The sequence below is a fragment of the Pseudomonas sp. DCB_AW genome, assembly GCF_026240895.1.
Lineage (GTDB): Bacteria > Pseudomonadota > Gammaproteobacteria > Pseudomonadales > Pseudomonadaceae > Aquipseudomonas > Aquipseudomonas kermanshahensis.
In genome coordinates this window covers 1-55,244 of the sequence record NZ_JAPFCE010000029.1, presented here as the reverse complement: position 1 = coordinate 55,244, position 55,244 = coordinate 1, and the positions used below count along the sequence as shown (strand labels likewise).

The 55,244-nt window shown below is 63.4% G+C and carries 58 protein-coding genes (1 of these 58 running past the window's edge); 40 read left to right on the top strand and 18 right to left on the bottom strand.

Annotated features, from left to right (window positions below; translation table 11 throughout):
* Nucleotides 1–461: the 5' portion of an inner membrane protein YpjD gene (locus OO306_RS16840; protein ID WP_027595719.1), read on the bottom strand. Its footprint begins 349 nt before the window's first position; 461 of the gene's 810 nt are visible here — the first part of the coding sequence; its start codon is at nt 459–461; the stop codon falls past the left edge of the window.
* 263 nt (nt 462–724) lie between these two features.
* On the opposite strand from OO306_RS16840, the gene ffh reads away from it, so the two are divergent.
* From ffh to OO306_RS16810, 6 genes are all read left to right on the top strand, one after another.
* Complete coding sequence (ffh, locus tag OO306_RS16835) at nt 725–2,101, top strand: signal recognition particle protein (RefSeq protein WP_027595720.1); 1,377 nt, start codon at nt 725–727, stop codon at nt 2,099–2,101.
* A 259-nt stretch (nt 2,102–2,360) separates the two neighbouring features.
* Complete coding sequence (gene rpsP, locus OO306_RS16830) at nt 2,361–2,612, top strand: 30S ribosomal protein S16 (protein ID WP_011535318.1); 252 nt, start codon at nt 2,361–2,363, stop codon at nt 2,610–2,612.
* 5 nt (nt 2,613–2,617) lie between these two features.
* A complete protein-coding gene (gene rimM, locus OO306_RS16825; RefSeq protein WP_027595721.1) occupies nt 2,618–3,154 on the top strand; it encodes a ribosome maturation factor RimM in 537 nt (178 codons plus the stop codon).
* Between the two features lie 3 nt (nt 3,155–3,157).
* Nucleotides 3,158–3,910: a tRNA (guanosine(37)-N1)-methyltransferase TrmD gene (gene trmD / locus OO306_RS16820; RefSeq protein ID WP_008094486.1), complete on the top strand. Its 753-nt coding sequence runs from the start codon at nt 3,158–3,160 to the stop codon at nt 3,908–3,910.
* A 42-nt stretch (nt 3,911–3,952) separates the two neighbouring features.
* Nucleotides 3,953–4,303: a 50S ribosomal protein L19 gene (gene rplS, locus OO306_RS16815; protein WP_027595722.1), complete on the top strand. Its 351-nt coding sequence runs from the start codon at nt 3,953–3,955 to the stop codon at nt 4,301–4,303.
* A gap of 96 nt (nt 4,304–4,399) precedes the next feature.
* Complete coding sequence (locus tag OO306_RS16810) at nt 4,400–4,807, top strand: acyl-CoA thioesterase (RefSeq protein WP_238216461.1); 408 nt, start codon at nt 4,400–4,402, stop codon at nt 4,805–4,807.
* 3 nt (nt 4,808–4,810) lie between these two features.
* Here the strand turns inward: OO306_RS16810 and OO306_RS16805 are convergent, their stop codons facing one another.
* The gene (locus OO306_RS16805; RefSeq protein WP_265969403.1) at nt 4,811–6,637 is read right to left on the bottom strand and encodes a sodium:proton antiporter; all 1,827 of its coding nucleotides are present in this window, start codon (nt 6,635–6,637) and stop codon (nt 4,811–4,813) included.
* A 68-nt stretch (nt 6,638–6,705) separates the two neighbouring features.
* Here OO306_RS16805 and xerD point away from each other — a divergent pair, with 68 nt between their 5' ends.
* The 6 genes from xerD to OO306_RS16775 all read left to right on the top strand — a co-directional run bounded on the left by xerD (nt 6,706) and on the right by OO306_RS16775 (nt 12,280).
* A complete protein-coding gene (gene xerD, locus OO306_RS16800) occupies nt 6,706–7,602 on the top strand; it encodes a site-specific tyrosine recombinase XerD (protein ID WP_085272717.1) in 897 nt (298 codons plus the stop codon).
* A 153-nt stretch (nt 7,603–7,755) separates the two neighbouring features.
* Nucleotides 7,756–8,517 carry a thioredoxin fold domain-containing protein gene (locus OO306_RS16795; RefSeq protein WP_027595726.1) on the top strand — a complete coding sequence of 254 codons (762 nt, stop codon included), beginning with the start codon at nt 7,756–7,758 and terminating at the stop codon, nt 8,515–8,517.
* Between the two features lie 82 nt (nt 8,518–8,599).
* On the top strand, nt 8,600–9,904 hold the full coding sequence (locus OO306_RS16790; RefSeq protein WP_085272718.1) for a homoserine dehydrogenase: 1,305 nt from the start codon (nt 8,600–8,602) through the stop codon (nt 9,902–9,904).
* Between the two features lie 58 nt (nt 9,905–9,962).
* Entirely contained in the window at nt 9,963–11,372 is a 1,410-nt protein-coding gene (thrC, locus tag OO306_RS16785; protein WP_027595728.1) for a threonine synthase, read from the top strand.
* Nucleotides 11,373–11,502: 130 nt separating this feature from the next.
* Entirely contained in the window at nt 11,503–11,919 is a 417-nt protein-coding gene (locus tag OO306_RS16780; RefSeq protein ID WP_265969402.1) for a response regulator, read from the top strand.
* A 79-nt stretch (nt 11,920–11,998) separates the two neighbouring features.
* On the top strand, nt 11,999–12,280 hold the full coding sequence (locus tag OO306_RS16775; protein WP_027595730.1) for a DUF3509 domain-containing protein: 282 nt from the start codon (nt 11,999–12,001) through the stop codon (nt 12,278–12,280).
* A 139-nt stretch (nt 12,281–12,419) separates the two neighbouring features.
* Here OO306_RS16775 and OO306_RS16770 read toward each other — a convergent pair whose 3' ends face one another.
* Both OO306_RS16770 and OO306_RS16765 read right to left on the bottom strand, forming a co-directional pair.
* Nucleotides 12,420–13,295: a TIGR02285 family protein gene (locus tag OO306_RS16770; protein ID WP_265969401.1), complete on the bottom strand. Its 876-nt coding sequence runs from the start codon at nt 13,293–13,295 to the stop codon at nt 12,420–12,422.
* A gap of 15 nt (nt 13,296–13,310) precedes the next feature.
* Nucleotides 13,311–14,510 (bottom strand): CaiB/BaiF CoA-transferase family protein, encoded by a 1,200-nt coding sequence (locus OO306_RS16765; protein WP_265969400.1) that lies wholly within the window; start codon nt 14,508–14,510, stop codon nt 13,311–13,313.
* 132 nt (nt 14,511–14,642) lie between these two features.
* Between OO306_RS16765 and OO306_RS16760 the strand changes: the two genes are divergently transcribed.
* From OO306_RS16760 to OO306_RS16750, 3 genes are all read left to right on the top strand, one after another.
* The gene (locus OO306_RS16760; RefSeq protein ID WP_027595733.1) at nt 14,643–15,185 is read left to right on the top strand and encodes a YaeQ family protein; all 543 of its coding nucleotides are present in this window, start codon (nt 14,643–14,645) and stop codon (nt 15,183–15,185) included.
* A gap of 30 nt (nt 15,186–15,215) precedes the next feature.
* Nucleotides 15,216–16,925 (top strand): single-stranded-DNA-specific exonuclease RecJ, encoded by a 1,710-nt coding sequence (gene recJ / locus OO306_RS16755; protein ID WP_252826912.1) that lies wholly within the window; start codon nt 15,216–15,218, stop codon nt 16,923–16,925.
* A 488-nt stretch (nt 16,926–17,413) separates the two neighbouring features.
* On the top strand, nt 17,414–18,520 hold the full coding sequence (locus OO306_RS16750; protein ID WP_265969399.1) for an NADH:flavin oxidoreductase/NADH oxidase: 1,107 nt from the start codon (nt 17,414–17,416) through the stop codon (nt 18,518–18,520).
* A 9-nt stretch (nt 18,521–18,529) separates the two neighbouring features.
* Here OO306_RS16750 and OO306_RS16745 read toward each other — a convergent pair whose 3' ends face one another.
* From OO306_RS16745 to ydcS, 7 genes are all read right to left on the bottom strand, one after another.
* Nucleotides 18,530–18,862 (bottom strand): type II toxin-antitoxin system HicB family antitoxin, encoded by a 333-nt coding sequence (locus OO306_RS16745; protein ID WP_264310044.1) that lies wholly within the window; start codon nt 18,860–18,862, stop codon nt 18,530–18,532.
* Nucleotides 18,859–19,113, bottom strand: coding sequence for a type II toxin-antitoxin system HicA family toxin (locus OO306_RS16740; RefSeq protein ID WP_265969398.1), 255 nt, complete (start codon nt 19,111–19,113; stop codon nt 18,859–18,861). The genes OO306_RS16745 and OO306_RS16740 overlap by 4 nt, the downstream gene beginning before the upstream one ends.
* 140 nt (nt 19,114–19,253) lie before the next feature.
* Nucleotides 19,254–20,678, bottom strand: a complete 1,425-nt coding sequence (locus OO306_RS16735) for a gamma-aminobutyraldehyde dehydrogenase (RefSeq protein WP_085272723.1) — start codon at nt 20,676–20,678, stop codon at nt 19,254–19,256.
* Nucleotides 20,679–20,695: 17 nt separating this feature from the next.
* The gene (locus tag OO306_RS16730; protein WP_027595737.1) at nt 20,696–21,502 is read right to left on the bottom strand and encodes an ABC transporter permease; all 807 of its coding nucleotides are present in this window, start codon (nt 21,500–21,502) and stop codon (nt 20,696–20,698) included.
* Nucleotides 21,492–22,424 carry an ABC transporter permease gene (locus OO306_RS16725; RefSeq protein ID WP_099428464.1) on the bottom strand — a complete coding sequence of 311 codons (933 nt, stop codon included), beginning with the start codon at nt 22,422–22,424 and terminating at the stop codon, nt 21,492–21,494. Before OO306_RS16725 ends, OO306_RS16730 begins: the two co-directional genes overlap by 11 nt.
* 1 nt (nt 22,425) lies before the next feature.
* A complete protein-coding gene (locus OO306_RS16720; protein WP_265969397.1) occupies nt 22,426–23,466 on the bottom strand; it encodes an ABC transporter ATP-binding protein in 1,041 nt (346 codons plus the stop codon).
* A 138-nt stretch (nt 23,467–23,604) separates the two neighbouring features.
* Entirely contained in the window at nt 23,605–24,756 is a 1,152-nt protein-coding gene (gene ydcS / locus OO306_RS16715) for a putative ABC transporter substrate-binding protein YdcS (protein WP_027595740.1), read from the bottom strand.
* 217 nt (nt 24,757–24,973) lie between these two features.
* On the opposite strand from ydcS, the gene OO306_RS16710 reads away from it, so the two are divergent.
* From OO306_RS16710 to OO306_RS16640, 15 genes are all read left to right on the top strand, one after another.
* Nucleotides 24,974–25,672: a tellurite resistance TerB family protein gene (locus tag OO306_RS16710; protein WP_265969396.1), complete on the top strand. Its 699-nt coding sequence runs from the start codon at nt 24,974–24,976 to the stop codon at nt 25,670–25,672.
* Between the two features lie 128 nt (nt 25,673–25,800).
* Complete coding sequence (locus tag OO306_RS16705) at nt 25,801–27,423, top strand: methyl-accepting chemotaxis protein (RefSeq protein WP_099428466.1); 1,623 nt, start codon at nt 25,801–25,803, stop codon at nt 27,421–27,423.
* A 5-nt stretch (nt 27,424–27,428) separates the two neighbouring features.
* Nucleotides 27,429–27,947 (top strand): chemotaxis protein CheW, encoded by a 519-nt coding sequence (locus tag OO306_RS16700; protein ID WP_265969395.1) that lies wholly within the window; start codon nt 27,429–27,431, stop codon nt 27,945–27,947.
* Nucleotides 27,944–29,218, top strand: coding sequence for a CheR family methyltransferase (locus OO306_RS16695; protein ID WP_265969394.1), 1,275 nt, complete (start codon nt 27,944–27,946; stop codon nt 29,216–29,218). Before OO306_RS16700 ends, OO306_RS16695 begins: the two co-directional genes overlap by 4 nt.
* Complete coding sequence (locus tag OO306_RS16690) at nt 29,215–29,880, top strand: chemotaxis protein CheW (protein WP_027595745.1); 666 nt, start codon at nt 29,215–29,217, stop codon at nt 29,878–29,880. Before OO306_RS16695 ends, OO306_RS16690 begins: the two co-directional genes overlap by 4 nt.
* Nucleotides 29,877–32,180, top strand: coding sequence for a hybrid sensor histidine kinase/response regulator (locus OO306_RS16685; protein WP_265969390.1), 2,304 nt, complete (start codon nt 29,877–29,879; stop codon nt 32,178–32,180). The genes OO306_RS16690 and OO306_RS16685 overlap by 4 nt, the downstream gene beginning before the upstream one ends.
* Nucleotides 32,177–33,190 carry a Wsp signal transduction system protein-glutamate methylesterase WspF gene (wspF, locus tag OO306_RS16680; protein WP_265969388.1) on the top strand — a complete coding sequence of 338 codons (1,014 nt, stop codon included), beginning with the start codon at nt 32,177–32,179 and terminating at the stop codon, nt 33,188–33,190. The genes OO306_RS16685 and wspF overlap by 4 nt, the downstream gene beginning before the upstream one ends.
* Nucleotides 33,191–33,241: 51 nt before the next feature.
* Nucleotides 33,242–34,246, top strand: coding sequence for a Wsp signal transduction system regulator diguanylate cyclase WspR (gene wspR, locus OO306_RS16675; protein WP_027595748.1), 1,005 nt, complete (start codon nt 33,242–33,244; stop codon nt 34,244–34,246).
* 127 nt (nt 34,247–34,373) lie between these two features.
* A protein-coding gene (prfB, locus tag OO306_RS16670; RefSeq protein WP_097151322.1) for a peptide chain release factor 2 occupies nt 34,374–35,469 on the top strand; the annotation gives its coding sequence in 2 pieces (ribosomal slippage) (nt 34,374–34,445 and nt 34,447–35,469; 1,095 coding nt in all).
* A gap of 93 nt (nt 35,470–35,562) precedes the next feature.
* Nucleotides 35,563–37,065 carry a lysine--tRNA ligase gene (gene lysS / locus OO306_RS16665; protein WP_027595750.1) on the top strand — a complete coding sequence of 501 codons (1,503 nt, stop codon included), beginning with the start codon at nt 35,563–35,565 and terminating at the stop codon, nt 37,063–37,065.
* A 193-nt stretch (nt 37,066–37,258) separates the two neighbouring features.
* On the top strand, nt 37,259–37,963 hold the full coding sequence (locus tag OO306_RS16660) for a TetR/AcrR family transcriptional regulator (RefSeq protein ID WP_027595751.1): 705 nt from the start codon (nt 37,259–37,261) through the stop codon (nt 37,961–37,963).
* Nucleotides 37,964–37,992: 29 nt separating this feature from the next.
* Complete coding sequence (locus tag OO306_RS16655; protein WP_027595752.1) at nt 37,993–38,541, top strand: hypothetical protein; 549 nt, start codon at nt 37,993–37,995, stop codon at nt 38,539–38,541.
* Nucleotides 38,542–38,713: 172 nt separating this feature from the next.
* Nucleotides 38,714–39,991 (top strand): flavohemoglobin expression-modulating QEGLA motif protein, encoded by a 1,278-nt coding sequence (locus tag OO306_RS16650; protein ID WP_027595753.1) that lies wholly within the window; start codon nt 38,714–38,716, stop codon nt 39,989–39,991.
* Entirely contained in the window at nt 39,963–40,886 is a 924-nt protein-coding gene (locus OO306_RS16645) for an alpha/beta hydrolase (protein ID WP_085272730.1), read from the top strand. Before OO306_RS16650 ends, OO306_RS16645 begins: the two co-directional genes overlap by 29 nt.
* The gene (locus OO306_RS16640) at nt 40,883–41,209 is read left to right on the top strand and encodes a hypothetical protein (protein WP_027595755.1); all 327 of its coding nucleotides are present in this window, start codon (nt 40,883–40,885) and stop codon (nt 41,207–41,209) included. The genes OO306_RS16645 and OO306_RS16640 overlap by 4 nt, the downstream gene beginning before the upstream one ends.
* A 99-nt stretch (nt 41,210–41,308) precedes the next feature.
* Here the strand turns inward: OO306_RS16640 and OO306_RS16635 are convergent, their stop codons facing one another.
* From OO306_RS16635 to OO306_RS16615, 5 genes are all read right to left on the bottom strand, one after another.
* The gene (locus tag OO306_RS16635; protein ID WP_265969386.1) at nt 41,309–41,626 is read right to left on the bottom strand and encodes a type II toxin-antitoxin system RelE/ParE family toxin; all 318 of its coding nucleotides are present in this window, start codon (nt 41,624–41,626) and stop codon (nt 41,309–41,311) included.
* Nucleotides 41,580–41,864 carry a type II toxin-antitoxin system Phd/YefM family antitoxin gene (locus OO306_RS16630; protein WP_027595757.1) on the bottom strand — a complete coding sequence of 95 codons (285 nt, stop codon included), beginning with the start codon at nt 41,862–41,864 and terminating at the stop codon, nt 41,580–41,582. Before OO306_RS16630 ends, OO306_RS16635 begins: the two co-directional genes overlap by 47 nt.
* Before the next feature lie 139 nt (nt 41,865–42,003).
* Nucleotides 42,004–42,792 carry an OmpA family protein gene (locus OO306_RS16625; RefSeq protein ID WP_099453108.1) on the bottom strand — a complete coding sequence of 263 codons (789 nt, stop codon included), beginning with the start codon at nt 42,790–42,792 and terminating at the stop codon, nt 42,004–42,006.
* Between the two features lie 50 nt (nt 42,793–42,842).
* On the bottom strand, nt 42,843–43,256 hold the full coding sequence (locus OO306_RS16620; protein ID WP_027595759.1) for a DUF4398 domain-containing protein: 414 nt from the start codon (nt 43,254–43,256) through the stop codon (nt 42,843–42,845).
* A gap of 275 nt (nt 43,257–43,531) precedes the next feature.
* The gene (locus tag OO306_RS16615; protein WP_099430867.1) at nt 43,532–43,876 is read right to left on the bottom strand and encodes a pilin assembly protein; all 345 of its coding nucleotides are present in this window, start codon (nt 43,874–43,876) and stop codon (nt 43,532–43,534) included.
* Between the two features lie 180 nt (nt 43,877–44,056).
* Between OO306_RS16615 and ppc the strand changes: the two genes are divergently transcribed.
* The 7 genes from ppc to OO306_RS16580 all read left to right on the top strand — a co-directional run bounded on the left by ppc (nt 44,057) and on the right by OO306_RS16580 (nt 51,209).
* Complete coding sequence (gene ppc, locus OO306_RS16610; protein ID WP_265969383.1) at nt 44,057–46,684, top strand: phosphoenolpyruvate carboxylase; 2,628 nt, start codon at nt 44,057–44,059, stop codon at nt 46,682–46,684.
* A 257-nt stretch (nt 46,685–46,941) separates the two neighbouring features.
* Complete coding sequence (adk, locus tag OO306_RS16605; RefSeq protein WP_027595762.1) at nt 46,942–47,592, top strand: adenylate kinase; 651 nt, start codon at nt 46,942–46,944, stop codon at nt 47,590–47,592.
* Nucleotides 47,593–47,678: 86 nt separating this feature from the next.
* Complete coding sequence (gene tsaB / locus OO306_RS16600) at nt 47,679–48,353, top strand: tRNA (adenosine(37)-N6)-threonylcarbamoyltransferase complex dimerization subunit type 1 TsaB (RefSeq protein WP_027595763.1); 675 nt, start codon at nt 47,679–47,681, stop codon at nt 48,351–48,353.
* A gap of 131 nt (nt 48,354–48,484) precedes the next feature.
* Nucleotides 48,485–48,781 carry a hypothetical protein gene (locus tag OO306_RS16595; RefSeq protein WP_085272733.1) on the top strand — a complete coding sequence of 99 codons (297 nt, stop codon included), beginning with the start codon at nt 48,485–48,487 and terminating at the stop codon, nt 48,779–48,781.
* Nucleotides 48,782–48,784: 3 nt separating this feature from the next.
* Nucleotides 48,785–49,654, top strand: coding sequence for a DUF72 domain-containing protein (locus tag OO306_RS16590; RefSeq protein WP_085272734.1), 870 nt, complete (start codon nt 48,785–48,787; stop codon nt 49,652–49,654).
* A gap of 28 nt (nt 49,655–49,682) precedes the next feature.
* On the top strand, nt 49,683–50,513 hold the full coding sequence (locus OO306_RS16585; protein ID WP_027595766.1) for an oxaloacetate decarboxylase: 831 nt from the start codon (nt 49,683–49,685) through the stop codon (nt 50,511–50,513).
* Between the two features lie 6 nt (nt 50,514–50,519).
* Nucleotides 50,520–51,209, top strand: coding sequence for an extensin family protein (locus OO306_RS16580; RefSeq protein ID WP_099428473.1), 690 nt, complete (start codon nt 50,520–50,522; stop codon nt 51,207–51,209).
* Nucleotides 51,210–51,221: 12 nt separating this feature from the next.
* On the opposite strand, the gene OO306_RS16575 is transcribed toward OO306_RS16580, so the two are convergent.
* Nucleotides 51,222–51,842 (bottom strand): hypothetical protein, encoded by a 621-nt coding sequence (locus OO306_RS16575; protein WP_027595768.1) that lies wholly within the window; start codon nt 51,840–51,842, stop codon nt 51,222–51,224.
* A 104-nt stretch (nt 51,843–51,946) separates the two neighbouring features.
* On the opposite strand from OO306_RS16575, the gene OO306_RS16570 reads away from it, so the two are divergent.
* Nucleotides 51,947–52,723, top strand: a complete 777-nt coding sequence (locus OO306_RS16570; RefSeq protein ID WP_265969381.1) for a class I SAM-dependent methyltransferase — start codon at nt 51,947–51,949, stop codon at nt 52,721–52,723.
* Between the two features lie 145 nt (nt 52,724–52,868).
* On the opposite strand, the gene OO306_RS16565 is transcribed toward OO306_RS16570, so the two are convergent.
* Nucleotides 52,869–53,510, bottom strand: coding sequence for a TetR/AcrR family transcriptional regulator (locus OO306_RS16565; RefSeq protein ID WP_027595770.1), 642 nt, complete (start codon nt 53,508–53,510; stop codon nt 52,869–52,871).
* A gap of 169 nt (nt 53,511–53,679) precedes the next feature.
* Here OO306_RS16565 and OO306_RS16560 point away from each other — a divergent pair, with 169 nt between their 5' ends.
* Together OO306_RS16560 and OO306_RS16555 are read left to right on the top strand one after the other, a co-directional pair.
* On the top strand, nt 53,680–54,780 hold the full coding sequence (locus tag OO306_RS16560) for an efflux RND transporter periplasmic adaptor subunit (protein ID WP_186675922.1): 1,101 nt from the start codon (nt 53,680–53,682) through the stop codon (nt 54,778–54,780).
* Between the two features lie 6 nt (nt 54,781–54,786).
* The coding region (locus OO306_RS16555) for an efflux RND transporter permease subunit (protein WP_265969378.1) at nt 54,787–55,244 on the top strand (458 nt) is incomplete at its 3' end.

The window sequence follows — 55,244 nt, the reverse complement described above, 5'->3', positions numbered from 1 at the left end:
TGCAGCAACAGCAGCAACGACTGGAACACCGCGATGGTGAACAGGCCGTAGGCGAGGATCGACAGCAGGATGTGCGCAAGGATGCCGGGCTCTTCGTTGATCAGCGGCACGGTACCGGGGGGCGCGAACTGGGCCAGCAGCGCAGTGACCGCGCCCAGCGGGAACAGCAGCACCAGCAGGTTTTCTACCGGGATGCGCAGGCACGCCAGCAAGGTCAGGGTAATGACCGCAACGGCGATCAGGCTGGCGGCGCTGAAAAAGTCCAGGCTCAGGCCCAGCGGGGTGATCAGCTGGAAGAACAGGGCGCCGCCCTGGGCGATGACAGCCAGGGCGCCGAGCAGGCCCAGCAGCCGTTTGTCAGCTTTGCGGCCCTGGGCCAGGTGCGTGCCCTGGTAGAGGGTCGCAGCTATATAAAGGCCGGCGGCGATCAGGTTGGGGATGAGGCTGGGTGAGGAGAACATAAGTCCTGGTTGGCGAGCCTTAAAGAGACGGAGTTTGGCATAGAGAGCTGCAAGCTGGAAGCCGCAAGGTACAAGCAAAGGCGGATCCGCGAGGTGGCTGCATTTTCTTGCCGCTTGACGCTCGTAGCTTGCCGCTGGGAAGGCAAGGTGTGCGCCGCCGCCGCACTTCGCTATAATCGCCGCCTTGCTGTGCCCCGGGTGTGTGCATTTTCCCCCTGGGCGCCTGACAAACCTCGGCTTTTACTGGGCCTGAAAGGATCACCATGTTCGAAAACCTGACCGACCGCCTGTCACAGACGCTGCGCCATGTCACCGGCAAGGCCAAGCTGACTGAAGACAATATCAAGGACACGCTGCGCGAAGTGCGCATGGCGTTGCTCGAGGCCGACGTTGCCTTGCCGGTGGTCAAGGATTTCGTCAACAGCGTCAAGGAACGTGCGGTCGGTACCGAGGTGTCGCGCAGCCTGACCCCAGGCCAGGCCTTCGTGAAGATCGTCCAGGCCGAGCTCGAAAGCCTGATGGGCGCGGCCAACGAAGACCTCGCGCTGAACGCCGCGCCACCTGCCGTGGTGCTGATGGCTGGCTTGCAGGGTGCAGGTAAGACCACCACCGCCGGCAAGCTCGCGCGCTTCCTCAAGGAGCGCAAGAAGAAGAGCGTGATGGTGGTCTCGGCCGACGTCTACCGCCCGGCCGCGATCAAGCAGCTGGAAACCCTGGCCAACGACATCGGCGTAACCTTCTTCCCGTCCGACATCAGCCAGAAGCCGGTCGCCATCGCTGAAGCGGCGATTCGCGAAGCCAAGCTCAAATTCATCGACGTGGTCATCGTCGACACCGCCGGCCGTCTGCACATCGATGCCGACATGATGGACGAGATCAAGGCGCTGCATGCTGCGGTCAAGCCGGTCGAGACCCTGTTCGTGGTCGACGCCATGACCGGCCAGGACGCCGCCAACACCGCCAAGGCCTTTGGTGAAGCCCTGCCGCTGACCGGCGTGGTGCTGACCAAGGTCGACGGTGATGCCCGTGGCGGTGCCGCGTTGTCGGTACGTGCCATCACCGGCAAGCCGATCAAGTTCATCGGTATGGGTGAGAAGACCGAGGCCCTCGAGCCGTTCCACCCGGACCGCGTCGCCTCGCGCATCCTCGGCATGGGCGACGTGCTCAGCCTGATCGAGCAGGCCGAGCAGACCATCGACAAGGCCAAGGCCGACAAGCTGGCCAAGAAGCTGAAGAAGGGCAAGGGCTTCGACCTCGAAGACTTCCGCGACCAGCTGCAACAGATGAAGAACATGGGCGGCCTGGGCGGCCTGATGGACAAGCTGCCGAGCATCGGCGGGGTTAACCTGTCGCAGATGGGCAATGCCCAGGGCGCGGCCGAGAAGCAGTTCAAGCAGATGGAGGCGATCATCAACTCCATGACCCCGGCCGAGCGCCGGGATCCTGACCTGCTCAGCGGTTCGCGCAAACGCCGCATCGCCATCGGCTCCGGCACCCAGGTGCAGGACGTCGGCCGGCTGATCAAGCAGCACAAGCAGATGCAGAAGATGATGAAGAAATTCTCAGCCAAGGGCGGCATGGCCAAGATGATGCGCGGCCTTGGTGGCATGATGCCAGGCGGCGGCATGCCGAAGCTGTAACCCCTATTCCGGGCGCTTGTCTTTTACCGGACGAGCGCTCAGAACCCCCGCCTTGGCGGGGCAATGGCCGCGAAAAGCGTGGCTTAACCGGCAGATCTGGACGGCATGGCGAGGCCTTGCCGAAAAAGTCATTTGCAAATGTCCGTGTATTCCCCGAGAATATGCGGCCTTTTGGGCACGCATGTGCCTATTTGGCTTTCAGATTTGCAGCACCGACTGCAGTACCAACTGCAGCACCGACTATAGGAACGATGTTCACATGGTAACCATTCGTCTGGCCCGTGGCGGCTCGAAAAAGCGCCCTTTCTACCACCTGACCGTGACCAACTCGCGTAACGCCCGTGACGGCCGTTTCGTTGAGCGCGTTGGCTTCTTCAACCCGATCGCATCGGGCGCCGAAGTCAAGCTGTCGGTCAACCAGGAACGCGTCACCTACTGGCTGAGCCAGGGCGCACAGCCGTCTGAGCGTGTTGCTCAGCTGCTGAAGGAAGCTGCCAAGGCCGCTGCCTAAGATATATGAACGCGACGCCAGAAAAGGCTGACGACCTCATCGTCGTTGGCAAGATTTTTTCGGTTCACGGCGTTCGCGGCGAGGTGAAGGTGTATTCCTTTACCGATCCGATTGAAAACCTGTTGGATTATCCACGCTGGACGCTCAAGCACGAAGGCAAGGTAAAACAGGTAGAGCTGGTCAGCGGTCGTGGCTCCCAAAAGGGCCTGGTCGTGAAACTGAAAGGCCTCGATGATCGCGATGAAGCCCGTCTTCTGAGTGGTTACGAGATCTGCATACCGCGGAGCCTTTTGCCCAACCTGCCCGTCGACGAGTACTACTGGTACCAGTTGCAGGGCTTGAAGGTCATCAACCAGGACGAACACCTGTTCGGCAAGGTCGATCACCTGTTGGAGACCGGTGCGAACGATGTAATGGTGGTCAAGCCGTGCGCAGGCAGCCTGGATGATCGCGAGCGTTTGTTGCCCTATACGGAGCAATGCGTGCTGGCAATCGACCTGGAAGCAGGCGTGATGCGGGTTGAATGGGACGCGGACTTCTAAACGATGGGTAACCTTCGCGTAGACGTCATCACGTTGTTCCCCGAGATGTTCTCGGCCATCACGGAGTACGGCATTACCAGCCGCGCGGTAAAACAGGGGTTGCTTCAGGTAACGTGCTGGAACCCGCGGGACTACACCACAGATCGCCACCATACCGTGGATGATCGGCCGTTTGGCGGTGGTCCGGGCATGGTGATGAAAATCAAGCCTCTGGAAGACGCCCTGGTTAGCGCCAGGCAAGCGACCGGAGCATCGGCAAAGGTGATCTACCTTTCGCCGCAAGGCCGCAAGCTGACTCAGCAAGCGGTCAAAGGCCTGGCCGAACAGGAATCGTTGATCCTGATCGCCGGTCGTTATGAAGGCATCGACGAGCGCTTTATTGAGGCTCATGTCGATGAGGAGTGGTCGATTGGCGACTATGTGCTTTCCGGTGGCGAGCTGCCGGCCATGGTACTGATCGATGCGGTTACGCGGCTGCTGCCCGGAGCTTTAGGGCATGTGGACTCGGCGGAGGAAGACTCTTTCACCGACGGTCTGCTCGATTGCCCGCACTACACCCGACCTGAGGTGTATGCGGATCAGCGTGTTCCCGACGTGTTGCTAAGTGGCAACCATGCACATATCCGGCGTTGGAGGATGAAGCAGTCCCTTGGTAGGACCTTCGAACGACGCGCCGATCTTCTGGAAAGTCGCTCGCTTTCTGGAGAAGAGAAGAAGCTGCTCGAGGAATACCTCCGCGAGCGGGACGATAGTTAAACGTATCGATGGTGGATCACGTATCCATCTTAGGAGCACAGCATGACCAACAAGATCATCCAGCAGCTCGAAGCCGAGCAGATGAGCAAGGAAATCCCAACCTTCGCACCGGGCGACACCATTATCGTCCAGGTTAAAGTGAAGGAAGGTGAGCGTTCCCGTCTGCAGGCGTTCGAAGGCGTCGTTATCGCCAAGCGTAACCGCGGTCTGAACAGCGCCTTCACCGTGCGCAAAATCTCCAGCGGCGTTGGCGTAGAGCGTACCTTCCAGACCTACAGCCCGCAGATCGACAGCCTGGCCGTGAAACGTCGTGGTGACGTGCGTAAAGCCAAGCTGTACTACCTGCGCGACCTGTCCGGCAAAGCCGCTCGCATCAAGGAAAAACTGTCCTGAGTGCAGTTTGACCGGTGGCCCAGGCCGCCTTGCGAGAAAAAAAGCAGCCTTCGGGCTGCTTTTTTGCGTTTTGAACACCAAGCGATGTGACCCGACATGACAACCCGAGACCAGGAAATCCAGCGCCGCACCGAACTGTCGGTGACCCGCGTGACCAAGGCGGTGTTCCCCAACACCACCAACCACCACAACACCCTGTTCGGCGGCACTGCGCTGGCCTGGATGGATGAAGTGTCGTTCATCGCGGCCACGCGCTTTTGCCGTTTGCCGCTGGTAACGGTGTCGACCGACCGTATCGACTTCAAGCACCCGATCCCGGCGGGCTCGATCGTCGAGCTGGTCGGCACGGTGATCAAGGTGGGCAACACCAGCCTGCAGGTACAGGTGGATGTGTTCGTCGAGAACATGTACCTGGATGGCCGTGAACGGGCAATCCATGGTGTGTTCAGCTTTGTCGCCATCGACGAAGACAAGCGCCCGGTGCCGGTGCTGCCAGCAACCTGAGGTTCACCCCGGTGTGGTGGCCGTGCCCGCGACCGGCGCCGGTTCGACCAGCGCCACCAAGGTCCAGCCAGGTTGCGGGGTGAGCGGGTTGTCAGGGCTCGACACATGCACCCAGCCGTGGCTGTCACGGGCGAACAGCAGGTGCGCACGCTCGCCATGCAGTGCCTGGTAGTTGTCCCAGTCGAAACCCTCGGTCAGGGTGGTGCTGTACAGCTCGGCGCCGTGGTGCAGGCGATTGGCCAGTTGCTGGTAGGTCATCGGGCTTGAGCCGAGCAAATGGCCGCGGTGTTCCTCACTGGCGCGGTGCTTGTCGCTGCGCTGTTTTTCCAGGCCGCTGGCCAGCACGAACAGGCGGCCATGGCCGAAATCGTGGCGAAAACGTGCGCAGGCCAAGGCGTTGATCTCACCTGCAGGGGACAGCCCCAGCAGATGGCCGAGGCCGACCAGGTCCAGGTGTGCATCGGCATGTTGCGAGGCCGGGTTGCCAAAGTAGGTCGGCAGCCCGTCCATGCGCGCGGCGCGGATGTTTTCCCAGCTCGAGTCCGTCAGCAGTACCCGGCAGCCCAATTGCTGAAGGGCTTTGCCGAGGGTGCGCGCGGGCCCGTTGGCGCCGACGATGAGAAAGCCGCTGGGGGCAGGCTCGGCCACCTTGAGCAGGCGCGCCAGGGGCCTGGCCGTGGCACTCTGCAGCACCACCGTGCCGATGATCACGGCAAAGGTCAGCGGCACCAGCAGCAGTGCACCCTGATGGCCGGCTTCATGCAGGCGGATGGCGAAGATCGCCGAGACTGCCGCGGCAACGATACCGCGCGGTGCGATCCAGGCCAACAAAGCCCGTTCGCGCCAGTTCAGCCCCGAGCCCAGGGTGGACAGAAAGACGTTCAGCGGCCGCGCCAGCAGCTGGATCACCAGCAACAGCGCCAGCACCGCCGGGCCCAGGCCGAGCAGGGCATGCAGGTCGAGGCGTGCGGCCAGCAGGATGAACAAGCCCGAGATCAGCAGTACGCTGAGGTTTTCCTTGAAGTGCAGGATTTGCCGCACATCCACCCCGCGCATGTTGGCCAGCCACATGCCCATCACCGTCACGGCCAGCAGCCCGGATTCGTGAACGATCTGGTTGGCGGCGATGAAAATGCCCAGCACTGCCGCCAGTGCAGCCAGGTTGTGCAGGTACTCTGGCAGCCACTGCTCACGCATGACCTGCCCCAACAACCAGCCGCCGGCCGCGCCCAGTGCGCTGCCACAGAAGATCACCCCGGCAAAGGTGGCCAGGCTCTGGCTCAGGCCATTGCCATCGGCACTGGCAATGATGAAGCTGTACACCACCACGGCGAGCAGGGCGCCAATCGGGTCGATGACGATGCCTTCCCAGCGCAGGATGTTGGCGATCGCCGCCTTCGGCCGCACCACGCGCAGCATGGGCACGATCACCGTCGGCCCTGTGACCAAGGTCAAGGTGCCGAACAGGATCGCCAGCGGCCAGTCGAACCCCAGCAGCCAGTGGGTCGCCAGGGCGATCACCAGCCAGGTCGACAGGGCGCCGATTGTGACCAGGCGGTGGACCACGCTGCCGATGTCGCGCCACTGCGACAAGTGCAACGTCAGGCTGCCCTCGAACAGGATCAGTGCCACGGCCAGCGACACCAAGGGCATCAGCAGTGGGCCGAACAGCGCCTGGGGGTCGAGCCAGCCGAGCAGCGGGCCGGCGGTGATGCCGGCCAGCAGCAGGAAGAGGATTGCCGGCAATTTCAGGCGCCACGCCAGCCACTGGCAGGCCAGGGCGGCGGCGCCGATGCCCGCGACGCTGAGGAGGATCTGCTGTTCGTTCATGCGGGCTCCCTATGCCGGCGTTGTTATGAAAGACTAAGTGTCATTTCGTCGTTTGCCACCGAGTTTTCATGCCCGCCCTCGACCACCCCCTGATTGACCAGTTTCTCGATGCCCTGTGGCTGGAAAAAGGCCTGTCCGACAACACCCGGGTTTCGTACCGCAGCGACCTGGCGCTGTTCAATGGCTGGCTGCAGGAGCAGGGCGTGGCCTTGCCCGACGCGGGGCGTGAGCTGATCCTCGATCACCTGGCCTGGCGCCTCGACCAAGCCTACAAGCCACGTTCTACAGCACGCTTTCTCTCTGGGCTGCGTGGCTTCTTTCGCTACCTGCTGCGGGAAAAGCTGATCGCTGTCGACCCCACATTGCAGGTCGAGATGCCCCAGCTGGGCCGGCCGTTGCCCAAATCCTTGTCAGAAGCCGACGTCGAGGCACTGCTGCAGGCGCCGGACCTCGGCGAAGCCATCGGCCAGCGCGACCGCGCCATGCTCGAAGTCCTTTATGCCTGTGGCCTGCGCGTGACCGAACTGGTCAGCCTGACGCTCGATCAGGTCAACCTGCGCCAGGGCGTGTTGCGGGTGATGGGCAAGGGCAGCAAGGAGCGCCTGGTGCCGATGGGGGAAGAGGCGGTGGTATGGCTGGAACGCTACCTGCGCAATGGCCGCCCCGAGCTGCTGAACGGGCGCCCGAGCGATGTGCTGTTTCCCAGCCTGCGCGGCGAGCAGATGACCCGCCAGACCTTCTGGCACCGTATCAAGCACCAGGCACAGGTCGCCGGGATCGACAAATCACTGTCGCCGCATACGCTGCGCCATGCCTTCGCGACCCACCTGCTCAACCACGGCGCCGACCTGCGCGTGGTACAAATGCTGTTGGGCCACAGCGACCTGTCGACCACGCAGATCTACACCCACGTGGCCAAAGCCCGTCTGCAGCAACTGCACGCCCAGCATCACCCGCGTGGATGAATGATTTTCATGTTCCGCCGACCGGTACTCGCAGACCCCTTCACGGCTAGCGTGTTGTGGTAGGCTTGGGCGGTTTGCACCAAGGGCCGCACGGTCGCCGCGTTTTTTCCGCAGGCGACGCCCTCCGGCCCCTGTCCGCCTTCAGGAGTTCCCATGCGCGTGACCCAAATTTTCGCCGCCGCCGCGTTGGCGCTGGCCAGTACCTTTGCCGTTGCCGCGGCAACCGACAGCAATGCCGGTGCCGAGCAGGCCATTCGCAAGTCGTTGCAGAACCTCGAACTGGAAGTCCCGGTAGAAAGCGTTGCCAGCAGCCCGCTCAATGGCCTGTATGAAGTCAAGCTGCAGGGCGGCCGCGTGCTGTACGCCAGTGCTGACGGCCAGTTCGTCATGCAGGGCTACCTGTACCAGATCCAGGACGGCAAGCCGGTCAACCTGACCGAGAAGACCGAGCGCCAAGGCGTTGCCAAGCTCATCAACGGCATTCCAGCCGCCGAGATGGTGGTTTATCCTGCCAAGGGCGAGACCAAGTCGCACATCACCGTGTTCACCGACACCACCTGCCCGTACTGCCACAAGCTGCACGCCGAAGTGCCGGAGCTCAACCGCCGCGGTATCGAAGTGCGCTATGTCGCCTTCCCGCGCCAGGGCCTCGGTTCGCCAGGTGATCAGCAGTTGCAGGCCGTCTGGTGCTCCAGCGACCGCCGTGCGGCGCTGGACAAGATGGTCGAGGGTAAGGAAATCAAGGCCGCCAAGTGCGCCAACCCGGTCAGCAAGCAGTTCCAGCTGGGCCAGTCGATCGGCGTCAACGGCACGCCGGCGATCGTCCTTGAAAGTGGCCAGGTGATCCCGGGCTACCAGCCGGCACCGCAAGTGGCCAAGTTGGCCCTGGCCGGCCAGCAGCAAGCAGCCAAGTAATCAATACAGTACGCCGTCGTCATGGGGTGACGGCATGTTTCACGGTCGGCGCAGGTGCCGGCCGTTCAATGGGGAGTTCACAGTGAAACCGGTCAAAGTAGGCATCTGTGGGTTGGGGACCGTCGGTGGCGGAACCTTCAATGTACTTCAGCGCAACGCCGAGGAGATTGCCCGCCGTGCCGGGCGCGGTATTGAAGTGGCACAGATTGCCATGCGCTCGCAGAACCCGAACTGCCAGATTACCGGTACCCCCATTACCGCTGATGTGTTCGACGTTGCGACCAACCCGGAAATCGACATCGTCATCGAGCTGATCGGTGGTTACACCATCGCCCGCGACCTGGTGCTAAAAGCCATCGAAAACGGCAAGCACGTGGTCACCGCGAACAAGGCGCTGATCGCCGTGCATGGCAACGAAATCTTTGCCAAGGCCCGCGAGAAGGGCGTTATCGTCGCCTTCGAAGCGGCGGTTGCCGGTGGCATCCCGGTGATCAAGGCCATCCGTGAAGGCCTGTCGGCCAACCGTATCAACTGGCTGGCCGGCATCATCAACGGCACCGGTAACTTCATCCTCACCGAAATGCGCGAAAAAGGCCGTGCCTTCCCGGACGTGCTGGCCGAAGCCCAGGCCCTGGGTTATGCCGAAGCCGACCCGACCTTCGACGTCGAGGGCATCGATGCGGCCCACAAGCTGACCATCCTGGCGTCCATCGCCTTTGGCATCCCGCTGCAGTTCGACAAGGCCTACACCGAAGGCATCACCCAGCTGACCACCGCTGACGTGAACTACGCCGAGGCCCTGGGCTACCGCATCAAGCACCTGGGCGTCGCGCGTCGCACGGCTGAAGGCATCGAGCTGCGCGTGCACCCGACATTGATCCCGAGCGATCGCCTGATCGCCAACGTCAACGGCGTGATGAACGCGGTCATGGTCAATGGCGACGCCGCCGGTTCGACCCTGTATTACGGCGCAGGTGCCGGTATGGAGCCGACCGCTTCGTCGGTCGTCGCCGACCTGGTCGACGTGGTTCGCGCAATGACCTCCGACCCGGAAAACCGCGTGCCGCACCTGGCCTTCCAGCCAGACTCGCTGTCGGCGCACCCGATTCTGCCGATCGAAGCCTGTGAAAGCGCCTACTACCTGCGCATCCAGGCCAAGGATCACCCCGGTGTGCTGGCCCAGGTGGCCAGCATCCTCTCGGAGCGTGGCATCAACATCGAGTCGATCATGCAGAAGGAAGCCGAGGAACAGGACGGCCTGGTGCCGATGATCCTGCTGACCCATCGCGTGGTCGAGCAGGGCATCAACGACGCCATTGTCGCCCTGGAAGCCCTGCAGGATGTGGTCGGCAAGGTCGTGCGCATCCGCGTCGAACAGCTCAATTAACGAATCATGCCGTTGGGCCGCGCACGCGGCCCCGGCCTCAGTATCGAAGGTTTGCACCATGCGCTATATCAGCACCCGTGGCCAGGCACCGGCCCTGAATTTCGAAGATGTCCTGCTGGCTGGCCTGGCCAGCGACGGCGGCCTGTACGTCCCTGAAAACCTGCCGCGCTTCACCCAGGAAGAGATCGCTTCCTGGGCTGGCCTGCCGTATCACGAACTGGCCTTCCGCGTGATGCGCCCGTTCGTCGCCGGTAGCATCGCCGACGCCGACTTCAAGAAGATCCTCGAGGAAACCTACGGCGCGTTCGCCCACGCCGCCGTGGCGCCGCTGCGCCAGTTGAACAGCAACGAGTGGGTGATGGAGCTGTTCCACGGCCCGACCCTGGCCTTCAAGGACTTTGCCCTGCAGCTGCTCGGCCGCCTGCTCGACCACGTGCTGGTCAAGCGTGGCGAGCGCGTGGTGATCGTCGGTGCCACCAGCGGTGACACCGGCTCCGCTGCCATCGAAGGTTGCCGCCGCTGCGACAACGTCGACATCTTCATCCTGCACCCGCACCAGCGCGTGTCGGAAGTACAGCGTCGGCAGATGACCACCATCTTCGGCGACAACATCCACAACATCGCCATCGAAGGCAACTTCGACGACTGCCAGGAGATGGTCAAGGCCAGCTTCGCCGACCAGTCGTTCCTCAAGGGCACCCGCCTGGTGGCCGTCAACTCGATCAACTGGGCGCGGATCATGGCCCAGATCGTCTACTACTTCCACGCAGCCCTGCAGTTGGGCGGCCCAGCCCGCTCGGTGGCGTTCTCGGTGCCCACCGGCAACTTCGGCGACATCTTCGCCGGTTACCTGGCACGCAACATGGGCCTGCCGATCAGCCAACTGGTGGTCGCCACCAACCGTAACGACATCCTGCACCGCTTCATGAGCGGCAACCAGTATGTCAAGGACACCCTGCACGCGACCCTGTCGCCGTCGATGGACATCATGGTGTCGTCCAACTTCGAGCGCCTGCTGTTCGACCTGCACGGCCGTAACGGTGCAGCCATTGCCGCGTTGATGGACAACTTCAAGCAGGGTGGCGGTTTCAGCGTTGACGAAGACCGCTGGACCGAAGCGCGCAAACTGTTCGACTCGCTGGCCGTCAGTGACGAGCAGACCTGCGAGACCATCGCCGAAGTGTTCGCCAGCACCGGCGAAGTGCTCGACCCGCATACCGCGATCGGCGTCAAGGCCGCCCGCGAGTGCCGTCGCAGCCTGGACACGCCGATGGTGGTGCTGGGTACCGCGCATCCGGTCAAGTTCCCGGAAGCCGTGGAGAAGGCAGGTGTTGGCAAGGCGCTGGAATTGCCTGCACACCTGGCTGACCTGTTCAGCCGCGAAGAGCGCTGCACGGTGCTGGCCAATGACCTGAAGGCCGTTCAGGGCTTTGTCAGCCAGCATGGTAACCGCGGCAAGCCGCTTTAATTGCGGTGATATCAAGGGCCGCTTAGCGGCCCTTGATTGTCGAGTTTTCCATCTGATCTTTCGGATGTTTCCTATTTAACCCTCTTGGGATGTTGCCTAGATTTGCCAGTCCTTTCTCCAGGAGTGGCTCATGTCCAGGCCTTATGTGCTGATTCACCAGGCACGCCCTTCCCATCAAATCCTCCTGCACCAGGCATTCAATGCCCAAGGCATCTTCAATGTGCGCATCACTGAAGAAGCCGCCGACCTGCACGCGTGCCTGAGCGCTGAGCGTTGCCCTGACTTGCTGATCCTCGATCACGCCATGCCCAAAAGGGCAGGGCTTGCGCTATTGAAAAAACTGGCGGGTAGCCACGCCTTGCGCGCTTTGTTGTTCGTCGGCCAAGCCACACCCGAACAGCAGAACCTGGCCCTGGAGGCGAAGCGACGGGGGCTGTGGGTCGTCGCCGAGCTGCCGTGGCCACTGTCCATGGCCAATCTGCAACGCGCACTTCAGCGCCTGGGCGGGCGTATTCAAACTGTCACCTACGCCCCGCATGCTCACTGAAACAGCCGCGGCGTTTCGAACTTTGTGCTGCGCTTGTTGGTCAGTTTCTCCATAGCCCACCACGCAGCGAGTGATCCGGATGGAAAGAATCTGCAGACTGCTGAACGAAGCCCTGACCCCCTACCAGACGCACCTGGGCGTTGCCGATGCCAGTGGCAACCGTCAATTGACCGTCTTTGACAGCCTTGAAGGCATCACCCTGCAGCGCACGGTGAGCCTGCGCCAGTTGCAGGAACAGCGCCTGCTCATTGACCTGGTGGATGGTTTGCACCGTGACCTGCAGATTGCCGAAGGCCGCTTGCAGCCCTGTGTGATTGCTGCCTTGCAACAGCGACAGCAAATGCCGGGAACCTTTGCCTGAATTGCTTATCAGACACAGTAAGGGCAGCTAGCCAGCGCATTGCTCCGGTGCTGGCAGGCTGTCACGGGAAGTCCCAAGGGACTTTCAATTAGCCCCGGGCGTCCTCCCCAGCGTTCCGGGGTTTCTTTTGTCTGCAGTACTAGGGTTGTTTGAAAAACTGCTTGCTCTGTTCCAGGTACATTGCCTGCAACTCAGGGTCCAGCCACCGGGCATACAGCCCTGGCAAGGTCTCTTGGCGTAGTGTGGGCAATAGCTGGTCGATATGCGCAACGGCCTCGCGGCCCAGTGCCGAGTCTGAGCAGCCCACATGCAGAAACTGATAGCGGTTCACGCCCCGAACCGGATGAAACTGGTAGTCACCCAGTGACCCGCCTTGCTGCTGGATCAGGTAACGCACTTCTGGCCAATACCCCATCACCATGTGCAAGCGCCCCAGTTGTTGCATCTGCAACTGGTTGGCGGTGGCATCGTTGCCGTAGTGGCGGCTGAGCGCCGAGTCTGGCAATTGGCGCAGGATCTCGTCGATCTGCGTGCCATAGCTGCGTTCGGCGACGATGCCGAGCTTCAACGGGGTGTGGCTCATCAGCCCGGGCAGGTCGACCTCGTTGTCGGTGAGAAACGGCGCCAGCAGTGCCTCACCTGCCTTGCGCACCACCAGCCCCCCGCTTAACACCCCCAGCGACGGCATGGAAAAGTGCACGTACTCGGCACGCTCCGGCGTCCACAGCAAGGTCGGGTCGCAGGTAAAAGTGTTCGGGTCCTGAAGCATCTGGATACCGCGGGCACGGTTTACCCGGACGATACTGTGATCGTATTCGGGCATCTGCTCGATCAGCAGTGGCAGCAGGCGGTCAATGACCCCTTGGCCTTTCTCTGTCCCTTCAAAAATGGTGAAGGGCGGCAGGTCGCGAACCAGCCACAACAAGCGCTCCTTGGCCGCCGCGTGCGGCACGGCCAGTGCAGGCAGCAGCGCGCACAGCAAAAGCAGGGTGCGTAACCAGTGGGCAGCTCGCATCCGCGGCGGCAGGCGTCAGACCGCGCCTGCTTCGCGCAGGCCGACGATGGCGGCCGCGTCGTAGCCCAGGGCGGTGAGCAGTGCGTCAGTGTGTTCGCCCAGCGCAGGGCCGACCCACTCGGTGGAGCCGGGGGTTTCCGAAAGCTTGGGTACGATGCCTGGCATCTTGAAGGGTTTGCCGTCTGGCAGGCGCGCCTGCAGGAACATTTCCCGCGCCAGGTATTGCGGGTCGTTGAACATGTCCTCGGCAGAATAGATGCGGCTTGCAGGTACTTCGGCGGTGGTGAGCACCAACATGAGCTGCTCCAGCGGCTGGCTGTTGGCCCAGCGGTCGATCACCCCATAGAGCTCGTCACGGCGCAGGTCGCGGCCATCGTTGGTGGCCAGTGACGGGTCATCGGCCAGGTCGGCGCGGCCTATGGCCTGCATGAAACGTTTGAAGATCGCATCGCCATTGGCGCCGATCTGCACATGCTTGCCATCGGCACTGGTGTGGATGGAGGAGGGCGTGATGCCGGGCATGATATTGCCGGTGCGTTCGCGGATGAAACCGAAGACGTCGAATTCTGGGACCATGCTTTCCATCATGGCAAAGATCGCCTCGTACAGCGCCACGTCCACCACTTGGCCCTGGCCGCCGTTGACCTCGCGGTGCCGCAACGCCATCAAGGCCCCGATCACCCCCCACAGCGCGGCAATCGAATCACCGATGGAGATGCCGGTGCGCACGGGCGGGCGGTCGTCGAAGCCGGTGATGTAGCGCAGGCCGCCCATGGACTCGCCCACCGCGCCAAAACCTGGCTGGTCTTTCATCGGCCCGGTCTGGCCGAAACCCGACAGGCGTACCATGACCAAGCGCGGGTTGAGCGCGTGCAGCACATCCCAGCCAAGGCCGAGCTTTTCCAGCACGCCGGGGCGGAAGTTCTCGATCAGGATATCGGCCTCGGCCAGCAGGCGCTTGAGGATCTCGCGGCCGTCCGGGTGCTTGAGGTTGAGGGTCAGTGACTGTTTGTTGCGTGCCTGCACGAACCACCACAGCGACGTGCCTTCGTACATCTTGCGCCATTTGCGCAGCGGGTCGCCGCCGTCGGGGGACTCGACCTTGATCACCTCGGCACCGAACTCGGCACAGATGCGCGACGCGAACGGGCCAGCGATCAGGGTCCCGAGTTCGATGACTTTCAGGCCGGCGAGGGGTTTGCTGGGCGTAGACATGGGGCATCCGTGGCAACTGGGCAGAGCCGTGGTTTTATCATAGCTCCGAAGCGGCAGATACTGCCGCGGCGCAACGAGGGGCAGGATCGGTTAGACTGTGTGACTTTTCTTTGCGCAAGAAGCCCGTCGACCATGGCCCAGCCGTCCACTACCTACAAATTCGAACTGAATCTGACTGACCTTGATCGCAACGTCTACCAAAGCGTCAAGCAGACCATTGCCCGTCACCCTTCGGAAACCGAAGAGCGTATGGCCGTTCGTCTGTTGGCCTACGCACTCTGGTACAACGAGCAATTGTCGTTTGGTCGTGGTCTGTCGGATGTCGACGAACCGGCGTTGTGGGAAAAGAGCCTGGACGATCGCGTCCTGCACTGGATCGAAGTCGGCCAACCGGATGCCGACCGCTTGACCTGGTGCTCCCGTCGCACCGAGCGCACCAGCCTGCTGGCCTACGGTAGCCTGCGCGTGTGGGAGACCAAGGTGGTGCCTGCGGTCAAGGGCCTGAAGAACCTGAACATCGCTGCAGTGCCGCAGGAGGTGCTGGAAACCCTGGCCACCGACATGCCGCGCAGCATCAAGTGGGACGTGATGATCAGCGAAGGCACGGTGTTCGTCACCGATGACCGTGGCCAGCACGAAGTGCAGCTGGAGTGGCTGCTCGGTGAGCGTGGCTGACCTGACCCTTTCCTGATTGCCGAAGACCCCATGCGTATCGAACCTCGCCCCCTGCCGTCGACCTTGCCCTTGCTGGGTAACCTGCCACCCTTGTTGACCCGTCTGTATGCCGCCCGCGGCGTGCAGACCGAGGCCGAACTGGACAAAAGCCTGGCGCGGCTATTGCCGTACCAGCAGCTCAAAGGCATCGAGGCGGGGGTAGACCTGCTGGTCGAAGCCCTTGACCAGCGCCAGCGCATTCTCATCGTTGGCGACTTCGACGCCGACGGGGCCACTGCCAGCACCGTTGGCGTGCTGGGCCTGCGTTTGCTGGGTGCGGCCCACGTCGATTACCTGGTGCCCAACCGCTTCGAATTCGGCTATGGCCTGACGCCGGAGATCGTCGACGTTGCACTGCAGCGCCAGCCGCAGTTGCTGATCACCGTCGACAACGGCATCTCCAGTGTCGATGGCGTGGCGGCAGCCAAGGCGGCGGGGCTCAAGGTGCTGGTCACCGACCACCACTTGCCGGGTGAACAATTGCCCGACGCCGATGCGATCATCAACCCGAACCAGCCGGGCTGTGACTTCCCTAGCAAGTCGCTGGCCGGGGTCGGGGTGATCTTCTATGTGCTCATGGCCTTGCGCGCACGCCTGCGCAGCCTGGGGCGCTACGACACGCAAGCACAGCCAAACATCGGCGAGCTGCTCGACCTGGTGGCGCTGGGCAGCGTCGCCGACGTGGTGCCGCTGGACGCCAACAACCGCATCCTGGTGCACCAGGGCCTTGAACGCATTCGTGCTGGCCGCGCTCGGCCGGGCCTCAAGGCGATTCTTGAGGTGGCCCGCCGTGATCACCGGCGCATCACCTCCACCGACCTGGGCTTCATTCTGGGCCCGCGCTTGAACGCGGCTGGGCGCTTGGACGACATGAGCCTGGGCATCGAATGCCTGCTGTGCGAAGACGCCGCCCTGGCCCAGGAAATGGCCCAGCAGCTGGACGACCTCAACCAGGACCGCAAGTCTATCGAGCAGGGCATGCAGCGCGAGGCGCTGGCCCAGCTCAAGGACCTGCCCGTCGAATCGATGCCGTACGGTTTGTGCCTGTTCGACGCCGACTGGCACCAGGGCGTGATCGGGATTCTTGCCTCACGCTTGAAGGAACGTTATCACCGGCCGACTATTGCCTTTGCCGATGCCGGCGACGGCATGCTCAAGGGCTCGGCACGTTCGGTGCCGGGTTTTCACATCCGCGATGCGCTGGATGCGGTGGCGGCGCGCCATCCGCAGCTGATCAGCAAATTCGGCGGGCACGCCATGGCCGCCGGGTTGTCGTTGCCTGAAGGCAACTTCCCGGCATTCGCCGAGGCGTTTGACCAGGAAGTGCGGCGCCAGCTGCGCGAAGAAGACCTCACCGGCCGGCTTCTGTCGGATGGCAGCCTGGCCGTGGAAGAGTTTCACCTCGACCTGGCCAAGGCCCTGCGCCACGCCGGGCCATGGGGGCAGCACTTCCCCGAGCCGTTGTTCCATGGTGTGTTCCAGCTGGTCGAGCAGCGAGTGGTCGGCGAGCGGCACCTGAAAGTGGTGCTCAAGAGCGAATGTGGGTCGGTGAGGCTTGATGGCATTGCCTTCGGCGTCGACCGCGAGGTGTGGCCGAACCCTACCGTGCGTTGGGTGGAGCTGGCGTACAAGCTGGATGTGAACGAGTTTCGGGGTAATGAGAGCGTGCAGTTGATGATTGCCCATATGGAGCCGCGCTGACGGTTTCAAGGTGATTGGCTTGGGTGTTGTGGTGCGGCGGATATCGAGCGCCGCCCGCGCGGCGCTTCGCAGCACAAGGCTGCTCATTTGTTTCGGGCCAGTCACTTCTGTGAGGTCACCTCTATTCGCCTTGTCTGCCCCGTCGATATCGAAGGGGCATCGCTGTTTTTAATCAATCTCCAGCCATGCACCTAGGGTGCGTGCGCCTATGGCACAGGAATAATTGGCCCGAAACAGATGTGGGAGCAGCCTTGTGCTGCGAAGCGCCGCGCGGGCGGCGCTCGATCTCATAGGCGCTGCAAACCTGTCGGCGTACACCTGGAGGCCTTGCCTCATCAAACCAAACACCCAGCATCCCACCCCAAATCCCATGGAACCTCCCCCCCACCCATTCTGGTCTAGTCTGAAGTTATGACCGGACCTGGGCCAGGGACGTGCAATTGAGTGTCCGGGCCGGATCACCATTGGAGTCCTTGGGAGGTGCCCTCATGAGCCTGCTGCTCGAGCCTTACACCCTGCGTCAGCTGACGTTGCCCAACCGCATCGCGGTCTCGCCGATGTGCCAGTATTCCGCTGTCGATGGCTTGGCCAACGACTGGCATCTTGTCCATTTGGGTAGCCGCGCCGTCGGTGGCGCTGGGCTGGTGATCACTGAAGCCGTGGCGGTTACCGCCGATGGCCGCATTACCGCCGAAGACCTCGGCCTGTGGGACGACGTCCAGATCGCGCCGCTGCAACGCATTACCCGCTTCATTACCGCCCAGGGTGCTGTGCCGGGCATCCAGCTGGCCCACGCCGGGCGCAAGGCAAGTACTTACCGCCCATGGTTGGGCAAGCAAGGCAGCGTCAAACTGGAAGAGGGCGGCTGGCAACCGGTGGGCCCGTCGAAGATCGCTTTCGACCCGCAACACACACCGCCACACGAGCTGACCCGGGACGAGATCCAGGGCGTGATCGCGGCCTTCGTCGCCTCGACCGAACGCGCCTTGAATGCCGGATTCAAGGTGGTCGAAATCCATGCCGCCCATGGCTACCTGTTGCACCAGTTCCTCTCGCCCCTGAGCAACCAGCGCCTCGATGACTATGGCAGTAGTTTCGAAAACCGTATCCGCCTGACCCTGCAGGTGGTCGAGGCGGTGCGCAATGTCTGGCCTGCCGAGTTGCCGCTGTTGGTGCGGGTATCGGCAACCGATTGGGTCGAGGACGGTTGGAACCCGGATGAAACCGTCGAACTGGCCCGTCGCCTGAGAGTGTTGGGCGTCGACCTAATCGATGTTTCATCCGGCGGCACGTCGGTCAACGCCGAGATCCCGACCGGCCCCGGTTACCAGACCCGCTTCGCCGAGCGCGTGCGCAAAGAGTCGGAAATCGCCACCGGCACCGTGGGCATGATCACCGAGCCGGCCCAGGCCGAGCACATCCTGCGTACCGGCCAGGCCGACGTCATCTTCCTGGCCCGCGAACTGCTGCGCGACCCTTACTGGCCGCTGCATGCCGACGATGACCTGGGCGGCAACAAGGCCACCTGGCCGGCGCAGTATCAACGGGCTACTAGCCGGGCTAACCCGATTCATGAGTCGGATTTGCGGGATTGACGTGCAGCTTCAGCTGTAAGCGGCATTGCTGAGGATGTCGCTTACCCATTGATTGATGCTTTTCTCTGCAAGCTCGGCTTTGGCTGCCACGCTGGCATGAAGAGAGGGCTCCAGGCGCAAACTGAGCTTACCGGAGTAGGTTTTCTGTGGTTCGCGGCCGAGGCGTTCGCACGTTTCAAGATAGTCATCAACGGCTTCTTCGAATGCCTGGCGCAACTCGTGGATCGATTCGCCATGAAAACCGATTACGTCGCGTATGCCTGCAACGTGGCCGATCAGCAACTGGTCTTCGTCGCTGTATTCGATGCGTGCGGCATAGCCGCGGTAGGTCATGACATTCATGGTATTACTCCTGCCTGCTCAAGGAACTGGCGGGCGCCTCTTAATTGATAGGGCTTGGCGTGCTTGTCCGGGTGAGGGCGGTGGAAGGTGGCTACCGCTCCATTGAGTTCAAAACGAACGCGTGAGCCGCTTCCCTCAATCACTCGAGCGCCAAGCGAGATCAACAGTGATTCCAGGCGGGCCCACTCCAGTGTCTTGGAGACCGGTTTTTTGAGAACCGTCTCGAACGTACTTTTTTGATGGTTATTCATGGTATCAGGCTATGATACCACTCGGCCAGGTTCAACGGATGGAGTGTAGGAGCGGGGAGATCGTCATTGAAGGAAAATTCTGTATGTGACTATTGGCATTGATCGAGGGGCGATGAGGCCACCCCGATCAACGCATCAGTTCAATGCTTGATCATCACATGCCGCACACAGGTGTAGTCCTCCAGCCCATACACCGACATATCCTTCCCATACCCCGAATGCTTCTGCCCGCCATGGGGCATTTCGCTGACCAGCATGAAGTGGGTGTTCACCCAGGTGCAGCCGTACTGCAAGCGCGCCGCCAGGCGATGGGCGCGGCCGGTGTCGCGGGTCCACACCGATGACGCCAGGCCGTAGTTGGAATCGTTGGCCCACGCCAGTGCCTGCGCCTCGTCGGTGAAGCGGGTCACCGAGACCACCGGGCCAAATACCTCGTTGCGCACGATCTCGTCATCCTGCAGAGCATCGGCCAGTACGGTTGGCTCGAAGAAGAAGCCGTCGCCCTCAATCGCCTTGCCACCGGTCACCAGGCGAATGTGCGGTTGGGCGATAGCCCGCTCCACAAGGCCTGCGACCTTGTCGCGGTGCTGGGCACTGATCAGTGGCCCCAGTTCCGTGTCCTCGGCGTCCTGCAGGCCGGGCTTGAGGCTGGCCACCGCTTCGCCCAGGCGTTGCACGAATGGCTCGTAGATGCCGTCCTGCACATACAGGCGGCAAGCCGCGGTGCAGTCTTGGCCGGCGTTGTAGAAGCCGAACGTGCGGATACCCTCGATGGCGGCGTCGATGTCGGCATCGTCGAACACCAGCACCGGCGCCTTGCCGCCCAGCTCCATGTGCATGCGCTTCACACTGTCGGCGGTGGCGCTGATGATGTGCGCGCCGGTGGGGATCGAACCGGTCAGCGACACCATGCGCACGTTCGGGTGGGTGACCAGCGGCGTGCCGACGGTTTGGCCACGGCCGAAGAGGATGTTGAGCACGCCAGGCGGCAGCAGGCCCTGCGCCAGTTCGCCCAGGCGCAGTGCGGTGAGCGGCGTCAGTTCGGACGGTTTGATCACTACGGTGTTGCCGGCTGCCAGGGCCGGCGCGACTTTCCAGGCCAGCATCATCAACGGGTAGTTCCACGGCGCGATCGAGGCGACCACGCCCAGTGGGTCGCGGCGGATCATCGAGGTGTGCCCAGGCAAGTATTCGCCGGCCGCCGAGCCGCCCAGGCAGCGCGCCGCCCCGGCGAAAAAGCGGAACACGTCGGCAATCGCCGGGATTTCGTCATTCAGCGCAGCACTGAAGGGCTTGCCGCAGTTCTGCGATTCGAGCCGGGCCAGTTCCTCGCCATGCTGCTCGATGGTGTCGGCCAGCGCCAGCAATGCCAGGGAGCGGTCCTTGGGGCTGGCTTGTGACCAGCCCTCGAAGGCCTGGTCGGCGGCACGCACGGCGCTGTCGACCTGCGCTTCGCTGGCTTCGTTGATTTGCGCCAGGGCGCTGCCCGAGGCGGGGTTGAGCACGGTCCAGGCCGGCCCCTCGCCGGCGACCAGGTGACCGTTGATCAGCATCTGCGTTTGCATGGAAGACTCCTCCAGGGTCATTTGCCACTGCCCGCGACGCTTTCGCCGCCGCGGGTCAGGTAATAGGCGCCGAGGATCGGCAGCATGGTCACCAGCATCACCAGCATGGCGACCACATTGGTCACGGGCACGTCGCGCGGGCGGCTGAGCTGGTTGAGCAACCAGATCGGCAGCGTGCGTTCGTGCCCTGCGGTAAAGGTGGTCACGATGATTTCGTCGAACGACAAAGCGAAGGCCAGCATGCCACCCGCCAGCAGCGCCGAGCCGAGGTTGGGCAGGATGATGTAGCGGAAGGTCTGCCAGCCATCCGCGCCCAGGTCCATCGAGGCTTCGATCAGGCTTTGCGAGGTCCGCCGCAGGCGGGCGATGACGTTGTTGTAGACGATCACCACGCAGAAGGTCGCGTGGCCGACCACGATGGTGAACAGGCCAGGTTCGATGCCCAGGCTCTTGAACGCGGAGAGCAGGGCGATACCGGTGATGATGCCAGGCAAGGCAATCGGCAAAATCAGCATCAGCGAGATGCCCTCCTTGCCAAAAAAGCTGCGCCGGTACAGCGCCGCCGAGGCCAGGGTGCCGAGCACCAGGGCAATCAGCGTGGCCAGGCAGGCAACCTGCAGCGACAGCTTGATGGCTTCCAGCACATCCGGGCGAGCGAAGGCCACGCTGAACCACTTCAGGGTAAAGCCCTGGGGCGGGAAGCTGAACGCGGCGTCTTCGGTATTGAAGGCGTAGAGGACGATGATCAGGATCGGGAAGTGCAGGAACAGCAACCCGCCCCAGGCCGCCAGGCGCAAGCCGGTTGATGCGTTTTCAGAGTGCATCGAATGCCCCCAGGCGCTTGACGATGGACAAGTAGACCGCGATCAGCACGATAGGCACCAAGGTAAACGCAGCGGCCATTGGCATGTTGCCGATCGCCCCTTGTTGGGCATAGACCATGCTGCCGATGAAGTAACCGGGCGGGCCGATCAGCTGCGGCACGATGAAGTCGCCCAGGGTCAGGGAGAAGGTGAAGATCGACCCCGCGGCAATGCCCGGGATCGACAGCGGCAAAATCACCTGCCAGAAAGTTTGCCTGGGCCTGGCCCCGAGGTCCGCCGAAGCTTGCAGCAAGGACGGCGGCAGGCGCTCCAGCGAGGCCTGAATCGGCAGGATCATGAACGGCAGCCAGATGTACACGAACACCATGAAGCGCCCCAGGTGCGAGGTCGACAGGGTACTGCCGCCAACGCCAGGCACTGTCAGCACCGCCTGCAGCAGGCCGTCCAGGTGCAGCACCTGGACGAACCACTGGGCCACGCCGCCCTTGGCCAGCAGCAAGGTCCAGGCGTAAGTCTTGACGATGTAGCTGGCCCACATCGGCATCATCACCGCGATGTAGAAAAATGCCTTGGTCTTGCCGCTGGTGTAGCGCGCCATGTAGTAGGCGATCGGGAAGGCCAGCACCGCGCTGGCCAGCGAGACTGCCACTGCCATGCCCAAGGTGCGCAGGATGATGTCGAAGTTCGACGGGTTGAACAGCGCCGCGAAATTGCCCAGGGTCAGGTCCGGGGTCACCGCCATGGTGAAGTCGTCGAAGGTATAGAACCCCTGCCACAGCAGGTTCAGCAACGAGCCCAGGTAGATCGCCCCGAACCAGGTCAGTGGCGGGATCAACAGCAGCATCAGGTAGAGATTGGGGCGCCGGTACAACAGGTTGGAGAACCTGCGCAGCGGGCTTGGGTTGGCGCGCGGGGCGTTCATCTCAGCGGCCCTCGTCGAGCACGGTTTCCTGCAGCGCCGTCATCGCTTCACGGGGCCAGCGCGCCAGTACCCGCTGGCCGGCCTGCCAGGTTGGCGGCTGTGCCTGCCAGCGGTCGTTGGCCTGGCTTACTGTCAGCAGCTGGCCGCTGTCCAACTGCAGCTCGAAGCGGGTCGCGCTGCCTTGATACTGCACGTCGTGCAACAGGCCACTGACTTGCACTTCATGGCTGGCAGCGGCCTGTTCGCCCAGGCGGATATGCTCGGGGCGGATGGAAAACGGCGCGGGGCTGCCATTGAGCTGCTCGGCCAACGCGCCGCGCACCACGTTCGAGGTGCCGACGAACTCGGCGACGAAGGTAGTGGCCGGCTTCATGTACAGGTTGCGCGGGGTGTCGACCTGTTCGATGCGCCCGCGGTTGAACACCGCGACCCGGTCGGACATTGACAGCGCTTCGGTCTGGTCGTGGGTGACGAAGATGAAGGTGATCCCCAGCTGGCGCTGGAGTTTTTTCAGTTCGCCCTGCATTTGCTCGCGCAGCTTCAGGTCCAGTGCCCCCAGCGGTTCGTCGAGCAACAGCACCCGTGGGCGGTTGACCAGGGCACGGGCGAGGGCGACGCGCTGGCGCTGGCCGCCGGACAGCTGCGCCGGTTTGCGCGCACCGTAACCGGCCAGCGCCACCATCGCCAAGGCCTCTTCAGCGCGGGCGTGGCGCTCGGCCCTGGCCACGCCTTTGACCTTGAGGCCGTAGGCGATGTTGTCGCGCACGTTCATGTGCGGGAACAGTGCGTAGTCCTGGAACACGGTGTTGACGTCGCGTTGGTAGGGCGGCACGCCTGCAGCTTCGACGCCATGGATGCGGATCGAGCCAGTGTTGGGTTGTTCGAAGCCTGCGATCAGGCGCAGGCAGGTGGTCTTGCCCGAGCCGGAAGGGCCGAGCATGGAAAAAAACTCGCCATCTTCGATGTCGATGCTGACCTGGTCGACGGCCTTGACCTCGCCGAAGGTGCGTGAAACGTGGGTGAACTGGACGGCTAGGGGCATGGGCGGTACTCAGCTGTGCTTGTAGTGCCTGCACCGCCCCTTTCGCGGGGCAAGCCCGCTTCCACATGGACCGTAGCGACGCTGCCCTTGTGGCAGCGGGCTCGTCCCGCGAAGGGGCCGGTGCAGGCTCATTCGACCTTAGCGTCCACCCATGATCGCAATATAATCCTGCGTCCACCGGCTGTACGGCACGAACTTGCCCCCCTGGGCCTGCGGGGTCTTCCAGAAGGCAATCTTGTCGAAGTTGTCGAAGCCATTGGTCTTGCACCCTTCGGCGCCCAGCAGTTCGCTGCCGGTGCAGGCCGCAGGCACAGCGGGCAACGAACCGAACCAGGCCGCCACATCACCTTGCACCTTCGGTTGCAGCGACCAGTCCATCCATTTGTAGGCACAGTTGGGGTGTTTGGCCTCGCTGTGCAGCATGGTGGTGTCGGCCCAGCCCGTGGCGCCTTCTTTCGGAATGGTCGAGGCCACCGGCTGGTTCTCGGCTTTCAGGCCGTTGACCATGTAACCCCAGGAGCTGGACGCGGCCACACCTTCGTTCTTCACATCGCTCATCTGCACCGTGGCGTCATGCCAGTAGCGGTGAATCAGCGGCTGCTGCTGGCGCAACAGTTCGAGCACCGCCTTGTACTGGGTCTCGTTCAGTTCGTAGGGGTCCTGGATGCCCAGTTCCGGCTTGGCCGACTTCAGGTACAGCGCCGCATCGGCGATGTAGATCGGCCCGTCGTAGGCTTGCACGCGGCCTTTGTTCGGCTTGCCGTCGGGCAGGTTTTGCGGTTCGAAGACCACGCCCCAGCTGGTCGGCGGCTGCTTGAATACCGTGGTGCTGTACAGCAGCACGTTCGGCCCCCATTGGTACGGGGTGCCGTAGGCTTGCTTGTCGACCACGTACCAGCCGCCGTTTTGCAGGCGCGGGTCGATGTTTTTCCAGTTGGGGATCAGCGCGGTGTTGATCGGCTGTACCCGCTTGCCGGCGATCAGCCGCAGCGACGCGTCGCCCGAGGCGGTGACCAGGTCGTAGCCGCCCTTGGTCATCAGGCTGACCATTTCGTCCGAGGTGGCGGCGGTCTTGACGCTGACCTTGCAGCCGGTTTCCTTTTCAAAGCCGGTGACCCAATCGTAGGCCTTGTCGCTTTCACCGCGCTCGATGTAGCCGGGCCAGGCGACGATATCCAGGCGCCCTTCGCCGGCTCCCAGGGCTTTGAGCGGTTCGGCGGCCTGCAGGCTGGCGCTGGCGAGCAACGCGCCGGTCATGGCGCCGAGCAATGCGGTCTTGTGCGCTGACATGGTGTTCCCTCTTCTTGGAGATCTAGGTCGGGGCAGTCATCAAGCAAGCAGTGGAGCGATTGTTATAAGCGTAGTGCGATTGCGCGAGGTATTGGCGATATCGAGTCTAGTTGGCTTTTTGCTGGCCAATGCAACATCCGGAAGCAAATCCCCCCGTGGCGATCGCGTGGGCAAGGCTTAATCTGGCCATTCTTTTGCGACGTCTGGAGGCACCTGAATGAACACCCGCGGACTGCTCGACCAACTGCTCAAGTCCGGCCAGCAACTGCTCGAAAAACAGGCCGGCAAAGGCGGCTCAGGCAAGCCCGGCACCAGCGCCGGCGGCCTTGGCGGCCTGCTCTCCGGCGTGGGTGGCGGCGCGTTGGGGGCAGGGGCGCTGGGCCTGTTGCTGGGTAGCAAGAAGGCCCGCAAATATGGCGGCAAAGCCCTGACCTACGGTGGCCTGGCTGCGCTCGGGGTGCTGGCCTACAAGGCCTACGGCAACTGGCAGGCGCGCCAGCCGGGGGCAGGGCAGGCGCCCGAGCCGCAAACCCTCGACCGCCTGCCACCGGCCCAGGCCGAGCAGCACAGCCAGGCGGTGCTGCGCGCCCTGGTGGCAGCGGCCAAGTCCGATGGCCATATCGATGAGCGCGAGCGCGCCTTGATCGAAGGCGAGTTCACCCGCCTGGACACGGACCGCGAACTGCAACACTGGCTGCACGATGAGCTGAACAAACCGCTGGACCCGGCCGAAGTGGCGCGTGCTGCGCAAACACCGGAAATGGCCGCCGAGATGTACCTGGCCAGTGTAATGATGGTCGATCATGAAAACTTCATGGAGCGCGCCTACCTGGACGAACTCGCCCGGCAGCTGCGCCTGGACCCGGCATTGCGCCAGGAACTGGAGAGCCAGGTGCGGCTCGCCGCAGGCCAATAGCAGGCGGCTTGGCTTGTCCATCAGGCAAGGATGCCTGAATACCCCGCATTTCAGCCGCAAAAGCGTAGGATGCCTGGGCTATACTTCGGCGATTTTTCCCGCTCGTTGTGAATTCCTGAGGGCTGAATGTGAAAAACTGGACCTTGCGCCAACGGATCCTGGCAAGTTTCGCCGTGATCATCGCCATCATGCTGCTGATGATCGTAGCCGCCTACTCGCGGCTGGTGGCGATCGAAAGTGCCGAGGAGGCAGTGGGGACCGACAGCATCCCCGGGGTCTACTACAGCTCGATGATCCGCAGTGCCTGGGTCGACAGCTACGTCACCAGTCAGCAATTGGTGGGCTTGTCCAACCGCCGCGAAATCACCTCGGCGGACCTGGAACTGTTCAAGAGCTTCGAGGACCGCCTCAAGCAGCACATGGCCAGTTACCAGAACACCATCAAGGACAGCGACGACCAGGCCCGCTTCGACAGCTTCGTGCAGCTGGAACAGAACTACATCAAGATCGTCGGCCAGGTGCTGGACACCTACCGCCAGCGCAACTATGACGAAGCCGAACGGCTGATCATCGAAGTGCTCACCCCGGCGTGGGTCGATGGCCGCAAGCACCTCAACGACGTGATCGAGAACAACCGTGCCTCGGCCGACGCCGCCACCCACGATATCGTCAGCGCCGTCAGCACAGCCAAGGGCAGCATGATGGTTTCGCTGCTGCTGGCAATCGTTGCCGCCGGGATCTGCGGGTTGCTACTGATGCGCGCCATCAGCGCCCCCATGCAGCGTATCGTCCACGCCCTCGACAGGCTGCGTTCGGGTGACCTGAGCATGCGCCTGAGCCTGGACCGCAAGGACGAGTTCGGCGCCATCGAAAGCGGCTTCAACGAAATGGCCGAGGCGCTGGCCAACCTGGTGTCCCAGGCCCAGCGGTCATCGGTGCAGGTGACCACCTCGGTGACCGAGATCGCCGCCACGTCCAAGCAGCAGCAGGCCACCGCCACCGAGACCGCTGCGACCACCACCGAAATCGGCGCCACCTCGCGGGAAATCGCCGCCACCTCGCGTGACCTGGTACGCACCATGACCGAGGTCACCTCTGCCGCCGATCAGGCCTCCAGCCTGGCCGGCTCCGGCCAGCAAGGCCTGGCCCGCATGGAAGAAACCATGCACCAGGTGATGGGCGCCGCCGACCTGGTCAATGCCAAGCTCGGCATCCTCAACGAAAAGGCCAGCAACATCACCCAGATGGTGGTGACCATTGTCAAGGTGGCCGACCAGACCAACCTGTTGTCGCTCAATGCCGCCATCGAAGCGGAAAAAGCCGGCGAATATGGCCGTGGCTTCGCCGTGGTGGCGACCGAGGTACGCCGCCTGGCTGACCAGACGGCGGTGGCCACCTACGACATCGAGCAGATGGTGCGCGAAATCCAGTCGGCGGTGTCGGCCGGGGTCATGGGCATGGACAAGTTCTCTGAAGAAGTGCGCCGTGGCATGTTCGAGGTGCAGCAAGTGGGCGAGCAGCTCAGCCAGATCATCCATCAGGTGCAGGCCCTGGCGCCGCGTGTGCTGATGGTTAACGAGGGCATGCAGGCCCAGGCCACCGGCGCCGAGCAGATCAACCAGGCGTTGGCCCAGCTGAGCGATGCCAGCACCCAGACGGTCGAGTCGCTGCGCCAGGCCAGTTTTGCCATTGACGAGCTCAGCCAGGTGGCAGCAGGCCTGCGTGGCGGCGTGTCGCGATTCAAAGTCTGACGACCATGAACGACCTGCAACCCCGCGCAGCGCAGGCAAGCGACGCCAAGGGCGCGTTGTACCTGCAGTTTCGCATCGCTGACCAGCGTTTTGCCCTGGATGTGCACGAGGTGATCGAGGTGCTGCCGCGTCGGCCGCTCAAGCCGATTGCCCAGGCGCCGTCGTGGGTCGCGGGCATCCTTGCGCACCGCGGCGCACTGGTGCCGGTGGTCGACCTGTCGGCACTGAGCTTTGGCCAGGCGGCGGCGCAACGCACTAGCACGCGGCTGGTGCTGGTGCGTTATCGGGGCGACTTGCAGCTTGGGCTAATCCTTGAACAGGCCACCGAGACCTTGCGTTGCCGCCCCGAAGAATTCCAGCCGTATGGCTTGGACAACGGCGACGCACCGTACCTGGGGCCCGTGCGCCAGGATGCCCAGGGCCTGGTGCAGCGCATCGCCGTTGATGACCTGCTGACTGATGCCGTGCGTGAGCTGTTGTTTGCCGATGAACGCGGGGCCTCTGCGCCAGGAATGCCGACATGATTGAACAGCGTTTCTTCCGCTATCTGCACGAGCGCATCGGCCTGGACGTGGAGTCGGTAGGTGCGCCGATGGTCGAGCGTGCCTTGCGCCAGCGCTGCAGTGCCGTGAACGCCGTGGACCTGGACGACTACTGGCTGCGCCTGCAGCAGTCGGCGGACGAGCAACAGGCCCTGATCGAGGCGGTCATCGTCCCCGAGACTTGGTTCTTCCGTTATCCAGAATCCTTCACGGCCCTGGTGGGCCTGGCCCATAAGCGCCTGGCAGAACTGGCCGGCGCACGCCCGGTGCGGCTGCTCAGCCTGCCGTGCTCGACCGGCGAAGAACCTTATTCACTGGCCATGGCGCTGCTCGAGGGGGGCATGAGCCCTGGCACGTTCGTGATCGATGGCATCGACATCAGCCCCCTTTCGGTGGCCAAGGGTGAGCAGGCGGTTTACGGACGCAATGCGTTTCGCGGCAGCGACCTGGGGTTTCGTGAGCGCTTTTTCGATGCGCTCGGTGACGGCCACCGCTTGCATGATCGCGTGCGTCAGCAAGTCAGCCTGCAAGTGGGCAATGTGCTGGACCCGGCCCTGGCCAGCCGCGATGGCCTGTACGACTTCGTGTTCTGTCGCAATCTGTTGATTTATTTCGACGTGGCCACCCAGCAGCGCGTGTTCGAGGTGCTCAAACGCCTGGCTCATCCGCAGGGTGTGCTGTTTATCGGGCCTGCCGAAGGCAGCTTGCTGGCGCGGCTGGGCATGCGCCCGCTGGGTATCGCTCAATCGTTCGCCTACGTGCGTCAGGAGGGCGCCGTGGCACCGGCCCGCGTGCTACCCGCGCCGCCAGCCAAGCGCGCGCTGCCGCCTTTGCCCCTGCCCGTGTACCCGCCGCCGACGCCGTCATTGGCGCGGCCGTTGCGAGCGCTTCCGTTCACTGCCAAGGCGCCACTGCCAGCGGACAGCAAAGGCGAGAACGAAGCCGAACTGCTGGCCAGCATTGCCCAGCATGCCAACGCGGGCGCCAGTGCGCAGGCGCGTGCCGCCTGCCAGCGCTACTTGAGCCAGTTCGCGCCGACGGCGCAGGTTTACTACTGGCTGGGCTTGCTCAGTGATACCGAAGGCGACGCTGGCCAGGCGCTTACCCACTATCGCAAGGCCCTGTACCTGGAGCCGCAGCACCCCGAAGCCTTGGTGCACCTGGCGGCCTTGCTCGCGGCCCAGGGCGACCTGGCAGGCGCCCAGCGTTTGCAGGCGCGTGCTGCACGGGCGGGACGGGAGCCTGAACGATGAGGGGTGAATCCGCGATGCAACTGCTTGCGCAGGACGACGAGCGCATCGACGACTGCTGGAACCGCATCGGCGTGCACGGTGACAAACAGTGCCCGCTGCTGGAGCGGCATATTCATTGCCGCAACTGTGACGTGTATGCCGCTGCCGCCACGCGCCTGCTCGACCGTTATGCCCTGCTGCAGGATGACCACGCCGCAGTTGCGCCAGCGGCCGAGGAATCGGTTGGCCGCTCCATGCTGCTGTTCAGGCTCGGCGAAGAATGGCTGGCCTTGGCGACCGCCTGCCTGGCTGAAATCGCCCCCTTGCAGGCGGTGCATTCGCTGCCGCACCAGCGTTCCCGAATGCTGCAGGGCGTCGCCAACGTGCGCGGTGCATTGGTGCCGTGCCTGTCGCTGGCTGATTTGCTGGGTGTGCAGCCGGCGGCTGGGCAGCAACGCAGCGGCCGCGAGATGCCGCGCATGCTGATCCTGGCTGCCGAAGGGGGGCCGGTGGTGATGGCGGTCGAGGAAATCGACGGCATTCACCGGCTTGACCCGACGCTGCTGGGCAGTGGCCAGGACGCTACCCACTTCACCGCGGCGGTGCTGCAGTGGCGCGGCCGCAGTGTGCGGGTGCTGGACGATCAACACTTACTGTCTGCGGTGCAGCGGAGCCTGTCATGACCCCAGAGCAAATGCGCGACGCATCGTTGCTCGAGCTGTTCAGCCTGGAAGCCGAGGCGCAGACCCAGGTGCTCAGCGCCGGCCTGATGGCGCTGGAGCGCAACCCCACCCAGGCCGACCAGTTGGAAGCCTGCATGCGCGCGGCCCACTCCCTGAAAGGGGCCGCACGTATTGTCGGGGTCGATGCTGGCGTGAGCGTGGCCCACGTGATGGAAGACTGCCTGGTGGCGGCGCAGGAAGGCCGCTTGCGGCTGAGCGCCGAGCATATCGATGCGCTGCTGCAGGGGACCGACCTGTTGATGCGCATCGCCACGCCGGGCGACGCGGGCGCCCAAGCGACACTGCCGGTGTTCCTCGCGCAGATGGCCAGCTTGCTGGACCCGGGCGCGGCACCGGCGTCGCTGCCAATGGCGATGGCCATGCCGTCGCCGACAGCGCCCGTGCCAACCCTGCCTGTCGAGCCCTTGGCGATGGCCCCCGAGCCCATGGACGTGGACGTCGAGCTTGAGCCCGCGCCGCGGCGCAAGGCCGGTAAACGCGCCGGCGAAGGCGCTGAGCGGGTGCTGCGGGTCACGGCCGACCGCCTCAACAGCTTGCTCGACCTGTCCAGCAAGTCGCTGGTCGAGACCCAGCGGCTCAAGCCTTACCTGGCCACCCTGCAGCGCCTCAAGCGCATGCATGGCCAAGGCATGCAGGCACTCGATGGTTTGCGCATGCAACTGGAGGACAGTGGCCAGAGCAGCGAGGTGCTCGAAGCCCTGGCCCAGACCCAGCGCTTGTTGGTCGAGACCCAGCAGATTCTGCAGCAGCAGGCCGCCGACCTCGACGAGTTCGGCTGGCAGGCCAGCCAGCGTGCGCAATTGCTCTACGACACGGCGCTGGCCTGCCGGATGCGGCCCTTTGCCGACGTTCTGGCCGGGCAGAGCCGCATGGTCCGTGACCTTGGCCGGTCTCTGGGCAAGCCGGTGCGCTTGGTGATCGAAGGTGAAAAGACCCAGGTCGACCGCGATGTGCTGGAAAAGCTCGAAGCCCCGCTGACCCACCTGCTGCGCAATGCGGTCGACCATGGCATCGAACTGCCAGAGCGGCGCCTGCTGGCAGGCAAGGCGCAGGAGGGCGTGATTCGCCTGCGTGCCTCGCACCAGGCCGGCATGCTCAGCCTCGAGCTGATCGACGATGGCGCCGGCATCGACCTGGAGCGCCTGCGCAGCGCCATCGTCGAACGGGCCATGTCGCCGGCCGACACCGTGGCGCGGATGAGCGAGGCCGAGCTGATCACGTTCTTGTTCCTGCCCGGCTTCAGCCTGCGCGACAAGGTGACTGAGGTGTCAGGGCGCGGGGTTGGCCTGGACGCCGTGCAACACATGATCCGCGAGCTGCGCGGGTCGATCGAATTGACCCAGCTGGCCGGGCAGGGCTGCCGCTTCCACCTGCAGGTGCCGCTGACGTTGTCGGTGGTGCGCAGCCTGGTGGTGGAAGTGGGCGGCGAAGCCTATGCCTTCCCGCTCGCGCACATCGAACGCACGCTGGAGGTGACGGCCGAGCAGATCGTGCAGATCGAAGGGCGTCAGCATTTTTGGCATGAAGGGCGGCACATCGGCCTGGTGGCGGCCAGCCAGTTGCTCAATCGCCCGGCAGGGCAAACCGAGGAAAGCAGCCTGCGGGTGGTGGTGATTCGAGAGCGCGAGCAACTCTACGGGGTAGCCGTGGAACGCTTGATCGGGGAGCGGGTGCTGGTGGTGATGCCCCTAGATCCGCGCCTGGGCAAGGTCCAGGACATCTCCTCCGGGGCATTGCTCGACGATGGCTCGGTGGTGCTGATCGTCGACGTCGAAGACCTGCTGCGCTCGGTGGAAAAACTGCTCAGTACCGGCAGCCTGGAGCGCATCGAGCGGGGCAACAGTGGCACCCGCGGCCTGGCGCGCAAGCGCATCCTGGTGGTCGACGACTCGCTCACCGTGCGCGAACTGCAGCGCAAACTGTTGGGTAACCGCGGTTACGAAGTGGCTGTGGCGGTGGATGGCATGGACGGCTGGAATGCCCTGCGCGGCGAAGACTTCGACTTGCTGATCACCGACATCGACATGCCGCGCATGGATGGCATCGAACTGGTCACCCTGGTGCGCCGGGACCAGCGCCTGCAATCGCTGCCGGTGATGGTGGTGTCGTACAAGGACCGTGAGGAAGACCGGCGGCGTGGCCTGGACGCTGGCGCCGACTACTATTTGGCAAAGGCCAGTTTCCACGACGATGCGTTGCTGGATGCTGTGGTGGAGCTGATTGGAGGTGCTCAGGGATGAAGATCGCCATCGTCAACGATATGCCCATGGCGGTGGAGGCGTTGCGCCGGGCGCTGGCCTTCGAGCCCGCGCACCAGGTGATCTGGGTGGCGGGCAACGGCGCCGAGGCGGTGCAGCAGTGCGCCGAGCAGCAGCCAGACCTGATCCTCATGGACTTGATCATGCCGGTGATGGATGGGGTAGAGGCGACGCGGCGGATCATGGCCGAAACCCCCTGCGCCATCGTCATCGTCACGGTCGACCGCAAGCAGAACGTGCACCGGGTGTTCGAGGCCATGGGCCATGGCGCGCTGGATGTGGTCGATACACCGGCCCTGGGCGCGGGCGATGCCCGTGAGGCGGCGGCGCCACTGCTGCGCAAGATCCTCAACATCGGCTGGCTGATAGGCCAGCAGCGCACGCCGGCCGCGCGCCCGGTTGCCACGCCATTGCGCGAGGCATCCCAGCGTCGTGGCTTGGTGGCAATCGGTTCGTCGGCCGGCGGCCCGGCCGCACTCGAGGTGCTGCTCAAGGGCTTGCCGCCGGCATTCCCGGCGGCCATCGTGCTGGTCCAGCACGTCGACCAGGTATTCGCCGCAGGCATGGCCGAATGGCTCAGCAGCGCTGCCGGCCTGCCGGTGCGCCTGGCCCGTGAGGGCGAACCGCCGCAGCCGGGGCAAGTCCTGCTGGCGGGCACCAACCACCATATCCGCCTGCTGCAAAATGGTCAGCTGGCCTACACTGCCGAACCCGTCAACGAAATCTACCGGCCTTCGATCGATGTGTTCTTCGAGAGCGTGGCACGCTACTGGAGCGGCGATGCGGTGGGTGTGCTGCTCACCGGCATGGGCCGCGACGGTGCCCAGGGCCTCAAACAGATGCGCCAGCAGGGCTTCCTGACCATCGCCCAGGACCAGGCCAGCAGTGCCGTATACGGCATGCCCAAGGCCGCCGCGGCGATTGACGCGGCGGTGGAAATCCGCCCGCTGGAGCGAATCGCCGGGCGATTGATGGAATTCTTTGCAAAATGACGATATGTATTGAATCACGCCGCCTGGTCGGCGGTGATCAGGTGAATAGGCATGAATGATCTACCGATCGAAGGTTTCGCGACCACCAACGAGAACTCGGCGATGGTGCTGTTGGTCGACGATCAGGCAATGATCGGCGAGGCGGTGCGTCGTGGCCTTGCCCATGAAGACAACATCGACTTCCATTTCTGCGCCGACCCGCACCAGGCCGTGGCCCAGGCCATGCGCATCAAACCGACGGTGATCCTGCAGGACCTGATCATGCCGGGCCTGGATGGGCTGACGCTGGTGCGTGAGTACCGCAACAACCCGGCTACCCAGGATATCCCGATCATCGTCCTGTCGACCAAGGAAGACCCGCTGGTGAAGAGCGCGGCGTTTGCTGCGGGGGCCAACGACTACCTGGTCAAGTTGCCGGACAACATCGAACTGGTGGCGCGCATTCGCTACCACTCGCGTTCCTACCTGACGTTGCTCCAGCGTGACGAGGCGTACCGCGCCCTGCGGGTCAGCCAGCAGCAGTTGCTCGATTCCAACCTGATGCTGCAGCGGTTGATGAACTCCGATGGCCTGACCGGGCTGTCCAACCGGCGGCACTTCGACGAATACCTGGAGCTGGAATGGCGCCGGGCCATGCGTGAGCAGCAGCAGTTGTCGTTGTTGATGATCGATGTCGACTACTTCAAGGCCTACAACGACAGTTTCGGGCATTTGGCGGGTGATGAGGCGTTGCGCCAGGTGGCTGAAGCGATCCGCGGCTCGTGCTCGCGGCCGACCGATCTGCCGGCGCGTTATGGCGGCGAGGAGTTTGCCCTGGTGTTGCCCAATACGTCCCCAGGCGGGGCGCGGCTGATTGCCGAGAAACTGCGCCAGACGGTGTTGGCATTGGGCATACCGCACACGGCGCCAGCGGCGGATTCGCGGTTGACGGTGAGCATTGGCCTGGCGACTCAGACACCGGCGGTGGGCGGGCATTGCCGGCAGTTGATTTCGGCGGCGGACAAGGGGCTGTACCTGGCCAAGAATGGGGGGCGTAACCAGGTGGGTATTGCTTGAGGTTGCGGCTACGGCGTAGTGCTTCGTAGTTCCGGGTGCAGGGTACCGCCCGGCGGGTCTGCCGCCATGCGTTGGACTCGGTTATACTCGCAGGCTTTTCACCGAATTCGCACGAGAGCCGTCGCCCATGGAAATCCAACCGATCCTGAACACCATCAAGGACCTCACCGAGCGTTCCCAGTCAATTCGGGGGTATCTTTGACTACGATCAAAAGCATGACCGCCTGATCGAAGTCAACCGCGAGCTGGAAGACCCGGCCGTCTGGAACAAGCCTGAGTACGCCCAGGCCCTGGGCCGCGAACGTGCCATGCTGGTACAGGTCGTCGAGACGTTGGACAAGATGGCCAACGGCCTGGCCGACTGCAAGGACCTGCTCGACATGGCCGTCGAGGAAGAGGACGAAAGCGCCGTCGGCGACGTCGTGACCGAGCTGGAAGGCCTGGAAGAAAAACTGGCCCAGCTTGAGTTCCGTCGCATGTTCAGCGGCGAGATGGACATGAACAACGCCTACCTGGACATCCAGGCCGGCTCCGGTGGTACCGAAGCGCAGGACTGGGCCAACATCCTGCTGCGCATGTACCTGCGCTGGGCCGACAAGCGTGGTTTCGACGCCACCATCATCGAGCTCTCCGAAGGTGAAGTCGCCGGCATCAAGGGCGCCACCGTGCACATCAAGGGCGAATATGCCTTCGGCTGGTTGCGCACCGAAATCGGCGTGCACCGCCTGGTTCGCAAGAGCCCGTTCGACTCCGGCGCCCGTCGCCACACCTCGTTCTCGGCGGTGTTCGTGTCGCCCGAGATCGACGACAAGGTCGAAATCGACATCAACCCGTCTGACCTGCGCGTCGACACCTACCGCTCTTCGGGCGCTGGTGGTCAGCACGTAAACACCACCGACTCCGCGGTGCGTATTACCCACGTGCCGACCAACACCGTGGTGGCCTGCCAGAACGAACGCTCCCAGCACGCCAACAAAGACACCGCCATGAAAATGCTGCGGGCCAAGTTGTACGAGCTGGAGATGCAGAAGCGCAACGCCGCTTCCCAGGCGCTGGAAGACAGCAAGTCGGACATCGGTTGGGGCCACCAGATCCGCTCCTACGTACTGGATGACTCGCGCATCAAGGACTTGCGGACCGGCGTTGAGCGCAGCGACTGCCAGAAGGTGCTGGACGGCGACCTCGACCAGTACCTGGAAGCGAGCCTCAAGCAAGGGCTGTAAGCCGCACACCACTGCCGCGATGCCTGGCTACCCGCCGGCATCGCGTGCCCTGCCCGAAAAGGGCAACGAATACCTGATGGAAAGAATGACGACATGAGCGACCTCAATAGCGCACCGCAAGACCTGCAACAGGAAGAAAACGCCCTGATCGCCCTGCGCAAGGAAAAACTTGCCGCAGAGCGCGCCAAGGGCAATGCCTTCCCCAATGACTTCCGTCGCGACAGCTACTGCAACGACCTGCAGAAGCAGTACGCCGACAAGACCAAGGAAGAACTGGAAGCTGCAGCGATTCCGGTCAAGGTTGCCGGGCGCATCATGCTCAACCGTGGCTCGTTCATGGTCATCCAGGACATGACTGGCCGCATCCAGGTCTACGTCAACCGCAAGACCCTGCCGGAAGAAACCCTGGCCGCCGTCAAGACCTGGGACCTGGGCGACATCATCAGCGCCGAGGGCACCCTGGCCCGCTCCGGCAAAGGTGACCTGTACGTCGAGATGACCAACGTGCGCCTGCTGACCAAGTCGCTGCGCCCGCTGCCCGACAAGCACCATGGCCTGACCGACACCGAGCAGCGCTACCGTCAGCGTTACGTCGACCTGATGGTCAACGAAGAAACCCGCCACACCTTCCGTGTTCGCTCGCAGGTGATTTCGCACATCCGCAAATTCCTGATCGAGCGCGACTTCCTCGAAGTCGAGACGCCGATGCTGCAGACCATCCCTGGCGGCGCAGCGGCCAAGCCGTTCGAAACCCACCACAACGCCTTGGATATGGCCATGTTCCTGCGCATTGCGCCGGAGCTGTACCTCAAGCGTCTGGTAGTCGGTGGTTTCGAGAAAGTTTTCGAGATCAACCGCAACTTCCGTAACGAAGGCGTTTCGACCCGGCACAACCCCGAGTTCACCATGCTCGAGTTCTACCAGGCCTACGCTGACTACACCGATAACATGGACCTCACCGAAGAGCTGTTCCGCGAGTTGGCGCAGCTGGTGCTGGGCAGCACCGACGTGCCGTACGGCGACAAGGTGTTCCACTTCGGCGAGCCGTTCGTGCGCCTGTCGGTGTTCGACTCGATCCTCAAGTACAACCCTGAGCTGACCGCTGCCGACCTGCAAGACGTCGACCGTGCCCGTGACATCGCCAAAAAGGCCGGTGCCAAGGTGCTGGGCCACGAAGGCCTGGGCAAGCTGCAAGTGATGATTTTCGAAGAGCTGGTCGAGCACAAGCTGGAGCAGCCGCACTTCATCACCGAGTACCCGTTCGAAGTGTCGCCGCTGGCCCGTCGCAACGACGACAACCCGGCCGTGACCGACCGCTTCGAGCTGTTCATCGGTGGCCGCGAAATCGCCAACGCCTACTCCGAGCTGAACGATGCCGAAGACCAGGCTGAGCGCTTCCTGGCCCAGGTGGCCGAGAAGGATGCTGGTGACGACGAAGCCATGCACTACGATGCCGACTTCGTCCGCGCCCTGGAATACGGCATGCCGCCAACCGCCGGTGAAGGCATCGGCATCGACCGCCTGGTGATGCTGCTGACCAACTCGCCGTCGATTCGCGATGTGATCCTGTTCCCACATATGCGTCCGCAGGCCTGAGTGATCTGAGAAAGCCGCCTCTAGGGGCGGCTTTTTCTTGCCTGAAGCCTTATGTTGTCTGCACCGGCCCCTTCGCGGGCAAGCCCGCTCCCACAGGAATTGCGCGCGGTACGATCCCTGTGGGAGCGGGCTTGCCCGCGAAAGGGCCGGTACTGACAACCCCTGTTCATGAGGTACCCCCGTGACCCCCGCAATCGCTGAGCAAGGCGCCGCCGGCATCGCCACCGCCGTCGCCGAAAGTGTGCAGTACCAGGGCCGCAAGACCGCCCGCCAAGGCAGCGAGCAGCGCCGCCAGCTGATCCTTGACGCCGCCATGCGCATCGTCGTGCGCGATGGTGTGCGCGGTGTGCGCCACCGTGCCGTGGCCGCCGAGGCGGGTGTGCCGTTGTCGGCCACCACCTATTACTTCAAGGACATCGAGGACCTGCTCACCGATACCTTCGCCCAGTACGTCGAGCGCAGCGCCGCCTACATGGCCAAGCTCTGGGCCAACACCGAGGTGGTGCTGCGCCAGATGCTCGCCCAGGGTGATGGCAGCCCGCAGGCGCGAGCGCGGCTGGCCGACGAAGTGGCAAGCATGACCGCTGACTATGTGTCGCGTCAGTTGCTCAACCGGCGCGACTTTCTGATGGCCGAACAGGCCTTCCGCCAGGAGGCACTGCTGTGCCCGCGTTTGGCCGAGCTGGTGTGCGCCCACGACCAGATTCTGCTGCACGGCACCCGGCAATTGCTGCAGGTGGTCGGCTCACGGCAACCGGAACAAGACGCCCAAATGTTGACGGCGATTATCGAGCAGATGGAATATCAGGGCCTGCTCAAGGATGCGAACGCGCAAGCCGATGGGCAGATGCTCGCTATGCTTACCCGTTACCTGCACCTGGTGTTGGCATCGGCCTGAGCTGAGACCTTATTTTCAAGGAGAACCTGATGAAAGCCTGGCGTGTGGTGCTGTTGACGCTGTCATTCCTGCTGCTGGGCGGTTGTCTGGTGACCTTCCATGAGCCCTTGCCGAGCAACCAGGCCGCGCCCAAGGCCCTGCTCGGCAAGTGGAGCAGCAAGGACGCCTGGGGCGAACCGCTGAAGCTGTCGATCAGCCGCAGTGGCGGCGATGCCTACAAGGCGGTGGCCACGGCCAAGGGCAAAGCCCCCGAAGAGTACGTTTTCACCGTCTCGCGCCACGGCAACCGCTGGTACCTCTCGGCCGGCGTGCCCAAGCGCCTGGGTGGCAATTTCCTGATTGGCGGTTTTGAAGTCGTCGATGGCAAGGAACTGGTGGTGTACAACCTGGATGTCGAGCAGGTGCAGCAGGCCGTGAAAAACAAAGAGCTGACCGGGCGCAACACCGAAGTGCCGGAAGACAACGGCGAGGGCGTGCTCATCGACAGCCCCTCGGCGCGGGTGCTGGCCTACCTGGACGACCCGGCCAACTCCGACCTGTTCGTCGAGGTGGCACGCTTCCAGCGCTCCGGCAAGTAATGACCTCTGCCGTGCTTTTCAGGGTTTGAAACTGCAATGCGATCCCGGTAGGAGCAGCCTTGTGCTGCGAAAGGGCCGGTAAGACAACAGATATTTGTTGCCGATAAAGGCCTCTTCGCAGCACAAGGCTGCTCCTACAGGGACCGAGGCCGAGGCAGATAAGGAGTCCCCGGTGGACGAGTACCAGCAGACCATACGCGCGCTGTCAGACCGCATCGTTGCGGCGCAGACCCCCATCCGCGTACTCGATGCGGTGAAATGGGACGACAACATCCGCCACGGCTTCCTCAAGGCCAAGGGCAAAGAGCCACCCGCGGTAGACCGCGCCTATTACCAGTCGCGGCCGCTGTCGTTCGACTCCAGCGCAGTCAAGGCCGAATTCCAGAACATCGAACGTGACATCACTCGCCGGCTCGGGCAGTTCAACCCGGTCGGGCAGATCATGCGGCGCATGTGCAAGGAATACCGCATGGTGGTGCGTATGCTCGAAGCACGCGGCACCGAGGACTTCGGGCTGATCTCGCAGGAGCTGTACGGCGCGGCGTCCGACGCCTTCCACGCCGGTGACCCAACCCTGGCCGACTTGGGCCTGATGCTGTCGGACTACCTGAACAACATCGATGGCCGCGGCGACCTCAAGGACGAGCCAAAGAACCTCACCGCCAAAGAGGCCGTGGACATCCTCCAGCGCCGCCTGAACAAGGTGTTCGGCGAGGCCGAAGAAACCATCCGCGTGTTCGAGTCCGACGGTATCGTCGCCGATGCGGCGGCCGGTGCCGACTACATCAAGGTACGTGCCGATGCCATGTTCAACAGCCGCGACGTGCGTGCGCTGGAGGTGCATGAAGGCCTGGTGCATGTGGGGACCACGCTGAACGGCCTCAACCAGCCGATCTGCACCTTCCTGGCCAAGGGCCCACCCTCATCGACGGTGACCCAGGAGGGGCTGGCGATCCTCATGGAGGTGATTGCCTTCGCCTCTTACCCCAGCCGGCTGCGCAAGCTCACCAACCGTACACGCGCCATCCACATGGTCGAGGAGGGCGCCGACTTCCTCCAGGTGTTCGAGTTCTTCCGTGCCCAAGGCTTTGAAATGGCGCAGAGCTACAGCAACGCCAGCCGAGTGTTCCGCGGCTCGGTGCCCAACGGGCTACCATTCACCAAGGACTTGTCCTACCTCAAGGGCTTCATCATGGTTTACAACTACATTCAGTTGGCCGTGAAGAAGGGCAAGCTCGAGCAGATCCCGCTGCTGTTCTGCGGCAAGACCACGCTGGAAGACATGCGCACCTTGCGCCAACTGGTCGAGGAGGGGCTGGTCGAACCGCCCAAGTACTTGCCCGAACAGTTCCGTGACCTCAACGCACTGTCGGCCTGGATGTGCTTCTCCAACTTCCTCAACCACCTGAGCCTGGATCGCATTGAAGCCGACTACGCGAACATTCTCTGAACGCTGCCGCCTGCTGGCCCTTGGCGTGCTCCTGCTGGGCCTGAGCGGTTGCAGCAGCCTGCTGTTCTACCCCGAGCACGGCCAACCGTTCACCCCGGAGCGAGCCAAGCTCGACTACCGTGACGTCAGCCTGACCACTTCGGATGGCGTACGCCTGCATGGTTGGTGGCTACCGGCCAAGGCCGGGGTCGAGGTCAAGGGCACCGTGCTGCACCTGCACGGCAACGGCGGCAACCTGGCCGGCCATCTGGGGGGCAGCTACTGGCTGCCGGAGCAGGGCTACCAGGTGCTGATGGTCGATTACCGGGGCTATGGGTTGTCCCAGGGCAAACCGAGTTTGCCCGAGGTCTATGAAGACCTCGCGGCGGCCATGGCCTGGCTGGACAAGGCGCCCGAGGTCAAGGGCAAGCCGGTGGTGCTGCTGGGGCAGAGCCTGGGCGGCGCCATGGCCATTCATTACCTGGCGGCCCACCCTGAGCAGCGCCAGCGCTTCAGCGCGCTGGTGTTCGATGGCGTGCCAGCCAGCTACCGTGCGGTCGGGCGGTTTGCCTTGAGCACTTCATGGATGACCTGGCCGCTGCAGGTGCCGCTGTCGTGGCTGGTGCCGGACGGCGACAGCGCGATCCGTTCGATCGAGCGCCTGGACAGCCCGCCGAAGCTGTTCTTCCACAGCATCGACGACCACCTGGTGCCGCTGGATAACGGCATCCGCCTGTACCAGCACGCGCCGCCGCCGCGGGTACTGCAGTTGACCCGAGGGGGCCATGTACAAACGTTCGCCGACCCAGTGTGGCGCCAGGTGATGCTGCGCTTCCTCGACGACCCGAGTCATTTCAACGGCCTGCGGCGGCTTGCCGAAGTGCCCAATTACCCTGACGAGAAGAACAAGCAATGAGTGAAGAACGCAACGCCATCCCGCTGATCCTGACCGGCGTCGGCAGCATCATCGTGACGGTGGGGGCTTTGTGGTACTACGGTTACCTGCATTTCGCCAAGCCTGAAGATGCCCTGTTGCTGCAGGATTTCACCATGCTCAAGACCCTGCCGGGCGAAGACTACAAAGCCTCCCTCGACCCTGCACCCCAGGTGGCCCAGTGCGTGGACGGTGTGCTGGTGTTGTTCGATACCCAACAGAAAGGCCTGACCGGCGTGTTGGTCGATAACCGCAAACGTGCGGTGCGCTGCATGGGGGAGGAGACGCCGCAGCAGGTGCAGTGACCTGAAATCTGCATTGCCCTTCCGGCCCTTTCGCCGTCAAGCCCGCCCACAGCCTGTGGGAGCGGGCTTGCCCGCGAAAGGGCCGACACAGTTAACACATCACATCAAGCGAGACTTCGCAGCATCGTACACACCGCTTCTTTCTCGCTTGCCTACAGCGATGACGATGACCACCACTCGCTCATCGATAACTTGATAAACCAGGCGATAGCCCGATGACCTCAGCTTGATCTTGTAGCAGTCGGGCATGCTAGACAGTTTGTCCTTGTCCACCCTCGGCTGCGCCAAGCGCTCCCTGAGTTTTCTCGCAAACTGGACCTGCAATTGGCTATCCAGTTTCCTAAATTCCCTCTGTGCCCGAATATTGAATTCAAGGCTGTGGCTTTTTGCTGCCTTCGGCTTCGGCGATGAGCTCATCGATATCCACTTTCACTGTGGGCTCGCCACGTCGCTGGCGTACCAGCTCAGCCAACTGCATGTCGTCGATCAACTCCATCATCGCTTCGTAACGTTCCGGCGGTACCGCATAGAACGCTGGCTCGTTGCGATTGAGGATGACCACCGTTTCACCAGCCGCTTCACGGATCGTGCCCATGGGGTCTTTTTTCAGGTCAGTGATGGATGCTGCCAGATCGGCTAGAACCGGGTAGGTCATAGTTGTATCAACCCGTGAATGCAGTTATTGGTGACACGACTATAGATCTTTAAGGAGTGCTTTTAAAGGTGCTTTTAATCTTGCTGACAGATGAAAAACCCCGCCATCAGGGCGGGGTTCTTCGTTGCAGCGAGTCAGCTTACTGCGCCTGGCTTACCGACCGCGGTGCCACCGGCTGGTTGTCATTGGAGATGGTCACCTCCACGCGACGGTTCTGCGCACGGCCCGAGTTGCTGCCGTTGTCAGCCACCGGGTACTCCTTGCCGTAACCCTGGGCGACGATTCGCGCTGGGTCTACGCCAGCACGGATCAGCGCCATGCGCACGGCGCCGGCGCGACGCTCGGAGAGGCTCTGGTTGTAGTTGGCCGAGCCGACGCTGTCGGTGTAGCCCTCTACGATGACCTTGCGCTCCGGGTTCTCCTGAAGGAACTGGGCCAGCTTGGTCACGTTGGGGTAGGCGTTGCTCTTGAGTACGGCCTTGTTGAAGTCGAACAGCACGTCGCCGAAGGTGACCAGCGTACCGCGGTCGGTCTGCTTGGCATTGAGGCTGTCCTGCAGCTTGGCGATCTGTGCGTCGCGGGCATCCAGCTTGGCCTGGGCGCGCTGGGCGGAGGCGTTTTTCAGTTCGCCCTCAGCCGTACGCAGGGCAATGGTCTGCTTGGCGACTTCGACACGCTGGTTGGTCAGGTAGGCGAGCTGGTCGACCTTTTTCTGGTCCTCGCGGTCCATGTAGGCCTTGTCAGCTTTGTTCAGCCAATCCTGAGCATCTTTGGTTTCCAGCGCCGCGACTTTGCTCGACTGCGGGTCGCTCTGCAGCGCAGAGAAGTTGGTGCGGGCCGATTCAAGGTTGGCGTTCGGGTCGTGCGAGCAGGCTGCAAGACCGACGCTCAGGGCCAACAGGGCGGGAATCATGACGTGTTTGCGCATAGTGTTCATCCTTTGATCGAGTGCGAAGGCTAAGGGTGGCGGGGCAGGGCTCACTGAGCGCTGCGCAGGCCTTCCTCACGTACGTCCTGAACGCCCTGGCGGGCATCCTGCACGGCCTTCTGGGCCTTGGCCGCCTGAGCCTTGCGTTCGGCGAGGCGGGCATCCCATTCGGCTTGTTCGGCCAGACGCTTGGCGTCGTCGTACTTCTTGTCGTGCATGGCGATTTCGGCTTGCTTGAACTTGTCCTGCGCCGCTTTCATTTCCACCGCGGCGAACTCGGTGCCGCCGGCACTGACCGCAGAGTTCACGGCAGACTGGGTAACGGCATACTGCTCGGTGGGCGGGTTGCCCGCACAGCCGGCCAGGACCAGGCTACTGCCCAGGGCCAGCGCGGCCAGCTTGAACCCGCGCACATGAGTGGATGACGGTTTGAAAGTGCGGGTCTTCATGGTGGTCAGCTCCATTGGATCACTCCTGATAACGACGATGTCCGTAGCAGTCCATCGCTGAATCCCTGACAGTTACCGTGCGCTTCAGCTGAACGGTGCACGAGGGCAGTGTGCAGGGTTTTAGCGTGATGGCTAATTGCTCGGACTCAGGCGTTTTTCGAATGGTTCAGAAAAAAATCCCTTAAACGGGTAAGTTTTTCTGACTGATCAGTCAGTGAGTTTTCTGCGGAACTTTCACGCTCAGGCGGGGTATTCCGGGCCTTGCAGGCCCGGAACAGTGTGCATCGTGGCTATTTTTCGCTGTCGTCAGCGGTGCTGCTCAGCTCATGCAAGTGGTGCCGGGACAGCGACAGAAAACGCGGGGTAGGGCCGACATCTTCGAACAAGGGGTCGCCTTCTTCATCGGTGGCGATCACTTGGCTCCCTTTTACATAGGGGAAGCTGGCCTCGATTTCCTCAAGGGCCGCCGCCACCAGTTCGCCGAGCAGTTCTTCGGCGGTGCGCTTGGGGTACATGTCGATCAGCGCGGCCAGGCGCGCCTCGGACTCCAGGTCCAGATGCAGCACATGGCCGGTACGGCTGAGGGTGCCTGCGGCATTCTGTTCCCAGTGCTGGGCGAGTTCACGGATTTTCATGATGACCTCTGTCAACGCCTCGAAAGGCTGCATTGCATCGGAGTGCTCTGCTTGCACTTTAGTTTGCTTTGCCGATCACGGCTTGCCCTTAGGCTTGCTATCGGCGCGCGGCTGGGGGCACTCTTGGCCCAGTGCTGTTTCCTGAACGAGTGCGCCAAGGCTGCGCTACAGAGAGGGCCAATGACCGATATCGATGTGCGTTTGCGTGAAGATGTCCATGTGTTGGGGGAGTTGCTCGGCGACACCATTCGTCAGCAGCACGGCGAGGCGTTCCTGCAGAAGATCGAGGGCATCCGCCACAGCGCCAAGGCTGACCGCCGGGTGGCTGGCGAGCAACTGAGCTCGACCCTTGGGGACCTGGCTGACGACGATTTGCTGCCGGTAGCAAGGGCGTTCAACCAGTTTCTCAACCTGGCCAACATGGCCGAGCAGTATCAGTTGATCCGCCGTCGCGACGCCGACCAGCCAGAGCCTTTCGAGGCACGCGTGCTGCCTGAGCTGCTGGCCCGCCTGAAGCAGGCCGGGCATGGCAACGACGCCCTGGCCCGGCAACTGGCCAAGCTAGACATTCAGCTGGTACTGACCGCGCACCCCACCGAAGTGGCGCGGCGCACGTTGATCCAGAAGTACGACGCAATCGCTGGCCAGTTGGCCGCCCAGGACCATCGCGACCTGACCCCTGCCGAACGCCAGCAGGTGCGTGAGCGCCTGCGCCGGCTGATCGCCGAAGCCTGGCACACCGAAGAAATCCGCCGCACCCGGCCGACCCCCGTGGACGAGGCCAAGTGGGGCTTCGCGGTGATCGAGCATTCGCTGTGGCAGGCCATTCCCAACCACCTGCGCAAGGTCGACAAGGCGCTGCACGACGCCACGGGGCTGCGCCTGCCGCTGGAGGCCGCCCCCATCCGCTTCGCCTCGTGGATGGGCGGCGACCGCGACGGCAACCCCAATGTCACGGCGGCGGTAACCCGTGAAGTGCTGCTGCTGGCACGTTGGATGGCCGCTGATCTGTTCCTGCGTGATATCGATGCCTTGGCCGCCGAGCTGTCCATGCAACACGCGAGCAGCGCGCTGCGGGAGCACGTCGGCGACAGTGCCGAGCCCTACCGCGCTATCCTCAAGCAATTGCGCGACCGCCTGCGTGCGACCCGCGCCTGGGCGCATGCCGCCTTGGGCAGCAGCACGCCCGCCGGTGCCGACGTACTGGTCGACAACCGCGACCTGATCGCGCCGCTGGAGCTGTGCTACCAGTCGCTGCACGAATGCGGCATGGGTGTGATTGCCGAAGGGCCACTGCTCGACTGCCTGCGCCGTGCCGTGACCTTTGGCCTGTACCTGGGGCGCCTGGATGTGCGCCAGGATGCCGCCCGCCACCGTGACGCGCTGACCGAGATCACCGATTACCTGGGCTTGGGGCGCTATGCCGACTGGGATGAAGAGCAGCGTATCGCCTTCCTCCTGGCCGAACTGAAAAACCGCCGGCCATTATTGCCTGCGCATTTCCAGCCACAGGCGGATACCGCCGAGGTGCTGGCCACCTGCCGGGAAGTTGCCGCAGCCCCGGCCGCCTCGTTGGGCTCCTATGTCATTTCCATGGCCGGCGCCGCATCGGACGTGCTGGCCGTGCAGTTGCTGCTCAAGGAAGCCGGGCTGACCCGCCCGATGCGTGTGGTGCCACTGTTCGAAACCCTGGCCGACCTGGACAACGCCGGCCCGGTGATGCAGCGCCTGCTGGGCCTGCCTGGCTATCGCGCCGGCCTGCGCGGGCCGCAGGAAGTGATGATCGGCTATTCCGATTCAGCCAAGGACGCCGGCACCACAGCGGCCGCCTGGGCGCAGTACCGGGCGCAGGAAAACCTGGTGCGCATCTGCCGTGAGCATCAAGTGGAACTGCTGTTGTTCCATGGCCGTGGCGGCACTGTTGGCCGTGGCGGCGGCCCGGCGCATGCGGCGATTCTGTCGCAGCCGCCGGGTTCGGTCGCCGGGCGATTCCGGACGACTGAGCAAGGCGAGATGATCCGCTTCAAGTTCGGTTTACCCGGTATCGCCGAACAGAACCTCAACCTGTACCTGGCGGCCGTGCTCGAGGCCACCTTGTTGCCGCCACCCCCTCCGCAGCCTGCCTGGCGTGAGGTCATGGACCAATTGGCCGCCGATGGCGTCCAGGCCTACCGCAGCGTGGTGCGCGACAACCCTGATTTCGTCGAGTACTTCCGCCAGTCGACGCCTGAGCAGGAGTTGGGCCGCCTGCCGTTGGGCAGCCGGCCGGCCAAGCGACGCGCGGGCGGCATCGAGAGCCTGCGGGCTATCCCGTGGATCTTCGGCTGGACCCAGACGCGCCTGATGTTGCCTGCCTGGCTGGGCTGGGAAACGGCGTTGAGCAATGCCTTGCAACGCGGCCAGGGCGAGTTGCTGGCGCAAATGCGTGAGCAATGGCCGTTCTTCCGTACCCGTATCGACATGCTGGAAATGGTGCTGGCCAAGGCCGATGCGCAAATCGCCGAGGCCTACGACGAACGTCTAGTGCAACCGGAGTTGCTTCCTTTAGGTGTGCACCTGCGCGACCTATTGTCGCAGTCCTGCCAGGTGGTGTTGGGCCTGACCGGGCAGCCGGTGCTACTGGCGCACAGCCCAGAGACCCTGGAATTCATCAGCTTGCGCAACACCTACCTGGACCCGCTGCACCGCCTTCAGGCCGAGCTGCTGGCGCGCTCACGCGGCCGCGAAGCCGCTCTGGACAGCCCGTTGGAGCAGGCCTTGCTGGTCACCGTGGCGGGCATTGCAGCAGGCCTTCGCAATACCGGCTGAGGTTACGCGCGGGCCGCCAGGCAAGGGTGCACCTTTAGCCGCTATAAAGGGCGAGGAGGGCGGTTGCGCCGAGCGCAACCGCCTACCGGGCAGTGCGCAAGTGGCGCATTCCTGCAACTTTGGGACGCTTGTCTGGCTGCCGGGCGCTGTGTATCTTGAGCAGCCTTCTGACCGATTTATGGTCATACCCGATTTTCCGGACTTGGCCCTGGTTGCCGAATCCATTGAATTTCATAAAAAAATTTGAGGAGCACGAGATGCGCGTAATTCTGCTGGGAGCTCCCGGGGCCGGTAAAGGTACTCAGGCAAAATTCATCACCGAGAAGTTCGGTATCCCCCAGATCTCCACCGGTGACATGCTGCGTGCCGCCGTCAAGGCCGGCACCCCGCTGGGCCTGGAACTGAAAAAAGTCATGGATGCCGGCCAACTGGTTTCCGACGAGCTGATCATCGGCCTGGTCAAGGAGCGCATCGCCCAGCCGGATTGCGCCAACGGCTGCCTGTTCGACGGTTTCCCACGCACTATTCCACAGGCTGAAGCCATGGTCGCTGCCGGTGTCGACATCGATGCCGTGGTCGAAATCGCCGTTGACGATGAAGAAATCGTTGGCCGCATGGCGGGCCGTCGCGTGCACCTGGCTTCGGGCCGCACCTACCACATTCAGTACAACCCGCCGAAAGTGGAAGGCAAGGACGACGTGACGGGCGAAGACCTGATCCAGCGCGACGACGACAAGGAAGAAACCGTGCGTCATCGCCTGTCGGTCTACCACACCCAGACCAAGCCGCTGGTCGAGTTCTACCAGAAGCTGTCGGCCGCCAATGCCGGCAAGCCGAAGTACAGCCACATCGAAGGTGTCGGTTCGGTCGACGCCATCACTGCCAAGGTACTGGCAGCCCTGAGCTGATCCAACGCCTTGCATGACAACGGCCCGCTTGCGGGCCGTTGTCGTTTATACTGACGCTCTTTTCCCTGCCCCTGGAAACCCGTTCGATGACCACCCTGCTGGCCCTGGATACCGCCACCGAAGCCTGTTCCGTTGCCCTGTTGCATGACGGCAAGGTAACCAGCCATTACGAGGTGATCCCACGTCAGCACGCGCAGAAGCTGCTGCCGATGATCAAACAACTGCTGGGTGACTCCGGTGTAGCGCTGAACGCGCTGGATGCCATCGCCTTCGGCCGTGGCCCGGGCGCCTTCACCGGCGTACGGATTGCCATCGGTGTGGTTCAGGGCCTGGCGTTTGCGCTCGAACGCCCGGTGCTGCCGGTGTCCAACCTGGCCGCGTTGGCGCAAGGCGCGATGCGTGAGCAGGGTGTGCAGCAGGTGGCTGCCGCCATCGATGCACGCATGGACGAGGTGTACTGGGGCTGCTACCAGGCAAACGAAGGCGAAATGCGCCTGATCGGCCAGGAAGCGGTGCTGGCGCCCGAGCGCGTGGCGCTGCCCGACGCCAGCACGGGCGAGTGGTTCGGTGCCGGCACCGGCTGGGGGTATGCCGAGCGCCTGGCAGTGCAGGTCGCTGCCAGCAATGCCGCAGCGTTGCCCAATGCCCTCGACATCCTCAGCCTGGCGCGCTTCGCCTGGGCGCGCGGCGAGGCCATCGCTGCCGAGCAGGCGCAACCGGTGTACTTGCGCGATAATGTAGCCACACCCAAGAAACGCTGACGGCTACTCGTCGGTTATCGCCGATGACGATAAAACCTTTCGCGCGAACTGTGGTCTAGTTATCACTCGAGCATTAGCGACGGAACACTGATGCTGCTAAATTGCCATCATTGGTCCTGAGTGCTCACACCATGCGTATCGACGGTTTCTCCTCGCAGTCCTACCCGATCAAGCGCGCTCCGCGCAAAGCGTCGGTGCGCGACGAGGCAATCGACGATGCCGAAGTGATCGAGAATGACGCGCAAAGCGACGCCTCCCAAGAAGCCACCACTCGCCGTCGCAGCGGTGGCCTGCCAGCCCGCCAGCAAGACATGGTCTTCCCCCGCGCCCGTGATCGGCGCACAGCAACGGCGCTGGCCAGTTACCTGAGCACAGCCGGTTTTACCGATTGGGACATGGAAGTACTGGGGCTCGACCTGTACATTTGAGGGATGACTCCCTCTCTTCTGCCTTATTTTCTGGGTTGTCCGTCGTGGAGCGAAAGCGCCTGGCGCGATTACCTGTACCCCGCCGACGCCCGAGCCACTGAGTACCTGGGCCTGTACAGCCAGGTGTTCAATGCGGTCGAGGGCAACACCACCTTCTATGCCAGCCCCGCGCCCGCGACCGTGGCCCGCTGGGCGCAGGTGATGCCGGCGCACTTTCGTTTCACGGCCAAGTTCCCCCGCGAGGTCAGCCATGCCGCGGACCTTCGCGAGCAACTGGACGCGGCGACCACCTTCACCCGGTTGATGGCGCCGCTGGGTGAGCGGGTATCGCCTTATTGGTTGCAACTGCCTGCCATGTTCGGGCCTGCGCGCTTGGCAGAGTTGAGCCACTTTCTGGATGAAGTGGCGGTGCCGGTGGCCGTCGAGGTGCGTAACGACGCCTTTTTTGCGCGGGGTGAGGAGGAGCGGCAGCTAAACCGGCTGCTGCTCGAACGTGGCGTCGAGCGCATCTGCCTCGACCCACGGGCCTTGTTCAGCTGCACATCGCGCGACCCCGCCGTATTGCATGCTCAAGCCAAGAAACCCAAAGTGCCACCGCGCCCCGCAGCCTTCAGCCAGCACCCGCAGGTGCGTTTTATTGGCCACCCGCAACTGGACGCCAACGAAACCTTCCTGACGCCTTGGGTGGACAAGATAGCCAGCTGGATCGAGGAAGGCCGCAGCCCCTACATCTTCTTGCACACCTCGGATAACCGCCTGGCTGCGGCATTGGCCCAGCGCTTTCACCAGCGCCTGATGCAGCGCCTGCCCGGCCTTGCATCATTGCCGGAATTGCCACGCGCCCCTGAGGTCGAACAACTGGGACTACTCTGACCACTCCTTAATGCCTGAGGTTGAGACCATGGATGTGCAAACCCTGCGAGCCGAAGCCTTCAAGGCCCTGCATGAGCGCGACAGCGCGTTCGTCATCCCCAACCCGTGGGATGCCGGCTCTGCCAAGCTGCTGGCCAGCCTTGGCTTCGAGGCACTGGCCACGACCAGCGCGGGCCTGGCCTTCAGCCTGGGCCGGCCAGACGCCGAAGGCGCGTTGAGCCTTGACGAAACCCTGGATAATGCCGGCGTGATCGTCGATGCCACGGCGTTGCCGGTTGCCGCCGACCTTGAAAACGGCTTTGGCGACCTGCCTGAGGATTGTGCACAGACCATTCTGCGTGCCGCCGAGGCGGGCCTTGTGGGGGGCTCTATCGAGGACGCCAGCGGGCGCAAGGACGCCCCCATCTATGACCACGGCCTGGCGGTGGAGCGCGTGCGCGCGGCAGTTCAGGCGGCGCGCAGCCTGCCGTTTCCCTTCACCCTCTGCGCCCGCGCAGAAAACCTGCTGCACGGGCGAATGGACCTGGACGACACCATCCTGCGCCTGCAAGCCTTTGCCGAAGCGGGTGCTGATGTGCTCTATGCGCCTGGGTTGCGCACTGTCGAAGAAATTCGCGCAGTGGTACAGGCGGTGGCGCCAAAGCCGGTCAACGTGCTGATGGGGTTGGCAGGCGTGACGCTGAGCGTCAATCAACTTCAAGACCTGGGCGTGCGCCGAATCAGCGTGGGGTCATCGCTGGCCCGCGCAGCGTTAGGGGCTTTCCACCGGGCTGCCCTGGAAATTCGCGATGAAGGCACGTTCGGCTACGGCGAACAGGCGTTGCCTTTCGCGCAGCTCAACGATCTGTTCCGTCGTTGATTGGCCATGCGTGCGTTGCTGGCGCTGCTGGTGGGCCTGTCCTTGATGGCAGGCCTGGCCTGGCACCTTGGCTGGCGCCTGCCCGATGCATGGAACCCCTGGGCGGCGCTGGACGTGCGCCAGCCACCCAACCTGCTCACTGCCTACAAACTGTCGCGCCTGCGCAATGACCCGGCGCTGTGCCGCGAAGCGCTGGCAACCAGTGGCCTGCGTTACCGGGCCCAGGCCGACAGCCCAGCCTCGGCCAACTGCCCGCTGAACAACGTGTGGCGCATCGAAGGCGGTCAGGCACGGCTCAGCAGCAGTTTTCTTGCCAGTTGCCCGCTGGCAGTGGCCTACGCGCTGTTCGAGCAGCATGGCCTGCAGCCCGTGGCGCAGCGGGTATTGGGGCAGCCGGTGACCCAGGTCGATCACCTGGGCAGTTTCGCCTGCCGCAATGTCTACCACCGCAAACAAGGCCGACTCAGCCAGCATGCCACCGCCAATGCTCTGGATATCAGTGGTTTTCGCTTGCAGGACGGCCAGCGCATCGTGCTGGCGCAGGATTGGCAGGCGGGCGGGCAGAAGGCTGAGTTTTTACGCGAGGTGCAGCAGGTGGCCTGCGAGCGCTTCAGTACCGTGCTGGGGCCCGACTACAATGCCGCGCACCACAACCACTTCCACGTTGACATGGGCCTTTGGCAGATCTGTCGCTGAGCCGCTGTAAATTTAGGCGTACGCGCGAACGTTGTTCAGCACCACCGGGCGCGCCCAATGGATGTCGAATTCCAGGTCGTTCTGCTGTTTGGCCAGGGTGGTTTCGTCGTAGGGCTCGGGCGCCGGGTCCAGCAGGTTGGTCTCGAACTCGGCGATAGGCAGGAACAGTGGGCGTGGGGAGGGGCCTGGGCCCGGCTCGGCAAGCGGCTGGCCCTGGCTCATGACCACCGGGCGCAACCAGCTGTTGCTCAGGTCCAGCTCGCGCTGTTGTTCGATCAGCTCGATGGCACTGAACGGTTCAGGCGCAGGTTCCAGCAGGTTGGCCTCAAGCTCTGCCTTGGGCAGGAACAGCGGCTCGGGGGGCGCGACTTCGGTGTCGTGTACGGCGCAGGCGCGCTGGGCATCGATCAGCGCCAGTGCCCTGGCCCCGCCAATCGGCTCGCCGCTGTGCTGATCGTATTGCACGAACGACTCGCTGATACTGTCCGCGGGTACTTCCTGTTGCTCGGCCATGGCGCGGGCAAAGAAATCCTGCCACAGGTGGCTGACGCCCCCGAGTGTCTGGGTATTCTGCTGACCGTAGTGGCCGACAGGCGACAGGTAGGTCAAACCGATGGGAAGAGTATCTGTCATGGCAGTCGCGCGCGTTGTGCTCTGGCAGAATAGCGGGATATTGCCTGTATCGGCCGTGGTTGCCGATTCATTAAGGGCTGGGTTTGATTTTTTAGGTGTGGACGATGGAAGAGCAAGGCACGGGTATCAGGGTCGAAGCGATGTCGGCTGAGTATGCGCAACAGGCCGCGGCGTGGGCCGAGCGCCTGGGCCTGCCGCTGCAGGACGATGCCGCCGGCTTCGCTGTGCAGGTGGGCGTTGAAGGCTTGCAGATCCAGCAATTGGGCCCACAGGCACCTGGGCCCGTGCGGGTGGACTTCGTCGAAGGCCAGGCTGCGCACCGGCGCCAGTTTGGCGGTGGCAATGGGCAGATGATCGCCAAGGCGGTCGGCATTGCTCAAGGTGTTCGGCCGCAAGTGCTCGACGCGACCGCAGGGCTGGGCAAGGATGCCTTCGTGCTGGCCAGCCTGGGTTGCCAGATGACCCTGATCGAGCGCCAGCCGCTGATTGCCGCGTTGCTGGAAGACGGCCTGGCACGGGCCCGTGCCGATGAAGAGGTGGGCCCGATCGTCGGGCGTATGCGCCTGCTGACCGGCAATGCCATCGAGCGCATGCGCGCCTGGGAGGGCGAGCCGCCGCAGGTGATCTACCTCGACCCGATGTTCCCGCACCGGGACAAAAGCGCCCTGGTGAAGAAGGAAATGCGCGTGTTCCGGCCGTTGGTGGGGGATGACATGGATGCCCCGGCCTTGCTCGAAGCCGCCTTGGCGTTGGCCAGCCATCGGGTGGTGGTGAAGCGCCCGCGCAAGGCACCGATCATCGACGGGCCGAAGCCTAGCCATTGCCTGGAGGGCAAGTCGAGCCGGTATGACATCTACCCGAAGAAAGCGCTGAAGGCCTGATTACGAAGACGCCTGTAGGAGCAGCCTTGTGCTGCGAAGAGGCCGGTGAATTCACCTTGAATCTTCACGGCTTTCACCGGCCTCTTCGCAGCACAAGGCTGCTCCTACCGTACCGGGTTCGTGCCGGTAGGTTGAATGGATCCCGCTAAGGCCGGAACGCCCGCATGAACACCCCCACCACCTCACGCACATGCGCCTCGGCCTCGTCGCCTTCCAACGGCCCGGCGCACCCCAGCAGCAACCGGTAGTCCGGCGCGCCCTTGACCATGCAGAAGAAGTGCTCTGCCGCGCGCAACGGGTTATCGATGCGCAGCAACCCGCGCTCATGCGCTCCGCGCAGCAGTGCTTCCATACCCGCCAACACCCGTTTGGGCCCGGCTTCGTAGAAGTACTCGCCAAAACTTGGGTCCGAGCTGCCCTGGGCCATGATCAGGCGGCTGAGCTTGACCGCTTCGTCGCTGCTGATCAGGGCCTGGAAGTTACGCGCAATGGTCAGCAGCACCTCTTCCATCGGTGCCCCCTCGGGGTACTCGAACAGCAGGTCCGGCAGCTGGATCTGGCAGGTTGCCATGACCGCCGAGCAGAACAGCGTCTGCTTGTCGGTGAAGTGGCTGTACACGGTGAGTTTTGAAACACCTGCCGCCGCAGCGACCGCATCCATGCTGGTGTTGGCATAGCCAAGGCTGAGGAACAGTGTCTTGGCCGCTTCGAGGATCGCCTCGCGCTTGGCCAGGTCCTTGGGGCGACCGGGCCCGATGGGTGCGTCGTTGGGCATTGGAGTCTGCATCTGGTTGAAGAGTCGCCCATCTTAACGGGTCGCACGCCATCCGGCCTCAAGGAATGGCCAAACGTTGATGTTGATTTTCTTTCCGGCGCTGGCTTCCCGGCTTCGGTTTGCTGATTTAATATACCCGTCAGTATAAATATTCGATGTGCTCTTCGCGAAAGGATTCATCATGTTGCGCCATGCCTTGTCCATCGCTTTGCCCGCTGCCGTCGCCCTGTTGCTGACGGCGTGTGGCCAGGAAACCGCACCGCCCGCTGCGCCGCGCCCGGCATTGGTGATCCAGCCGCAGCCGGCCGAAGCGGCAGCCGACAGCTACCCCGGCGAAGTGCGTGCGCGCTTCGAGCCGGAACTGGCCTTCCGCATCGCTGGCAAGGTCAGCAAGCGCCTGGTCGAGGAAGGGCAGCGGGTCAAGGCCGAGCAGCCGCTGGCCGAGCTGGACCCCCAGGATGTGCGCCTGCAACTGGAGGCCAATCGCGCCCAACTGGCGGCCGCCGAAGCCAACCTGGCACTGGTGCGCGCCGAGCGTGATCGCTACCAGAAGCTGCTGGACCGGCAGATGGTCAGCCATTCGCAATACGACAATGCCGAAAACCTCTACCGCGCCGGCATGGCCCGCCTTAAACAAGCCAAGGCCGAGTTCGACGTTGCCGGCAACCAGGCCGATTACGCGGTGCTGCGTGCGCCGCAGGCTGGGGTGATCGCCAAGCGCCAGGTCGAGGTCGGCCAGGTGGTCGCTGCCGGGCAGACCGTGTTCACCCTGGCTGCGGATGGCGAGCGTGAGGTAGCCATCGGCCTGCCGGAGCAGCAATTCGCCCGCTTCGCGGTGGGGCAGGCGGTCAGTGTAGAGCTGTGGTCGCACCCTGGTGAGCGTTTCGAAGGGCGCATCCGTGAACTTTCGCCGGCAGCCGACCCACGCTCGCGCACCTTTGCCGCGCGCATCGCCTTCACTTCAGCCAAGGCACCGGCTGAGCTGGGCCAGAGCGCGCGCGTGTTCATTGCCCATGAGGGCCTCATCCCACTGGCGGTGCCGCTTTCTGCGGTGACCGCAGAAAACGGCCAGGCCTATGTCTGGCGGGTCAACCCGGACCACCGCCTGGCGCGCACGGTGGTGCGCCTCGGGCCATACGGCACCGACAGCGTCCCGGTACTCGAAGGCTTGAAGCCGGGCGACTGGGTGGTCGCCGCGGGTGGCCATGTGCTGCGCGAGGGGCAGGAGGTGCGCCCCGTGGACCGCACCAACCGTGTAGTGAACCTGACGGCCAAGGAGTAAGTCCCGATGGGTTTCAACCTTTCCGCCTGGGCGCTGCGCAATCGCCAGATCGTACTGTTCCTGATGATCCTGCTGGCTGCCATTGGCGCCATGTCCTACACCAAGCTGGGCCAGAGCGAGGACCCGCCGTTCACCTTCAAGGCCATGGTCGTGCGCACCCTGTGGCCCGGCGCCACCGCCGAAGAAGTGTCGCGCCAGGTCACCGAGCGCATCGAAAAGAAACTGATGGAGACCGGCGAGTACGAGAAGATCGTCTCGTTCTCCCGCCCGGGCGAGTCGCAGGTGACCTTCATGGCCCGCGATTCGCTGCATTCCAAGGACATCCCCGAGCTGTGGTACCAGATCCGCAAGAAGGTCGCGGACATCCGCCACACCCTGCCACCGGAGGTGCAGGGCCCGTTTTTCAATGACGAGTTCGGCACCACGTTCGGCAACATCTATGCGCTGACCGGTGCGGGCTTTGA

What these genes read in the sequence shown, in the direction of transcription:
- ffh (WP_027595720.1), top strand. Translation starts at nt 725, where the DNA reads ATGTTCGAAAACCTGACCGACCGCCTGTCACAGACGCTGCGCCATGTC.
- rpsP (WP_011535318.1), top strand. Translation starts at nt 2,361, where the DNA reads ATGGTAACCATTCGTCTGGCCCGTGGCGGCTCGAAAAAGCGCCCTTTC.
- rimM (WP_027595721.1), top strand. Translation starts at nt 2,618, where the DNA reads ATGAACGCGACGCCAGAAAAGGCTGACGACCTCATCGTCGTTGGCAAG.
- trmD (WP_008094486.1), top strand. Translation starts at nt 3,158, where the DNA reads ATGGGTAACCTTCGCGTAGACGTCATCACGTTGTTCCCCGAGATGTTC.
- rplS (WP_027595722.1), top strand. Translation starts at nt 3,953, where the DNA reads ATGACCAACAAGATCATCCAGCAGCTCGAAGCCGAGCAGATGAGCAAG.
- OO306_RS16810 (WP_238216461.1), top strand. Translation starts at nt 4,400, where the DNA reads ATGACAACCCGAGACCAGGAAATCCAGCGCCGCACCGAACTGTCGGTG.
- OO306_RS16805 (WP_265969403.1), bottom strand. Translation starts at nt 6,637, where the DNA reads ATGAACGAACAGCAGATCCTCCTCAGCGTCGCGGGCATCGGCGCCGCC.
- xerD (WP_085272717.1), top strand. Translation starts at nt 6,706, where the DNA reads ATGCCCGCCCTCGACCACCCCCTGATTGACCAGTTTCTCGATGCCCTG.
- OO306_RS16795 (WP_027595726.1), top strand. Translation starts at nt 7,756, where the DNA reads ATGCGCGTGACCCAAATTTTCGCCGCCGCCGCGTTGGCGCTGGCCAGT.
- thrC (WP_027595728.1), top strand. Translation starts at nt 9,963, where the DNA reads ATGCGCTATATCAGCACCCGTGGCCAGGCACCGGCCCTGAATTTCGAA.
- OO306_RS16780 (WP_265969402.1), top strand. Translation starts at nt 11,503, where the DNA reads ATGTCCAGGCCTTATGTGCTGATTCACCAGGCACGCCCTTCCCATCAA.
- OO306_RS16775 (WP_027595730.1), top strand. Translation starts at nt 11,999, where the DNA reads ATGGAAAGAATCTGCAGACTGCTGAACGAAGCCCTGACCCCCTACCAG.
- OO306_RS16770 (WP_265969401.1), bottom strand. Translation starts at nt 13,295, where the DNA reads ATGCGAGCTGCCCACTGGTTACGCACCCTGCTTTTGCTGTGCGCGCTG.
- OO306_RS16765 (WP_265969400.1), bottom strand. Translation starts at nt 14,510, where the DNA reads ATGTCTACGCCCAGCAAACCCCTCGCCGGCCTGAAAGTCATCGAACTC.
- OO306_RS16760 (WP_027595733.1), top strand. Translation starts at nt 14,643, where the DNA reads ATGGCCCAGCCGTCCACTACCTACAAATTCGAACTGAATCTGACTGAC.
- recJ (WP_252826912.1), top strand. Translation starts at nt 15,216, where the DNA reads ATGCGTATCGAACCTCGCCCCCTGCCGTCGACCTTGCCCTTGCTGGGT.
- OO306_RS16750 (WP_265969399.1), top strand. Translation starts at nt 17,414, where the DNA reads ATGAGCCTGCTGCTCGAGCCTTACACCCTGCGTCAGCTGACGTTGCCC.
- OO306_RS16745 (WP_264310044.1), bottom strand. Translation starts at nt 18,862, where the DNA reads ATGAATGTCATGACCTACCGCGGCTATGCCGCACGCATCGAATACAGC.
- OO306_RS16740 (WP_265969398.1), bottom strand. Translation starts at nt 19,113, where the DNA reads ATGAATAACCATCAAAAAAGTACGTTCGAGACGGTTCTCAAAAAACCG.
- OO306_RS16735 (WP_085272723.1), bottom strand. Translation starts at nt 20,678, where the DNA reads ATGCAAACGCAGATGCTGATCAACGGTCACCTGGTCGCCGGCGAGGGG.
- OO306_RS16730 (WP_027595737.1), bottom strand. Translation starts at nt 21,502, where the DNA reads ATGCACTCTGAAAACGCATCAACCGGCTTGCGCCTGGCGGCCTGGGGC.
- OO306_RS16725 (WP_099428464.1), bottom strand. Translation starts at nt 22,424, where the DNA reads ATGAACGCCCCGCGCGCCAACCCAAGCCCGCTGCGCAGGTTCTCCAAC.
- OO306_RS16720 (WP_265969397.1), bottom strand. Translation starts at nt 23,466, where the DNA reads ATGCCCCTAGCCGTCCAGTTCACCCACGTTTCACGCACCTTCGGCGAG.
- ydcS (WP_027595740.1), bottom strand. Translation starts at nt 24,756, where the DNA reads ATGTCAGCGCACAAGACCGCATTGCTCGGCGCCATGACCGGCGCGTTG.
- OO306_RS16710 (WP_265969396.1), top strand. Translation starts at nt 24,974, where the DNA reads ATGAACACCCGCGGACTGCTCGACCAACTGCTCAAGTCCGGCCAGCAA.
- OO306_RS16700 (WP_265969395.1), top strand. Translation starts at nt 27,429, where the DNA reads ATGAACGACCTGCAACCCCGCGCAGCGCAGGCAAGCGACGCCAAGGGC.
- OO306_RS16695 (WP_265969394.1), top strand. Translation starts at nt 27,944, where the DNA reads ATGATTGAACAGCGTTTCTTCCGCTATCTGCACGAGCGCATCGGCCTG.
- OO306_RS16690 (WP_027595745.1), top strand. Translation starts at nt 29,215, where the DNA reads ATGAGGGGTGAATCCGCGATGCAACTGCTTGCGCAGGACGACGAGCGC.
- OO306_RS16685 (WP_265969390.1), top strand. Translation starts at nt 29,877, where the DNA reads ATGACCCCAGAGCAAATGCGCGACGCATCGTTGCTCGAGCTGTTCAGC.
- wspF (WP_265969388.1), top strand. Translation starts at nt 32,177, where the DNA reads ATGAAGATCGCCATCGTCAACGATATGCCCATGGCGGTGGAGGCGTTG.
- wspR (WP_027595748.1), top strand. Translation starts at nt 33,242, where the DNA reads ATGAATGATCTACCGATCGAAGGTTTCGCGACCACCAACGAGAACTCG.
- lysS (WP_027595750.1), top strand. Translation starts at nt 35,563, where the DNA reads ATGAGCGACCTCAATAGCGCACCGCAAGACCTGCAACAGGAAGAAAAC.
- OO306_RS16655 (WP_027595752.1), top strand. Translation starts at nt 37,993, where the DNA reads ATGAAAGCCTGGCGTGTGGTGCTGTTGACGCTGTCATTCCTGCTGCTG.
- OO306_RS16640 (WP_027595755.1), top strand. Translation starts at nt 40,883, where the DNA reads ATGAGTGAAGAACGCAACGCCATCCCGCTGATCCTGACCGGCGTCGGC.
- OO306_RS16635 (WP_265969386.1), bottom strand. Translation starts at nt 41,626, where the DNA reads ATGAGCTCATCGCCGAAGCCGAAGGCAGCAAAAAGCCACAGCCTTGAA.
- OO306_RS16630 (WP_027595757.1), bottom strand. Translation starts at nt 41,864, where the DNA reads ATGACCTACCCGGTTCTAGCCGATCTGGCAGCATCCATCACTGACCTG.
- OO306_RS16625 (WP_099453108.1), bottom strand. Translation starts at nt 42,792, where the DNA reads ATGCGCAAACACGTCATGATTCCCGCCCTGTTGGCCCTGAGCGTCGGT.
- OO306_RS16620 (WP_027595759.1), bottom strand. Translation starts at nt 43,256, where the DNA reads ATGGAGCTGACCACCATGAAGACCCGCACTTTCAAACCGTCATCCACT.
- OO306_RS16615 (WP_099430867.1), bottom strand. Translation starts at nt 43,876, where the DNA reads ATGAAAATCCGTGAACTCGCCCAGCACTGGGAACAGAATGCCGCAGGC.
- ppc (WP_265969383.1), top strand. Translation starts at nt 44,057, where the DNA reads ATGACCGATATCGATGTGCGTTTGCGTGAAGATGTCCATGTGTTGGGG.
- adk (WP_027595762.1), top strand. Translation starts at nt 46,942, where the DNA reads ATGCGCGTAATTCTGCTGGGAGCTCCCGGGGCCGGTAAAGGTACTCAG.
- tsaB (WP_027595763.1), top strand. Translation starts at nt 47,679, where the DNA reads ATGACCACCCTGCTGGCCCTGGATACCGCCACCGAAGCCTGTTCCGTT.
- OO306_RS16595 (WP_085272733.1), top strand. Translation starts at nt 48,485, where the DNA reads ATGCGTATCGACGGTTTCTCCTCGCAGTCCTACCCGATCAAGCGCGCT.
- OO306_RS16590 (WP_085272734.1), top strand. Translation starts at nt 48,785, where the DNA reads ATGACTCCCTCTCTTCTGCCTTATTTTCTGGGTTGTCCGTCGTGGAGC.
- OO306_RS16585 (WP_027595766.1), top strand. Translation starts at nt 49,683, where the DNA reads ATGGATGTGCAAACCCTGCGAGCCGAAGCCTTCAAGGCCCTGCATGAG.
- OO306_RS16580 (WP_099428473.1), top strand. Translation starts at nt 50,520, where the DNA reads ATGCGTGCGTTGCTGGCGCTGCTGGTGGGCCTGTCCTTGATGGCAGGC.
- OO306_RS16575 (WP_027595768.1), bottom strand. Translation starts at nt 51,842, where the DNA reads ATGACAGATACTCTTCCCATCGGTTTGACCTACCTGTCGCCTGTCGGC.
- OO306_RS16570 (WP_265969381.1), top strand. Translation starts at nt 51,947, where the DNA reads ATGGAAGAGCAAGGCACGGGTATCAGGGTCGAAGCGATGTCGGCTGAG.
- OO306_RS16565 (WP_027595770.1), bottom strand. Translation starts at nt 53,510, where the DNA reads ATGCAGACTCCAATGCCCAACGACGCACCCATCGGGCCCGGTCGCCCC.
- OO306_RS16560 (WP_186675922.1), top strand. Translation starts at nt 53,680, where the DNA reads ATGTTGCGCCATGCCTTGTCCATCGCTTTGCCCGCTGCCGTCGCCCTG.